The 56781-nt window shown below is 68.6% G+C and carries 53 protein-coding genes (1 of these 53 only partly in view); 31 read left to right on the top strand and 22 right to left on the bottom strand.

All coding sequences use genetic code 11. From position 1 onward, the window contains the following. Positions 1-312, bottom strand: the 5' portion of a protein-coding gene (locus tag RT456_RS00600; protein ID WP_313341074.1) for a DUF4136 domain-containing protein. The gene continues 237 nt to the left of window position 1, outside the view; the window shows 312 of its 549 coding nt (coding positions 1-312); it begins with the start codon at positions 310-312; the stop codon falls past the left edge of the window. A gap of 168 nt (positions 313-480) precedes the next feature. Between RT456_RS00600 and RT456_RS00595 the strand changes: the two genes are divergently transcribed. Genes RT456_RS00595 through RT456_RS00565 form a run of 7 tightly spaced genes read left to right on the top strand, consistent with a single transcriptional unit; the run spans position 481 to position 7511 of the window. Next, positions 481-900: a response regulator gene (locus RT456_RS00595; protein WP_313341071.1), complete on the top strand. Its 420-nt coding sequence runs from the start codon at positions 481-483 to the stop codon at positions 898-900. Continuing rightward, positions 897-1448 (top strand): DUF3302 domain-containing protein, encoded by a 552-nt coding sequence (locus RT456_RS00590; protein ID WP_313341068.1) that lies wholly within the window; start codon positions 897-899, stop codon positions 1446-1448. Before RT456_RS00595 ends, RT456_RS00590 begins: the two co-directional genes overlap by 4 nt. Positions 1449-1451: 3 nt before the next feature. Next, positions 1452-2633 (top strand): HlyD family secretion protein, encoded by a 1182-nt coding sequence (locus RT456_RS00585; RefSeq protein WP_313341065.1) that lies wholly within the window; start codon positions 1452-1454, stop codon positions 2631-2633. Next, positions 2633-4120 (top strand): efflux transporter outer membrane subunit, encoded by a 1488-nt coding sequence (locus RT456_RS00580; RefSeq protein ID WP_313341062.1) that lies wholly within the window; start codon positions 2633-2635, stop codon positions 4118-4120. Before RT456_RS00585 ends, RT456_RS00580 begins: the two co-directional genes overlap by 1 nt. Positions 4121-4132: 12 nt before the next feature. Further along, positions 4133-5191, top strand: coding sequence for a calcium/proton exchanger (cax, locus tag RT456_RS00575; RefSeq protein ID WP_313341059.1), 1059 nt, complete (start codon positions 4133-4135; stop codon positions 5189-5191). Positions 5192-5197: 6 nt separating this feature from the next. Beyond that, positions 5198-5860, top strand: a complete 663-nt coding sequence (locus RT456_RS00570; RefSeq protein WP_313341056.1) for a potassium channel family protein — start codon at positions 5198-5200, stop codon at positions 5858-5860. 13 nt (positions 5861-5873) lie between these two features. Continuing rightward, positions 5874-7511: a mechanosensitive ion channel family protein gene (locus RT456_RS00565; RefSeq protein WP_313341054.1), complete on the top strand. Its 1638-nt coding sequence runs from the start codon at positions 5874-5876 to the stop codon at positions 7509-7511. Here the strand turns inward: RT456_RS00565 and RT456_RS00560 are convergent. The 3 genes from RT456_RS00560 to RT456_RS00550 are packed head-to-tail and all read right to left on the bottom strand — an operon-like array spanning position 7498 to position 10547. Further along, the gene (locus RT456_RS00560) at positions 7498-8397 is read right to left on the bottom strand and encodes a DUF2950 domain-containing protein (RefSeq protein WP_313341052.1); all 900 of its coding nucleotides are present in this window, start codon (positions 8395-8397) and stop codon (positions 7498-7500) included. The genes RT456_RS00565 and RT456_RS00560 overlap by 14 nt on opposite strands. 13 nt (positions 8398-8410) lie before the next feature. Then, positions 8411-9706, bottom strand: coding sequence for a DUF3300 domain-containing protein (locus RT456_RS00555; RefSeq protein ID WP_313341050.1), 1296 nt, complete (start codon positions 9704-9706; stop codon positions 8411-8413). A 43-nt stretch (positions 9707-9749) separates the two neighbouring features. Further along, positions 9750-10547 (bottom strand): OmpA family protein, encoded by a 798-nt coding sequence (locus tag RT456_RS00550; protein WP_313341048.1) that lies wholly within the window; start codon positions 10545-10547, stop codon positions 9750-9752. A gap of 208 nt (positions 10548-10755) precedes the next feature. Between RT456_RS00550 and RT456_RS00545 the strand changes: the two genes are divergently transcribed. Genes RT456_RS00545 through RT456_RS00530 form a run of 4 tightly spaced genes read left to right on the top strand, consistent with a single transcriptional unit; the run spans position 10756 to position 18302 of the window. Continuing rightward, on the top strand, positions 10756-13506 hold the full coding sequence (locus RT456_RS00545; protein WP_313341045.1) for a hypothetical protein: 2751 nt from the start codon (positions 10756-10758) through the stop codon (positions 13504-13506). 30 nt (positions 13507-13536) lie between these two features. Next, positions 13537-15237, top strand: coding sequence for a hypothetical protein (locus RT456_RS00540; RefSeq protein WP_313341042.1), 1701 nt, complete (start codon positions 13537-13539; stop codon positions 15235-15237). 9 nt (positions 15238-15246) lie between these two features. Beyond that, on the top strand, positions 15247-16590 hold the full coding sequence (locus RT456_RS00535; RefSeq protein ID WP_313341039.1) for an OprD family outer membrane porin: 1344 nt from the start codon (positions 15247-15249) through the stop codon (positions 16588-16590). A gap of 23 nt (positions 16591-16613) precedes the next feature. Beyond that, complete coding sequence (locus tag RT456_RS00530) at positions 16614-18302, top strand: TrkA C-terminal domain-containing protein (RefSeq protein WP_313341036.1); 1689 nt, start codon at positions 16614-16616, stop codon at positions 18300-18302. An 11-nt stretch (positions 18303-18313) separates the two neighbouring features. Here RT456_RS00530 and RT456_RS00525 read toward each other — a convergent pair whose 3' ends face one another. From RT456_RS00525 to RT456_RS00490, 8 genes are all read right to left on the bottom strand, one after another. Then, positions 18314-18931: a response regulator gene (locus RT456_RS00525; protein WP_313341033.1), complete on the bottom strand. Its 618-nt coding sequence runs from the start codon at positions 18929-18931 to the stop codon at positions 18314-18316. A gap of 4 nt (positions 18932-18935) precedes the next feature. Next, positions 18936-20054, bottom strand: coding sequence for an ATP-binding protein (locus RT456_RS00520; RefSeq protein ID WP_313341031.1), 1119 nt, complete (start codon positions 20052-20054; stop codon positions 18936-18938). A 90-nt stretch (positions 20055-20144) separates the two neighbouring features. Beyond that, positions 20145-20708: a hypothetical protein gene (locus RT456_RS00515; protein WP_313341028.1), complete on the bottom strand. Its 564-nt coding sequence runs from the start codon at positions 20706-20708 to the stop codon at positions 20145-20147. Between the two features lies 1 nt (position 20709). Further along, positions 20710-21534, bottom strand: a complete 825-nt coding sequence (locus RT456_RS00510; protein ID WP_313341025.1) for a DUF2092 domain-containing protein — start codon at positions 21532-21534, stop codon at positions 20710-20712. Positions 21535-21573: 39 nt separating this feature from the next. Continuing rightward, complete coding sequence (locus tag RT456_RS00505; RefSeq protein ID WP_313341022.1) at positions 21574-22557, bottom strand: transporter; 984 nt, start codon at positions 22555-22557, stop codon at positions 21574-21576. A gap of 39 nt (positions 22558-22596) precedes the next feature. Further along, a complete protein-coding gene (locus RT456_RS00500; protein WP_313341020.1) occupies positions 22597-23520 on the bottom strand; it encodes a formylglycine-generating enzyme family protein in 924 nt (307 codons plus the stop codon). 25 nt (positions 23521-23545) lie between these two features. Beyond that, positions 23546-24058: a DUF202 domain-containing protein gene (locus tag RT456_RS00495; RefSeq protein ID WP_313341018.1), complete on the bottom strand. Its 513-nt coding sequence runs from the start codon at positions 24056-24058 to the stop codon at positions 23546-23548. Further along, positions 24055-24486 (bottom strand): hypothetical protein, encoded by a 432-nt coding sequence (locus RT456_RS00490; RefSeq protein WP_313341015.1) that lies wholly within the window; start codon positions 24484-24486, stop codon positions 24055-24057. The genes RT456_RS00495 and RT456_RS00490 overlap by 4 nt, the downstream gene beginning before the upstream one ends. A 182-nt stretch (positions 24487-24668) precedes the next feature. Here RT456_RS00490 and RT456_RS00485 point away from each other — a divergent pair, with 182 nt between their 5' ends. After that, positions 24669-25835 (top strand): hypothetical protein, encoded by a 1167-nt coding sequence (locus RT456_RS00485; protein WP_313341012.1) that lies wholly within the window; start codon positions 24669-24671, stop codon positions 25833-25835. Positions 25836-25852: 17 nt separating this feature from the next. Here the strand turns inward: RT456_RS00485 and RT456_RS00480 are convergent, their stop codons facing one another. The 3 genes from RT456_RS00480 to RT456_RS00470 form a co-directional block, all read right to left on the bottom strand. Beyond that, positions 25853-26242 carry a response regulator transcription factor gene (locus RT456_RS00480; RefSeq protein ID WP_313341009.1) on the bottom strand — a complete coding sequence of 130 codons (390 nt, stop codon included), beginning with the start codon at positions 26240-26242 and terminating at the stop codon, positions 25853-25855. A 120-nt stretch (positions 26243-26362) separates the two neighbouring features. Beyond that, on the bottom strand, positions 26363-27010 hold the full coding sequence (locus RT456_RS00475; protein ID WP_313341007.1) for a response regulator transcription factor: 648 nt from the start codon (positions 27008-27010) through the stop codon (positions 26363-26365). Positions 27011-27157: 147 nt separating this feature from the next. Continuing rightward, positions 27158-28129, bottom strand: a complete 972-nt coding sequence (locus tag RT456_RS00470) for a helix-turn-helix domain-containing protein (protein WP_313341005.1) — start codon at positions 28127-28129, stop codon at positions 27158-27160. 331 nt (positions 28130-28460) lie between these two features. Here RT456_RS00470 and RT456_RS00465 point away from each other — a divergent pair, with 331 nt between their 5' ends. The 3 genes from RT456_RS00465 (at position 28461) to RT456_RS00455 (ending at position 31485) form a co-directional block, all read left to right on the top strand. After that, complete coding sequence (locus tag RT456_RS00465) at positions 28461-30017, top strand: sensor histidine kinase (RefSeq protein WP_313341001.1); 1557 nt, start codon at positions 28461-28463, stop codon at positions 30015-30017. 89 nt (positions 30018-30106) lie between these two features. Then, positions 30107-30970 (top strand): phosphatase PAP2 family protein, encoded by an 864-nt coding sequence (locus RT456_RS00460; protein WP_313340999.1) that lies wholly within the window; start codon positions 30107-30109, stop codon positions 30968-30970. Positions 30971-31077: 107 nt separating this feature from the next. Beyond that, the gene (locus RT456_RS00455) at positions 31078-31485 is read left to right on the top strand and encodes an OsmC family protein (RefSeq protein WP_313340997.1); all 408 of its coding nucleotides are present in this window, start codon (positions 31078-31080) and stop codon (positions 31483-31485) included. A gap of 349 nt (positions 31486-31834) precedes the next feature. Here RT456_RS00455 and RT456_RS00450 read toward each other — a convergent pair whose 3' ends face one another. From RT456_RS00450 to RT456_RS00440, 3 genes are all read right to left on the bottom strand, one after another. Then, positions 31835-32671, bottom strand: coding sequence for an OmpA family protein (locus RT456_RS00450; RefSeq protein ID WP_313340994.1), 837 nt, complete (start codon positions 32669-32671; stop codon positions 31835-31837). A gap of 67 nt (positions 32672-32738) precedes the next feature. Beyond that, positions 32739-36752 (bottom strand): YadA-like family protein, encoded by a 4014-nt coding sequence (locus RT456_RS00445; protein WP_313340991.1) that lies wholly within the window; start codon positions 36750-36752, stop codon positions 32739-32741. A 214-nt stretch (positions 36753-36966) separates the two neighbouring features. Next, on the bottom strand, positions 36967-37956 hold the full coding sequence (locus RT456_RS00440) for a helix-turn-helix domain-containing protein (protein WP_313340988.1): 990 nt from the start codon (positions 37954-37956) through the stop codon (positions 36967-36969). A 774-nt stretch (positions 37957-38730) separates the two neighbouring features. On the opposite strand from RT456_RS00440, the gene RT456_RS00435 reads away from it, so the two are divergent. The 14 genes from RT456_RS00435 to RT456_RS00370 all read left to right on the top strand — a co-directional run bounded on the left by RT456_RS00435 (position 38731) and on the right by RT456_RS00370 (position 52000). Beyond that, positions 38731-38931 carry a Flp family type IVb pilin gene (locus tag RT456_RS00435; RefSeq protein WP_313340985.1) on the top strand — a complete coding sequence of 67 codons (201 nt, stop codon included), beginning with the start codon at positions 38731-38733 and terminating at the stop codon, positions 38929-38931. A 125-nt stretch (positions 38932-39056) separates the two neighbouring features. Continuing rightward, positions 39057-39602 (top strand): A24 family peptidase, encoded by a 546-nt coding sequence (locus RT456_RS00430; protein ID WP_313340983.1) that lies wholly within the window; start codon positions 39057-39059, stop codon positions 39600-39602. Continuing rightward, complete coding sequence (locus RT456_RS00425; protein ID WP_313340980.1) at positions 39599-40066, top strand: pilus assembly protein; 468 nt, start codon at positions 39599-39601, stop codon at positions 40064-40066. The genes RT456_RS00430 and RT456_RS00425 overlap by 4 nt, the downstream gene beginning before the upstream one ends. A gap of 31 nt (positions 40067-40097) precedes the next feature. Continuing rightward, positions 40098-41129 (top strand): Flp pilus assembly protein CpaB, encoded by a 1032-nt coding sequence (gene cpaB, locus RT456_RS00420; RefSeq protein WP_313340978.1) that lies wholly within the window; start codon positions 40098-40100, stop codon positions 41127-41129. A 19-nt stretch (positions 41130-41148) separates the two neighbouring features. Beyond that, on the top strand, positions 41149-42501 hold the full coding sequence (locus RT456_RS00415) for a type II and III secretion system protein family protein (RefSeq protein WP_313340976.1): 1353 nt from the start codon (positions 41149-41151) through the stop codon (positions 42499-42501). Positions 42502-42526: 25 nt separating this feature from the next. Continuing rightward, complete coding sequence (locus tag RT456_RS00410) at positions 42527-43813, top strand: fimbrial protein (protein WP_313340973.1); 1287 nt, start codon at positions 42527-42529, stop codon at positions 43811-43813. Continuing rightward, positions 43798-45144 carry a CpaF family protein gene (locus tag RT456_RS00405; RefSeq protein WP_313340970.1) on the top strand — a complete coding sequence of 449 codons (1347 nt, stop codon included), beginning with the start codon at positions 43798-43800 and terminating at the stop codon, positions 45142-45144. The genes RT456_RS00410 and RT456_RS00405 overlap by 16 nt, the downstream gene beginning before the upstream one ends. 2 nt (positions 45145-45146) lie before the next feature. Further along, positions 45147-46085, top strand: a complete 939-nt coding sequence (locus RT456_RS00400) for a type II secretion system F family protein (RefSeq protein WP_313340968.1) — start codon at positions 45147-45149, stop codon at positions 46083-46085. Next, complete coding sequence (locus tag RT456_RS00395) at positions 46082-47041, top strand: type II secretion system F family protein (RefSeq protein WP_313340967.1); 960 nt, start codon at positions 46082-46084, stop codon at positions 47039-47041. The genes RT456_RS00400 and RT456_RS00395 overlap by 4 nt, the downstream gene beginning before the upstream one ends. Before the next feature lie 2 nt (positions 47042-47043). Next, entirely contained in the window at positions 47044-47892 is an 849-nt protein-coding gene (locus RT456_RS00390; protein WP_313340965.1) for a Flp pilus assembly protein TadD, read from the top strand. After that, positions 47889-48305: a DUF3613 domain-containing protein gene (locus RT456_RS00385; protein ID WP_313340964.1), complete on the top strand. Its 417-nt coding sequence runs from the start codon at positions 47889-47891 to the stop codon at positions 48303-48305. Before RT456_RS00390 ends, RT456_RS00385 begins: the two co-directional genes overlap by 4 nt. Before the next feature lie 28 nt (positions 48306-48333). Continuing rightward, on the top strand, positions 48334-50493 hold the full coding sequence (locus tag RT456_RS00380) for a TadG family pilus assembly protein (protein WP_313340962.1): 2160 nt from the start codon (positions 48334-48336) through the stop codon (positions 50491-50493). Positions 50494-50665: 172 nt separating this feature from the next. Further along, positions 50666-51328, top strand: a complete 663-nt coding sequence (locus RT456_RS00375; RefSeq protein ID WP_313341885.1) for a DUF2968 domain-containing protein — start codon at positions 50666-50668, stop codon at positions 51326-51328. A gap of 351 nt (positions 51329-51679) precedes the next feature. Next, positions 51680-52000, top strand: a complete 321-nt coding sequence (locus tag RT456_RS00370; protein WP_313340961.1) for a putative quinol monooxygenase — start codon at positions 51680-51682, stop codon at positions 51998-52000. Positions 52001-52257: 257 nt separating this feature from the next. On the opposite strand, the gene RT456_RS00365 is transcribed toward RT456_RS00370, so the two are convergent. The 3 genes from RT456_RS00365 to RT456_RS00355 form a co-directional block, all read right to left on the bottom strand. Further along, entirely contained in the window at positions 52258-53025 is a 768-nt protein-coding gene (locus tag RT456_RS00365; RefSeq protein ID WP_313340959.1) for a SapC family protein, read from the bottom strand. Between the two features lie 113 nt (positions 53026-53138). Beyond that, positions 53139-54035 (bottom strand): hypothetical protein, encoded by an 897-nt coding sequence (locus RT456_RS00360; RefSeq protein WP_313340956.1) that lies wholly within the window; start codon positions 54033-54035, stop codon positions 53139-53141. A 189-nt stretch (positions 54036-54224) separates the two neighbouring features. Next, the gene (locus tag RT456_RS00355) at positions 54225-54851 is read right to left on the bottom strand and encodes a decarboxylase (protein WP_313340954.1); all 627 of its coding nucleotides are present in this window, start codon (positions 54849-54851) and stop codon (positions 54225-54227) included. 179 nt (positions 54852-55030) lie between these two features. On the opposite strand from RT456_RS00355, the gene RT456_RS00350 reads away from it, so the two are divergent. Continuing rightward, a complete protein-coding gene (locus tag RT456_RS00350; protein WP_313340951.1) occupies positions 55031-55741 on the top strand; it encodes a hypothetical protein in 711 nt (236 codons plus the stop codon). A gap of 9 nt (positions 55742-55750) precedes the next feature. Here the strand turns inward: RT456_RS00350 and RT456_RS00345 are convergent, their stop codons facing one another. Continuing rightward, positions 55751-56245: a DUF1543 domain-containing protein gene (locus RT456_RS00345; protein ID WP_313340948.1), complete on the bottom strand. Its 495-nt coding sequence runs from the start codon at positions 56243-56245 to the stop codon at positions 55751-55753. Positions 56246-56348: 103 nt separating this feature from the next. Here RT456_RS00345 and RT456_RS00340 point away from each other — a divergent pair, with 103 nt between their 5' ends. Then, a complete protein-coding gene (locus tag RT456_RS00340; protein ID WP_313340946.1) occupies positions 56349-56654 on the top strand; it encodes a hypothetical protein in 306 nt (101 codons plus the stop codon). Positions 56655-56781: the final 127 nt, after the last annotated feature.

Below are 56781 nucleotides of genomic sequence, written 5' to 3'. Positions count from 1 at the left end.
CCACCCCCAGCCGCCCATGTTGCTGCCGCTGTAGAAGGTGTCCAGGCTCTGCCGTTGGCTGGTCACGATATGTGCGGCAAGCGCCACGTCACCGTTGGCCGCCTGGGTCCAGCCACGGGCCGCCAGGCGCGCGTCGATGCCATCCACGATGCGCTGCGTCACAAGTGGCGAGCCGCCCTGCGGCTTCATTGCCCAGCTGTAGGTCTTGAACGACGCGAAGTTCGCGCCCGGGTCAAAATCGGTGTGGACCGTGGGCGAAGATGCACAGGCCACCAGCAAGGTGGCCATCACCGCAGCTGCAAAGGCTTTCATCACACAGGACTCCCGCGCCGTGAACTGGCCACCAGCCTAGCCCTGGGCCCCCGGCGTGGTCATCCGCATAACTACGCAGCACGACCAGCAAAACTACCGGTTGCTGCAGCGGGCATGGGGCCAAGGGCCAATTGCCGCCGGCGCCCGCCGGGGCGATGGTGCTTCACCATGACAGAACGGGCGCCAGTGGTTGCGGTGGTCGACGATGAGGACGACGTGCGGCTCGCGCTGCGTCGGTTGCTTCGGTCGGCCGGGTTCGACGTACTGGCCTACGAATCGGGGTCGGAGTTCCTGCGCCACGCCGCGCGCAGCCTGCCCGACTGCGTGATCCTCAACCTGCGCATGTCCGGTCTCAGCGGCTTTGACGTACTGGCGACCATGAAGGAACGGGCGCTGCGGATTCCGGTCGTGGTGGTCACCGGCAACGACGGCCAGGAAAGCAGAACCGAGGCGCTGGCACTGGGTGCCGATGCCTACCTGTGCAAACCGGTGGATGCCGACGCGTTGATCGGCGCCACGCAGGCCGCAATCGAACGGCACCGCCGGCGCCGCCCCCCACCTCACCCCGGCTCCCCGGAGGCGTCATGAACCGTCCGCCGTTTCTGCCTCCGCGCACCGCGCGCCGTCTGGTCCTGGCGGTCGTCGCGACGCTCTGCTTCGCCTCCGATGCACAGGCCTCCTTCCTCAGTGGCGACGCCCTGGACACCGCCGCCAATGTCATTGCCTGGGTGGCGTTGGTGGTGGTACCGGTGGCGCTGATCACGGTGTTCTGGATGGTGCACATCCTTCCGGAAAAAATTGCCGAAAAGCGCAACCACCCGCAGCTCGAGGCGATCAAGACACTGTGCCTGCTGTCGCTGCTGTTCGGCGGCCTGCTGTGGCCATTGGCCTGGCTGTGGGCCTACACGCGGCCGGTGCTGCACAAGCTTGCCTACGGCACCGACCAGGGCAGCCACGAGCACGACAATGAAGCGCTGCGGCCCTTCCACGACGCCCGCGTCGAAGCGGAACCCGCGCCGATCGACACGGTGCCGGCCAACGACGCCCTCTGGCAGCAGCGGGTGGACACGCTCGAACGCCGCCTGGCCGCGATGGAAGCGTCGCGCCATGAACCGCCCACCGGCGCAAAGGGGTAAGCCATGGAAGTCATCCTCCTGCTCATCTACTCGTTCTTCGTCTGGCTGATCTTCTTCAAGTTCAAGTGGCTGCCGTGGAACTTCGTCTCACAGGTCGTGGTGATCTCGCTGCCGATCTTCGCCATGACCGCGCTCATCCTGGTCCTCAACGTGGTCGCCCCCTCCTCGTCGGACGTGCGTGCGATCAACTATGTCGTGCAGGTGGTGCCACGGGTAACCGGGCGCGTGATCGAGGTTCCGATAGAGCCCAACCGACCGTTGCGCAAGGGCGACGTGCTGTTCCGCATCGACCCGGTGCCGTACCAGCAGCAGCTGGCCGCCTTGGAAGCCAAGCTGCCGGAGCTGTCGGCCAAGCTGGACAGTGCCGACGCCTACCAGCGCGAACTGGGCGAGCAGCTGCGCGGCGCGCGGGCCACGCGCGCCGCGCTGGCCACGCGCCTGCAGCTGGCCGAACGTCGTGAGCGCCAGACCGGTGAACTGGCCACGGCCGGCGCCGGTACGCGCTTCGACCATGAGCAGGCACAGACCGAAGCGGCCAGCCTGCGCTCGGACCTGGTGAACACCACCGCGCAGATGGCCCAGGTACAACAGAAACTCTCGGCACAGACGACCGACGGCGAGCTCTCCGAAGTCGCCCAGGCCCGTGCCGGCATGGTGCAGCTGCAGGCGCAGATCGTCGAAGCGCGCTGGCAGCTGGAACAGACCGTGGTGCGTGCACCGGCCGATGGCAGCGTCATCAACCTGCAGCTGCGTGAGGGTTCCTATGCCGCCAGCCTGCCGCTTACCCCGGTGATGTCCTTCGTCGAGCGCGAGCAGTGGATCATTGCCATGTTCGCGCAGAACGAGCTGGGCAACGTGGCGCCCGGCAACGAGGCCGAGATCGCGCTGAAGGTGTATCCGAACCGCATCATCAAGTGCAAGGTCGACTCGGTGGTGTGGGCCTCGGGCACCGGCCAGTTGCCGATCAGCGGCATGGTGCCGCAGACCGGCCTCACCCCGCTGCCGCCCGGGCGCATCGCGGTGCGGCTGCGTCCGGACGGACGTGACCGCGATGTGTTCATCGCCATGGGCGCGCAGGGCCAGGGCGCCATCTACACCGAGCACGGCGCGCTGATCCACATCGTGCGCAGGGTGATCCTGCGCGTGGGCAGCAAGCTCGATTGGCTCGTGCTGAAGCTGCACTGATGGCCATGGACCGCCACCCGCCGCGCCGCTCCCGCCCCGTGGCACGCATGGCCGGCCTCGCACTGGGCGTGGCGCTGGCCGGCTGCGCCACCGCGCCGGAGCCCAGCACCGACCAGATCCGCGCCGAGGCGTTTGCCACCGTGGCCATTCCACCGAACTGGTCGGCGCAGGCCAGCCAGGCGCAGGTGGACCAGGGCTGGCTGGCCGCTTTCGCCGACCCGCAGCTGACCGCGCTGGTGCAGGAAGCCCTGCTCCGCAGCCCGGACCTGCTGATTGCGGCAGCGCGGGTTGAACAGGCCAACGCCCAGGTCGACATCGCCCAGGCGCAGCTGCGCCCGGCGATCGGCCTGATCGGGCGCGGCGGCTCCAAGCCCATCGCCGACCTGGTCCCGCTGCTGAGCGGCCTGATGCTGCGCCTGAGCTGGGAAATCGACCTGTGGGGGCGCCTGCGCTACGCGCGCAACGCGGCCATGGCCGCCAGCGACGCGCAGAGCGCGGACTACCGGTATGCGCAGCAGTCGTTGGCCGCCAGCGTCGCCCGCGCGTGGTTCACCGCCACCGAGGCACGCCTGCAACTGGCCCTGGCCACCGATCTGGCCGAGCGCGGCCAGCAGCTCACCGCGTTGGCCGAACAGCGCGAGCGGATCGGTGCCGGCAGCTCGAATGACACCCTCGCCACGCGCGCCGCCGCGGCAAACTACCTCGATGCGCGCGAGCAGGCCGAAATGGCCAGCCGCAGCGCCGCCCGCGCACTGGAAATCCTGCTCGGCCGCTACCCCGGTGCCACGCTGCAGGCGGCCGTGGCGCTGACCCCGCTGCCGGGCGCGGTGCCGGCCGGCATGCCCATCGATGCGCTCAACCGGCGCCCGGACCTGTATGCCGCCGAACGTCGCGTGGCCGCCGCATTCGACAGGGTCGGCGAGGCGCGTGCCGCGATGCTGCCGGCGCTCTCGATCTCGGCGGGCTACGGCAGGCTCAGCAACGCGGCGGTACGTACCCGCGATGACCTGGAGCAGACCACCTCCAGCGTTGCCGCCACCGGCACCATGCCGCTGTACACCGGCGGTGCGCTCACCGGACAGGTGCAGCTGCGCTCGGCCGAGCAGAAGCAGGCGGTGGCCGAGTACACGCGCAAGGCACTGGTGGCGCTGGCGGAAGTGGAAGACGCATTGACCGCCGAGCGCATGCTGGCGCAGCGCGAGCGGCTGCTGTCCGATGCGTTGGCGGCGAACGAACAGGTCGCGCGGCAGGTGGACGCGGCCGAACGCATCGGCCGTTCCGACCAGCGGGCCGTGCAGGCGCAGGCGCTGGAAACGCTCGCCGCGCGCTCGGCCCTGCTCAGCCTGCAGCGCGAACGGCTGAGCCGCCGGGTGGATCTGTATCTCGCGCTGGGGGGCGACTACGCCGTGGCAACGCCGCCTCCGGCGCAGGATTCCGGCGCCCCAGGCCCATCGCCCACGCCAGCGGATGGCACCTCACCCAGATAGACGGGGTTCCCCATGTACTGGATGCTGCTTCTGGTTCCGCTGGCCATCGTCCTGCATCACCTCATGCCGGGCAATGCGCTGCTGGTGTTCGGCGCCACCGCGCTGGCCATCGTGCCCCTGGCCGCATTGATGTCGCGCGCCACCGGCGCCTTGGCGGCGCGCCTGGGCCCCAGTATCGGCGGCCTGCTCAACGCCACGTTCGGCAACGCCGCCGAGTTCATCATCGCGCTGGCCGCGCTGCGCGGCGGGCTGCACGGCATGGTCAAGGCGTCCATCGCCGGCACCATCATCGGCAACATCCTGTTCGTGCTGGGCCTGTCGATGGTGCTCGGGGGCCTGCGCCACGGCCACCAGCGCTACGACGCGGCCAGCGCCCGCATGCAGGCCACCATGCTGACCCTCGCCGTGATCACGCTGATCCTGCCGGCGTCCTACCGCGCCGTGGTCCCCGGTGCGGAAACCGCGCTGCAGGACATCAGCCTGGTGCTCTCGGTACTGCTGTTGCTGGTCTACCTGGCCACCGTGGTGTTCACCCTGCGCTCCGCGCGCAGCGGCGAGGGCGGCGAACAGGCCGCGCATGACGCACACGGTGCGCCGATGTCCAATGGCCGCGCCGCGCTGCTGTTGGGCGCTACCAGCGTGGGCATCATCTGGCTCAGCGAGATCCTGGTCAGCGTCGTGGAACCGGCCAGCGAGCAGCTCGGGCTTTCCGATGCGTTCACCGGCGTGTTCGTGCTGGCGGTAATCGGTGGCGCCGCGGAACAGGCCACCGCGCTGGTGGCCGCACGAAAGAACCAGATGACGTTGAGCATGTCCATCGCGCTGGGTTCGGGCGTGCAGCTGGCGCTGTTGGTGGCCCCGTTGCTGGTGCTGCTCAGCTACGTCGTCGGCCCCGCACCGATGAGCCTGGAGTTCGGCGCCGGACTGATCCTCAGCGTGCTGGTGGCGGTGATCATCACCGGGCAGGTCGCCACCGACGGCCACTCGGACTGGCTGCGCGGCGTGCAGCTGCTGGGGCTGTACGTGATCCTGGCCACGCTGTTCTGGTTCGTGCCGGACGTGGCCGCGTGACCGCGCATGCGCACTGCCCTGCCCCTGCTGCTGCGTAGCCACCGGTACACGCTCCTGTTCGTCGCGCTGCTGGCCACGGTCACCGTGGGTCCGCTGCTGGAGGCCCTGTCCTTCGGCCACCGGGCGATGGAGCTGCTGCTGTGTGTCAGCCTGGTCACCGCGCTGACGCCGATCGGCCGTCCTGCGCTGCGCTACCCCATGCTGCTGCTGGTGGTGGTGGCACAAGCGCTGCGCTGGTTTGCCCGCGATGCGAGCGGCGCGCTGGTCCTGACCGGCGCGGTGCTGTGGGGCGTGCTGGCCACCGTGGCCGCCTGGCATGCGGTGCGCTACTCGCTGTCCAGCCCCCGGGTCCGCACGGAACACCTCGCGGCCGCATTGAGCGCCTACCTGCTGCTGGGCATCTGCGGCGGCGTGGTGTTCGCCGCGCTGTCGGCCATCGCGCCCGGCTCGATGTCGGTCGGCGGACAGCCCGCGCATGAGGGGTTGGGCATGGGTGCCTCGATGTACTTCAGCTTCGTGACCCTGGCCACGCTCGGCTATGGCGACATCACCCCGGCCAGCCAGGTGGCACGCGGACTGGCCACGCTCGAGGCCATCACCGGCCAGTTGTACCTGGCGTTGCTGGTGGCCCGCCTGGTCGGTCTGGGCAGCGCAACGGTGGCCCGATGAACGTCGACCGTCCATGAGCACGCTGCTTCTCCGCCGGTTGTCGCTGTCTGCCAGCCTGCTGGTCCTGGCGGCATGGGCGTGGCCGGGCGTGGCCGCTGCCACACCCGCAGCGCCACCCGCGCCCGCGCCCACCGCTGCGGCTCCGTCGGCCACGGCCCGCTGGTTCAACCGCGACCTGGTGACCTTCCGCGCGTCGCTGTATGGCAACACGCCGGCGATGCGTGCGCGCGCCGCCGAAGGCAACCTGGCCCGCATCGTCGACCAGCCGGGGCACGCCACCGTGTCGACCCAGAACGTGCCACAGGGCAGTGTGATCCTGGCCGACGGCCAGCTGGTCACCGTCCTGACGCCGGCCGACCGCGACGTGCTGCGCAATGAAACGCCGGCCCAGCAGCGCGACCGTGCCGTGCAGCGCATGCAGGCCGCGCTCGCCGCCGCCGAACAGGCGCGCCTGCCGCAGCGGTTGCTGGCCGGCGCGGCATGGACGCTGCTGGCCACCTGCGTTGCGATCGCGGTGCTGTGGGCGCTGCGCGGGTGCGCGCGGCGCATGCGCCGCCGCGTCGATGCGTGGGTGCAGCGACGCGTGCACAAACTGCGCAGTCCCTCCGCGCGGCAGCTGCTGTTCGGTCTGGTCACCAGCGCGCGCAGCCTGGGGCGCCTGATCGGCTGGCTGGTGGTGCTGGTGTTGATGGAGGAATGGCTGCGATTCGTGCTCGGCCGCTTTCCGTATACCCAGCCGTGGGCGAACGCCATGGCGGGCTGGATCGGGGAACGCCTTGCCGGGTTCGGGCGCGCCACTCTGCAGGCCCTGCCCGACCTGGTCAGCGCGGCCCTGATCTTCCTGGCGGCACGCGTGGTGGTGCAGGCGGTACGCATCGTGTTCGAAGGCGTGGCCAGCGGCCGGTTCCAGTTCGTCGGCATCGACCAGCCCCTGGCCGAGCCCACCCGCAAGATCATCACCGTGGTGATCTGGCTGTTTGCACTGGCCATGGCCTATCCCTACCTGCCCGGCGCGGAGACCGACGCGTTCAAGGGCCTGAGCGTCTTCGTCGGCCTGATGGTGTCACTGGGCGCATCGAGCATCATCGGCCAGGCGGCCAGCGGCTTCACCCTGCTCTACTCGCGCACCATGACCGTGGGCGATGTGGTGCGGATCGGCGACACCGAGGGCGTGGTGCAGCAGATCGGGCTGTTCACCACGCGTCTGCGCACCCCGCTGGGCGTGGAGATCAGCTTCCCCAACAACGTGGTGCTGTCCGGCGAACTGCGCAACTACTCGCGCGACCCCGATGGTCCAGGACTGTGGGTGGAAACCTCGCTCACCATCGGCTACGACGCGCCGTGGCGGCAGGTACACCGGCTGTTGAAGCAGGCCGCCGCCGATACCGACAGCGTGGTGGCCGAACCACCGCCGCACGTGGTGCAGTCCGAACTGGGCGACTTCGCGGTCACCTACACGCTGCGCGCCCGGGTCGTCGACGTCGCGCATCGATGGCAGGTGCGCAGCGCGCTGCTCGCGCATATCCAGGATGCGTTCAATGCCGCCGGCGTGCAGATCATGTCGCCCAACTACGAAGCGGATCCAGCGTCGGCCAAGATCGTGCCGAAAGAGCACTGGGATGGGCGGCCACCCACGATCAACGCGCCGTAGCGGGTTCGGCGGGATCGTCCAGCGGGGTCCAGCTGCTGTCCGGGTCGAACAGCGTCATGTCACGCGCCACCTGTTCCGTGTCCGGACCGAGGTCCTTCTCATACACGGTGCCGGCGTGGCTGATCGTGTAGCTCATCACGCCACTGTCGCCGTAGTGTGCCGGCCAGGCGACCAGGGCGAATCCACGGGTCAGGCTGCCGGCCACCGTGTACCGGTAGGCACCGCGCGGCGCCGACGGGCCCTGCCCGAGCAGGATCTTGTAGTGATAGCCATGCCACTCCCCCTCCGGTGTCTCGCCCCCGAACAGCGGTCCCAGCGGGCTCTCGCCGCCGGCATCGGCCGGCCAGTACAACCCGTCCTGCTTGCCGTCGCTGCTGCGCAGCCGCTGCGCATATTCGGGCAGCGTATCGCTGTTGCGATCACGCCGCGCGTACTCACGCTGCGCATCGGCATAGGCCAACACCGCCTGCACCGCCTCGCGTTCGTTACGCCCGATCCGGCGTGCACGCAGTTCGGGTTCGCCCGCCTTCAGGTCGAAGGCCCAGCCGCCGCCCTGCCGGGTCAGCGGCACCGGCAGCGTCCATCCTTCACTGCCCACCGCCAGCAGCGATTGACCCGCGTCGCTGGCCTTGATGGCGTGTTGCCTGTGGTACTGGGTGATGAAGGCATCCACGTCCTTGCGCTCGATACTGCCGCGCGGCACGTAGTCCTCCCAGTCGGCCCCCAGCACGGTGGCCAGCTGCTCCGGATGCTGGTCGCGCACTTCCAGCGCAGTCACCAGGGCGTCGGCCGCGGCGCTCGCGGTGGGATAGGCCTGCTGGGCGCCGACCGGCGTGGCCAGCAACAGTGTGCAGGCCAGGGTCAACACGGAAACACGAACGCTCATGGGGATTCTCCGATCAACGGCGCCGGCCGCCGCCACCGCCACGGGGCGCAGCGGCGGGCCGATTCATCGGCCGCCCCTGCGGACGGGACGCAGCGGGACGTTGCGAACTCTGCATGCTGCGATGCCCGCGGTTGGCGTCGGCACGGGATTCGGCCGGATTGCGCGCACCGCTGAAGGCGTTGTTGTGCTGGCTGCCCGGTGGGCGCCCCTGCTGACCCGGTGAGCGCTCCAGGCTGCCCGGCGGGCGGCCCTGGCCGGCCTGACGCTGGCCCATCTCGCGCCGCGAGGCGCCGGCGCGATCGCGCGCTTCACGGTTGCTGGTGGCCGGCGCGTCGAAGCCGCGGCTCTCCAGCGACTGCCGCGCATGGTCGCGCTCTGCAGCACGGGCGTCATCACGGCCACGATACGCTTCGCGCTGCGCCACGCCACCGCGCTGGCCGTCAAAGCGCTCGCGGGTGGCGTTGTCACGATAGGGCACGCCGTCGCGGTTGGCCGCATTGTGCTTCCACTTGCCATCGCCGCGGTTGATCTGGCGGTTGCTGTTGAACTCGTTGTAGCGGTTCACGTCGATGTCGATATCGCCGTGGCCCCAATCGAGGTCGCCCCACAGCGCGCCACCCACCGCAACGCCGATACCGAAACTGAGCAGCGCGCCGCCCGGGTAGTAATACGCCGGCGGCGGATAGTAGTACGGCGGATAGCTGGGATAGGGCCAGCTGCCATAGACCACGCCTGGATCGTAGCTCGGCACGTAGACCACCTGCGGATTGGCAGACTCGATCACGATGGTCTGCGGTGCGGCAGGCTCGTGGGCCACCGTCTGCTGCTCGTTGGACGCCAGATGGCCTGCGGCCTCCGCCTGCTTGCGCAGCCGCTGCACCGAGTCCATCACCGCATCGGGCTGGGCCAGGAACGCATCGCCCATCTTCTGCACCCAAGCCGGGTCCTGCCCGAGTACCGCCAGCAACTGCGGAAAGGCCGCCAACGATTGCACGCTCGGGTCCCACGCCTGGTTGGCCACCTGGCGTACCGCTTCTTCGCCCTTGGCGTCGGGATGCGCCTTCGACCACGCGACCGCGTCGGCCACGTCGCCGGGGTAGCTGGACGCCATCAACACCTGCGCCAGCAGCGCGTCCGGATACAGCGCCACCGGCGCCAGCATCTGGTCGAGCTGTTCGCGCGAGAACGTGCCGTTCGCCGCAGTCGTGGCCGTTGCGCCGGCGCCGCCGGGGGGAGGCGCGGCGGCGCCGGCGGTGGCCAGCGCCAGCAGCAACGCGGCCGTCAGCGCCTGGATCATGTGCGTATGCATGCAACCTCCGCTGCAACGGGCGGGCACTGCCCGCCGTTCAGAATCAGGGTTTGGCGCCGGCCTGCACGCCCTTGTCGACCACCAGCTTGGCCACCACCTTGCGCGCGCCGCTGTTGCTGCCGCTGCCCGCATCCGGCGCCACGCCCATGCCATCCCCGGCGCGCACGCGACCCGGGGCCAGCCCGGCGTGCTGCTGCAGGTAGTTGGCCACGGCATTGGCGCGCTGCGTGCTGAGCCGCTGGTTCGCGGCGGCATTGCCGGTGGCATCGGTGAAGCCCTGCAGCACCACCGCATAGTTGTGGGTCTGCTTGGCCTTGGCCGCGAAGGCGTCCAGGTCGGACCTTGCCTTGCCGGACAGCGTGGCACTGCCGGAGTCAAAGGTGACCTCCGCCGCATCCAGCTGCTCATAGGTACCAAACTCGTCCATGCGCTTGTTCATCGCGCCCACTTCGGCATTGGTCGTCGCCATGCCGGCCTGGATCTGCCGGGTGGTCCGCAGGTCTTCGGAGCGGAAACTGATCTCGCGGGCGTCCACATGGTCGCCCGAGGCGGCCCCTTCCACCGTGACCGGCAAGCCAGCCGCCAGCACGCTGCGGTCGGTCTTCTCGTGGATCACATTGGTCAGGCCCTTGGTTTTCTTGTAGACGGTATCGGAAGACACATCCACGGTATGCGCCGTGCGCGACTGGTCGACCACGGTGATGGTGTCGCCCTGGACGGCGGTGATGACGCCCTTGAACCGGGTCTTCGTCTCGTCCGCTGCCACCGCAGTCAGCGCGATGAATGCGCCAATGAACAACAGGGTGCGGGCAGGTGCCCGGCTCGGGTTGCGCGTGGCCATTGCAGATGCTCCGGTGGGTTGATCGTTGTTCCACGCTAGCCGTGCCCCACACCGCCCGCAATTGCCCCTTGGGGCTACGTAACTACATGGGCCCAAGGCCCAATTCCAGCGCCACGCCGACGGGACTAGTCTGCGCCGCGTAACTGTCATCGCGCCCGCCTGTCGGGCCCGCCCGTCGCCTGCTGCATCCAGATCGCGGAGCCTTGCCATGAGTGTCGAAACTGCCGCCCCGGCGGAACTGTCCAGCGTGTTTCTTGCCGCGTCGCTGCGCGCCGACCAGTGGCGACAGCTCAACGCGGACGCCCGCGCCTGGGCCGCAGGTGGCCGCGATGCGGCGGGACTGCGCAGCACCTGCGAAAACGGGCTGGCACGCATCCGCCGGCTGGAACCGTGCTGGGCCTACCCCGGCGAGCGCCTGCTCGCCGCGCTGAGCGCAGCGTTGGCCAGCAACGACGCTGCCCAGTTCGCGCGGCTGGCGCGCAAGCTCTCAGCGGCGATTCTCTCCGGGGATTACCGCCGCGACGAACAGGCATGGGATGCCAACGACGATGGCGACCGCACCCTGCTCGATGCGCTGCCGCCCGAGCTCATCGGCGCGCATGACAAGCCCTACTTCGAGGTGCTGATCGTCACCCCGAACGACCCGGCGCAGTGGCAGCGCGCACGCGACGAGATGCGGCGCATGCGCCGCGAGGACGACCTGTTCCACTATTCCGTCACCCATGCGGGCAGCTTTGAGGACGCCGCGCTGGCGGTGATGGTCAACCCCGATCTTCAGGCGGTGGTGATCGTCGACGGCTTCGGCTACAACGCGCTGCTGGACGTGCCCGACCTGAAAGACTTCATGTCCACCCACCTGCACCTGGACGCCATGCCGACCGCAGCGGGTGCGCTGTCCACGGCACTGGCGCGCACGATCAAGCGCTATCGCCCCGAACTGGACCTGTACCTGCTGACCGATCGTTCGCCGGAGCGCCTCGCCGGCAGCATCGAAGCCGCGCCACTGCGGCGGGTGTTCCACCACGTCGAAGAGCCGATGGAAGTGCACCTGGCGATCCTGGACGGCATCAATGACCGTTACGAAACCCCGTACTTCGATAATCTGAAGAAGTACGCGTTGCGGCCGATCGGCACCTTCCACGCCCTGCCGATCGCGCGCGGCAAGTCCATTTTCGGCTCCAACTGGATCCGCGACATGGGCCACTTCTACGGCACCAACATCCTGTTCGCCGAGTCGTCGGCCACCACAGGCGGCCTGGACAGCCTGCTGGAGCCCACCGGCACCATCAAGCGCGCGCAGACCGCGGCCGCCCGCGCGTTCGGGGCCAAGCGCGCCTACTTCGGCACCAATGGCACCTCCACCTCGAACAAGATCGTGGTGCAGGCGGTGTGCAAGCCGGGCGACATCGTCATCGTCGACCGCAACTGCCACAAGTCGCACCACTACGGCTTCGTGCTCAGTGGCGCGCAGCCGTACTACGTGGAAGCATTCCCGCTGACCCAGTACTCGATGTATGGCGCGGTACCGCTGCGCACCATCAAGCAGGCGCTGCTGGACTGCCAGGCCGGTGGCACGCTCGACCGGGTCAAGGTCATCGACATGACCAACTGTACCTTCGACGGCCACATGTACAACCCGCGCCGGGTCATGGAGGAATGCCTGGCGATCAAGCCGGACCTGATCTTCCTCTGGGACGAGGCGTGGTTCGGCTTCGCGCGCTTCAATCCGCTGCACCGCCGCCGCACCGCGATGGGCGCCGCAGCGGCCCTGACCGAGCGCTACCGCAGCCCCGCCTACCGCGAGGAGTACGCGGCATGGAAGGTCGCACGCGGCGACGTCGACCCCGGCGACCCGGCACAACTGGACGAGCGGCTGCTGCCGGACCCGGACAAGGTGCGCATCCGCGTTTACCAGACCAACTCCACCCACAAGTCGATGTCGGCGTTCCGCCAGGGTTCGATGATGCTGGTCTGGGACGAGGACTTCCACCAGGTCGAAGGTCCCTTCGAGGAAGCCTTCTTCGCCCATACCTCCACCTCGCCCAACCTGCAGCTGATTGCCTCGCTTGACCTGGCACGCCGGCAGATGGAGCTGGAGGGCTACGGCTTGACCCTGAAGATGACCGACCTGGCGCTGCGCCTGCGCCACAGCATCAACACCCATCCGCTGATCTCGCGGTATTTCCACGTCGCCACGCCGGAAGACATGATTCCCGCGGAATTCCGCGGGTCCGGCCTGCGCGACTACGGGCTGCCCAACGCCACCTGGGCCGAGACCAGCCGAGCGTGGGACGACGATGAGTTCGCGCTCGACCCGACCCGCCTCACCGTGGTCTGCGGTGCGGGCGGGTTCGACGGCACCCAGTTCAAGGGCATCCTGGCCGAGCGCTTCGACATCCAGGTCAACAAGACCTCGCGCAACAGCATCCTGGTCCAGACCAACATCAACAACACCCACAGCGATGCGGCCCTGCTGATCAAGGCGCTGGCCGATCTTGCGCGGGAGATCGACACCCGGCTCTCGCAGGAGGGCCCAGGCGGGCAACAGGCGTTCGCCGACCGCGTGCGTTCGCTCATGACCGACGTGCCGGACCTGCCCAACTTCAGCCGCTTCCACGACGCGTTCCGCGAAGCGCCTGACGGCGCCAGCAACGAGGGCCACATGCGCCCGGCGTTCTTCATGGCCTACGAGGAGGCCAACTGCGCGTTCGTCAGGCTGGACAGCGACGAAGTGGACCAACGCCTGAAGGACGGCCCCGAGATGGTCTCGGCCAACTTCGTCATCCCCTACCCGCCCGGCTTCCCGATCATGGTGCCCGGCCAGGTCATCACCGCCGACACCATCGCGTTCATGCGCAAGCTCGACGTCAAAGAGATCCACGGGTACCACGCCGCGCAGGGCATCAAACTGATCACACCGGATGCACTGGACGGCGTCCGCGCCCGTTCGCTGCAGTGAACCGCCGTTCCAGGACAGGAGATATCCGTCATGCAGGCCTTCTTCCAGTTTCTCGCTGACAACCCGTACGTCCTGCTCTTCTTCACCGTCGGCATGGCGGTGCTGGTGGGCAAGTTCTCGGTCAAAGGCTACGGCCTGGGCATGGTCGCCGCGGCGGTGGTGGTGGGTGCCGCATTGGCCACATGGGCGTCCACTTACGGCGTCAAGCTGCAGTTGGACAACTTTGCCAAGTCGCTCTTCTATTACCTGTTCATGTACGGCGTGGGGCTGCGCGTGGGCCCGGCGTTCTTCAACAGCCTGAAGAAGGACGGCATCACCTTCACCATTCTCGCCGTCATCTGCTCCGTGCTCGGCCTGGGCCTGGTGGTGCTGATGTCCGACCTGCTCGGCCTGCCCGCCGGTGCTGCCGGTGGCGTGCTGGCCGGCTCGCAGACGATGTCCGCGGCGATCGGCACGGCCGAGATGGCCGTTGAACAGGGTGCGTACAAACTCCCGCCCGGCACCACCGCCGAACAGGTCTCGGGCATGATCGCGCTGGGCTACGGCGTGACCTATATCTGGGGCACCGTAGGCATCATCCTCATCTGCAAATACCTGCCACGCTGGTGGGGCGTGGATGCCCGCAAGGCCGCCCGCGAGTACGAGCAGGCCCACGGCGTGCGCAATGTCGACGATGCCACGCTGTCCGGCTACCGGGGTGGCGGCCTGCGCGCCTACCGGCTGGACAACACCAGCACCGCCGGCCAGAGCATCGCCGACTTCCGGCGCACGTATCCGCAGTACCGCATCGCCAACGTGCGCCGCGGTGACGCGATCCTCGGCGCAGCGCCCGAGCTGGTGCTGCAGACCGGGGACGTCATCGCCCTGGGTGGCCGGCTGGAAGACCTGACCGCCAATATCGGTCTGATCGGCACTGAAGTGGATGATCCCAAGGCACTGAACGTGCCGCTGGACCAGGCCGAGATCCTGGTTACCGAGAAGGACTTCACCGGCAAGCCGCTGAAGACCCTGGCCAGCGAGGACTTCGCCGGGCAGCTGCAGGTCAGCCGCATGGAGCGCTCGGGTGAACCGCTGCCGTTCGGCGCCGACACCGAACTGAAGCGCCTGGACGTGCTGTACGTGACCGGCCTGAAGAGTGCCGTGGACAAAGCGGCTGGACTGCTGGGCAAGATCGCCCGGCCGAGCAGCTCCACCGACCTGTTGACGCTTTCGCTGGGCATGGTGCTGGGCCTGCTGATCGGCAAGATCAACGTGCCGATCGGCGACTTCTCGGTCGGCCTGGGCAATGCCGGAGGCCTGCTGCTGTCGGGGATCCTGGTGTCCTCGCTGGTGTCACGGCTGCGCTTCTTCGGCAGCACGCCCAATGCAGCGCGCAACATCCTGGAGGACCTGGGCCTGGTGACCTTCATCGCCATCGTCGGCATCAACGCCGGGGCCACGCTGCTGGACCAGCTGAGCGGCGCGATCGCAGTGAAGATCCTCGTCGCCGGCTTCGTGGCCAGTACCATTCCGCCGTTCGTCACCTGGGCGGTCGGCTACCACTTCTTCAAGATCAATCCTGCGGTGTTGATGGGCGGCGTGGCCGGGTCACGTTCGCATTCCGGACCGGCGCGCGAGGCCGCCAAGGAGATCGACAGCACCGTGCCGTGGGTCGGCTTCCCGGTCGGCTACGCCGTGTCCGGCGTGTTGTACACGGTGTTCGGGTACTTCGCGATGGTGTTCTCGCAGTAGGAGGCGGACATGAAGCCGATCCAGTATCTGTTGACCGCTGCGGCGATGCTGCTGCCTGGCCTGGCCATGGCGCAGGCGAACGCATCGCCGGCGGCGGAGACGACCGACGACCCGCCCGAAAGCTCCGTCGAGCAGGGCCAGACCCCGCTCGACGAAGCGTTCGGCCCGCGCGATCGCGCCGCATGGATCCGCGAGACCCGACGCAAGGCCTGGGAAGACACCACCTTCGACGTGCAGGCACGCACGTTCTATCTGGACCGCGACAAGTACGACAACAGCGAGAGCACGGCCTGGGCGCTGGGCGGTTCGGCCGGCTTCAAGACCGGCTACTTCAGGGAACGCGTCGCCCTGGGCGCCACGGGCTACACCTCGCAGCGCCTGTACGGGCCGGACGACAAGGACGGCACCCTGCTGCTCAAACCCGGGCAGGAGGGCTATACGGTGCTGGGTGAAGTCTACGGCGATGTCCTTCTCAACGACGACACCCACCTCAAGCTTGGGCGGTTCGGCATCGATACGCCTTACGTCAACCGCAACGACGCCCGAATGACCCCCAATACCTTCCAGGCGCTGACCGTGCAGGGCCTGTACGGTGGCGAAAACGGTGCACCGGAGTGGCGCGTCGGCGGCGGCTACTTCGACAAGATCAAGGAACGCAATGCCGACGACTTCGTGTCGATGGCCAAGGACGCCGGTGCACCCGACTGGGTCAAGCGCGGCGTGTATACGCTGGGCGCCAACTACAAGCAGGGCAACGCGAGCGCCGGTGCCATCTACTACCACAGCAACGACATCATCAGCATTTTCTACACCGAGGGAAAATACGCCTTCCCGCTCGGCGACAGCAGCAAACTGACCTTCGCCCTGCAGTACTCCGACCAGGACAGCGCCGGCGACAACCTGCTGCGTGGCGAGGAATTCTCCGCCCGCCAGTGGGGCGGCAAGGCGGAACTGGGCTACAAGGGCGCGTTGTTCACCACCGGTTACACCCGCGCGAGCGGCGGCACCAACATGCAGAATCCATGGAGCGGCTACCCCGGCTACACCAGCGTGCAGGTCGAGGATTTCAACCGCAACGGGGAAGGCGCCTGGTTGCTGCGCGCCGCGTACGCGTTCGAATCGGTGAAAGGACTGAGCCTGTACGCACTGTATGTGGACGGTTCTGATCCCGACGCGCTTACCGAGTACGCCAAGGACGAGTACAACCTCAATGCCCAGTGGGCCGTCGCCGAGGGTGCGCTCAAAGGCCTGACCCTGCGCGTGCGCTATGCGCATGTGACACAGAAGGACCCGCAGTCCACCGACCTGGACGACCTCCGGCTGTTGATCTACTACGACCCGCCCAGCCTCTGAACCGGGTCGGCAAGGAGCTTCGCATGGCCTGGCTTGCTTCGACCCTGACCCACTACCCTGAGCTGGCGGTGTACCTGGCGCTGGCGTTGGGCTACTGGGTGGGCGGCATCACGCTGCGCGGCTTCCAGTTGGGCGGGGTGACCGGTTCGCTGCTCGCCGGCATGCTGCTGGGCTGGGCGTTCGAGGTACCGGTCGCGGCCACCGCCAAGTCGCTGGTGTTCCTGCTGTTCCTGTTCGGCATCGGCTACGAAGTGGGCCCGCGCTTTGCCCCGGCGATGAAGGGCGATGGCTGGCGCTATGCGGTCCTGGGCGTGTTCATGCCGGTGGTCGGCCTGCTGGTGGCACTGGTCGTGGCGCGCGCCCTGAAGCTCGACCCGGGGCTGGCCGCCGGCATGATGTCCGGCGCGCTGACCGAGTCCCCGGCCATAGGCACCGCCACCGAAGCCATCCAGCGGCTGCCCATCGACGATACGCTCAAGGCCCGCTACATGGCCCATGTCGGCGTGGCCGATGCGCTGTGCTACGTCGGTGGCGCGCTGGGCGTGATCTTCACCTGCAACGTCATCGGACCGCGTCTGCTGCGCAGCCAGCTGGTGGAGGAATCGCTGGCGCTGGAGCGGCAGCATGGCATCGAGCGGACCCGCATGGGGATCAGTTCGGCCTGGCAGCCGTTCGAGACGCGTGCCTACCGGATCGTCGCCAGCATGCCGATTGCCGGCCGCAGCGTGGCCGACGCCGAGCGCCACCTGTCGGATGCGCGCCTGTTCGTCTACCGCATCCGCCGCGACGGCCTGCTGCTCGAACCCACGCCGGACACGCGCCTGCGTGCCGGCGACCTGGTGGCCGTTGGCGGTCACCGGCATGCATTGGTGGAGCTGCTGGGCGACCGCGCCGACGAAGTCGATGACCCGGCGCTGCTGGATGTGCCGCTGGCGTCGCACCAGGTGCTGGTCAACAAGGCCACGTGGGCCGGGCGCACCCTGCAGGACATCGCCACGGGCGACGCGGTGCGCGCGGTATTCCTGCGCTGGATCCTGCGCAACGGCCAGAAGATGCCGATCGGCACCCAGACCACCGTGGAACGCGGGGACGTGCTGCTGTTGGTGGGTCCGGAGCCGGCCGTGGAGCGCGCGGCCGCCGAACTGGGGCAGATCGTCCACAGTACCGATGCCACCGATTTCGTCGCTGTCGGCCTGGCGATCTTCCTCGGCGCGGTGTTCGGCATCGTGGCGGTGGTCCCCATCGGCAATGTCTCGGTCAGCATCGGTTCCAGCGTCGGTGCACTGCTCGGCGGAATCGTGACCGGACACCTGCGCGCGCGCCGGCCCCTGTTCGCCCGGGTGCCGGACAGCGCGGTCAAGCTGATGCAGTCCTACGGCCTGGCTGCCTTCGTGGCCATGGTGGGACTGGGCGCCGGCCCGCACTTCGTGGAGGCCGTGCAGCAGCATGGGCTGGGCCTGTTCCTGGGCGGCCTGGTCGTCACCATGGCGCCGCTGCTGAGCGGGTTGTGGTTTGGCCGCAAGGTACTGAAGATCCCGCCGGTACTGCTGCTCGGTGCGATCTCCGGTGCGCAGACCTTCACCGCCGCGCTGGCGGCGCTGCAGGAGAAGACCGGCAGTTCGATTCCGGTCATCGGCTATTCCGGATCGGTGGCCATCGCCCATCTGCTGCTGACGACGTGGGGAACGGTCATGGTCATGGCGATGGCGTGAGGCGTCCGTGCCTAGAAGGCGGCACACGCCACATGCGCGCGCTCTGCCTGCCGCACCAGCGCGGCCACCGAGCGCACCCCGAACTTCTGCATGATCCGGCTGCGGTGCACCTTGGCGGTCTTCAGCGAAATGCCCAGGTCGGCGGCGATCTGCTTGTTCAACCGACCGCCGATGATGTGTGGCAGCACCTGCCGCTCGCGCGGGGTCAGCGCGCTGTAGCACTGCGCGGCGAGGTGCTCGCCACTGCGACGCACGCGCGCATCCGCATCCACGTCGATGCCGTGCCGCACCGCGGCCAGCAGAACGGCGGCATCGACCGGCTTGGTCAGAAAGTCGAGCGCACCGGCGCGCATCGCGCTGGCGCAGCTGGGCACATCCGCGGTGGCGCTCACGAAGATCAGTGACGGCGGCTCACCGAAGGCAGCCAGCAGGCGCTGCACGGCCAACCCATCCATGCCCGGCATGTTCAGGTCGAGCACCACGCACCCCGCCAGCGTGGGGTCGTAGCGGGTGAGGAACTGCTCGGGGGAGGCACTCAGCGAGACGTCCAGCCCATCGGCCTTCAAGCAGCGTCCCAAGGCAGTCAGCACATCGGGATCATCGTCGACGACATGTACCAGTGCGTTCATGGCCTTACTCCAGAATGGGAAGTTCTACGCAGAACACCGCTCCACCGCCTGCCAGGTTGGCGGCGTGGATGCGCCCTCCATGCGCACGCAACAGGGTGCGGCAGATCGCCAGCCCCATGCCCATGCCATCGAGCTTGGTGGACTGGAACGGCAGGAAGATGGACTCCAGCCGCTCCGCGTGGATGCCGGGACCGGTATCGCACACCTCCACCCGGATCCAACCGGCGTCCGCGGCCTCGGTGCGCAGCGTGAGCACCCGCCTGGGCTGCCCCTCCATGGCATCGCAGGCGTTGAGGACCAGATTGAGCAGCACCTGCTGCAGCTGCACGGGGTCGCCCTGCACCCGGCTGATCGGCACCCCGAGGTCCAGGCGGTACTCCACGCCGCGATTGATCAGGTCATTGCGGATGATGCGGATGGAATCGTGCACCAGCTCATCGACGACCAGCGGTCCAAAGCTGCGGAACTCCCGGCGCAACAGGCTGCGCAGGCGGCTGATCACTTCCCCTGCGCGGCGATCATTCTCGACGATGTCCTCGAGTATCTCGCGGATGTCCGTGATCTCGCCCGGGTCGCGGCGCAGCAGCCGCAGCGCCGCCTGCGCATTGCTGAGGATGGCGGCCAGTGGCTGGTTGAGCTCATGGGCCAGCGAGCCGGAGATTTCGCCCACCAGGGTGACCCGAGACATATGCGCCATGCTTTCGCGCTCCGCGGCGACCTCGCGTTCCGCGTTGCGCATCTCCGCCAGGTCGTTCACCGCCAGCACGAAGTGGGGCCTGCCCTCCAGCGCCAAGGCGTGCACCAGCAGTTCGGCCGGAAACTCGTCGCCGCTGCGGCGTCGGGCCATGAGGTCGTTTCCCGCTGAACGCCGCGGCGACGACACCGGCACCGACGCGCGGCCCGTGCGGACCTCGCTGCTCGCGTCCGGCAACAGCTGCGTACACGCCAGCCCCGCCATGTCGTGCCGCTCGTAATCGAACAGCGACGCGGCGCGGTGGTTGGCATGGCGGATCGTCCCCTCCGGATCGACCAGCAGCAGCGCCATCGGCACGGCTTCGAAGACCGCGCACAGAAGTTGTACTGCGCGGCTGTCAGCGCCGTCGTCCTGATTCATTGCAGCCATGCAACTCCTCTCCCAGTCGCACCCCCCTCGAAACCAGTCGAGCCTGATGGCCCCGCCAGGGCCGCCGCCAACGCGCCCTCCGTTGTGCCGTCAACGCGGCGGATTGATCACCACATACTGCACCGTCGTACCGCTGTAGCGCGGCTCGTACCAGGTACTGCCACATTGCTGGTAGGCCATGCCATTGACCACGGTGGTGACGCAGCTGGGCGGCACCGAGTAGACGATCGACCCGATCACCGCCGAGGTGATCGCCACCCCGGCGGTGACCGCCGCAGCAGTGGCGAAGGGATGGTCGTCGTAGCGGTTCCAATGATCGTCGTGGTAGTCCACGTCGACATTGACATCGCGGTTCACGTTGCGGTTCACGTTGCGATCGACGGTGCGATTTCCATCGTGGTTGACGTTGCGGTTGATGTTGCCGCCGCCCTGCGGATGCTGCGCCGGGCGATGCTGCATCTCTCCGCCGCCATGGGGCCGTTGCGCCGGCCGGTTGACGCTGCTGTGCGCGCTGGCGCGGGCCGCCCCGGCGCCCCCGCCACCGCCGCGATGGCCGCGTTGGGCTCCTGCCGTCTCGATGCCAATGGACACCACCAGCAACAGGCAACCGGCACAGGCCAGCACTACGTTTCGAGCAATCGGCACGCTGCGCATGTCACTTCTCCTGGCCAGCATCGGGAACCACCACTGCCACCTCGGCCGGCACCAGTTTGATCCGCGCCGCATCGGCGGGCGGATCGAACTGGAAGGCCGTGGCCACTACCGGCGTGCGCGTGTCCCAGCGCAGGCGGGCGCGGTACTGGGGCTGGGCGGGATCGTCCAGCGAGTTGATGACCAGCTTGCGTGGCAACCCGCTGGCCGTGGAGATCCAGATCTGCCAGTCCACGTCATCCTGCTGGAAGGCGTACTGCTCGACGGCGTCGCCATCGATCTTGCCCCCGCCGATATGCAGTGCGCTGCGAATGGCATCCTGGGGCGCCTTGTCGGTACCCCACAGGAACATGTCCGCCAGCGGCATCTCGATGCCATAGCGGGTGGCGGCCGTTTCGACCAGTTCGCCCAGTGTCGAACTGAGGCCATCCACCTGCGCGTAATATTTCGTCCGTGGCGAGTAGACGGTGAGCGTCTTGCCGTCATAGATCAATTGCCGCAGCTGGCGGTCGCTGCTCAGCTCCAGGAACAGCTGGTTGGGCGTCTTGACCTTGTAGGTCACCACCCCGTCCAGTTCGACCTTCTGGCCATCCTCGAGCACCAGCTCGGTGCTGGCCTCGGAGGTGAGCTGGAACTGCTTGAGCGCGCGCAACGCCACCCCCATCCGATCAAGCGCGGCCAGTGCCTGTGGATCGCGGACAGCGGCGGCCGGACTGGCCGCCGACGGCGCGGCGGGCCTCGGCGTGGCCGCCGATGCCACGGAGCCGACGCCAAGCGCTGCGATCAGCAGCGAGGCGGCGCATCCAAGCGACGTTGCAGGGGTTGCCATGAGCATTTCTCCAGGCGGAAACGGCGGGAATACGGCAGGTCAGAAACCGGCGCTGATCGACAGGCTCCAGGGATCACCCTCGAAGCGGTTACGCACGCTGAACTCGCTGAGGTAGCGGAACGACACGTCCACGTGTTCGCCGCCGGACCACTTTTTGCCGTAGGTCAGCACCGGACCCAGGCCGAAGGAGCGTCCCTTGAAGCCATTGAGCCGGTCGGCGATGTCGCCGTCATCGTCCTGCACCTGCTGCAGCCAGCCGCCGGCGGCACCGAAGCCCCAGCCGCTGGCCGTGCGCTTCACGAGCAGGGCGTCGGTGCGCAGGACCAGGCCGTTCTTGTAGTCGGTATCGTCGTTGCGGCTGTACCAGTCCATGCCGCCCAGCACGCTGAACTCCAGCGTGCCCTTCTGGAACAGGTGGGTGTAACCGACCGCCGGCGACACGGTCCAGACGTTCAATCCCGGATTGGCCAGCTTGCCCGGGGTGTATTTGGCCGTGGGCGCGTACACGTACAGCCCGAACGAGACGTGCTGGACCGGATCGATGTGGTAGCCGGCGATCACGGGTGCGAAGTACACGTCGAACAGGTTGGACGCACTGTCCTGCACCCGCACCTGGTTGCCCAGCGGCCCCTGCAGGTTGGCGGTGACATCGGCGGTGATGTACGGCACCGTCAGCATCGAGCCGAAGTTCCACTTGCCGGCCTTGGTCGGCCAGACGTAGACCCCGGTCGCCGCGGTCAGGCTGACATCCGCCTCCAGGCCCAGCGATACCTGCCCGGCAATCGGCGCCGGTCGGCTGCCGCCGATCCTGCCGTCGTAGTGCACGTAGCTGAGCGACCACTGCATGCCCGGCTCGGGGGGAATGACGCCGACATACGAGGTGATCTGCATCCCGGTGATCGAGCGTCCCAACCCACCCTCCACCGCGTGCGCCGGCAGCGCCGCAACCAGCGCCAGTGCGCCCAGCAGCACCGAACACGCCAGCGTGGGACGGCGGTAGTGGCAGACAGTCGTTCGATGCATGGCAATCACCTCGCGCTGGGTTGTCATATCAGGTCCGTATCACCGCTCCACGCACCGGAAGCCGAGGTGGCAGGTGGAGGTGTCGATGGGCTGGGCCATGCGTGCCGCCGGGCGGTAGCGCCGGCAGTAGTTCGGCGCGCACAGGTGCGAACCGCCCTTCATCACCCGCCGCGGAACGGCGCTGCGGTCGCGTGGATCATGGCTGCGCTGGCGTTCGCCGCCGCGCGGGTTGTCCATCGCGCAGCATGGCTTGCCCTGTATCTGGTCGTGCTGCTGATACCAGTCGCTGGTCCATTCCCAGACATTGCCGATCATGTCGTACAGGCCATAGCCGTTGGGCGCGAAGCTGCCTACCGGCGACGTCCAGCGGTGGCCGTCCTCGTCCAGGTTGAGCCAGGGGAACTCGCCCTGCCAGGTATTGGCCTGGTGCCGGCCGCGCACCGTCAACGTTTCGCCCCAGGCGAACTCGCCGCTGTCATTGCCGCCGCGCGCGGCGAACTCCCATTCCGCCTCGGTCGGCAGGTCCTTGCCGATCCACGCGGCGTAGGCCTGCGCATCGGCGTAGTTGAGGTGCACCACCGGGTGATCATCCAGACCGTCCAGCCCGGTATGCGGGCCGCGCGGATGGCGCCAGTCGGCGCCGGCGATGTAGTGCCACCAGTTGTGCGTGTTGGACATGTCCACCGGATGCGACGGCTGCACGAACACCACCGACGACGGCACCAGCAACGACGGGTCCGCGCCCGGATAATCGCGCGGGTCGGCCGGCCGCTCGGCGGCGGTCAGGTAGCCGGTGGCACGGATGAAGCGCGAGAATTCGCGGTTGGTCACCGGGTACCGATCGATCCGGAACGGCCCTACCCGCACCTTGTGCGCCGGGCGCTCTTCCGGATAGTGGTCGTTGGAGCCCATCATGAAAAGGCCTCCCTGGATCTCGATCATCGTGTCGGCAACGGCACTCATGCAGTCCTCTCCGTGGAGGGCGCGCTCATCCGAACGGCGCCAGGTTGAAGGTCATCCCGGCAATCGCCAGCACCCCCAGCAGCCACAGCAGGCCCGCGGTGATCAGGGTGAGCGACACCGGATAGTGGCTTTCGCCGTGCACCAGCCCCTCATGGATCATCAGCTGGCGCTCGGCGCGCAGGCCCTGCATGTAGCGCAGGTGGTAAACGATGCCCAGCGTGAGCAGCACCAGTCCCAGCGCCACCAGGGCCACGCCGAAGTTGCGCGGCGCGTGCGGGCGCAGCGTGGAGCCAGGCACCTGCAGCATGTGGCCGAAGAACTGGAAGATGGTGAAGCCGAAGCCGATCAGCGACAGCGCCGTGCGGATGATCGACATCAGCGTGCGGTCTGCGCTCATGCGGGTGCGCTGGAACGACATGCCGGTGCGCCGCGACGACAGCTCCAGCGATGCCGCATCGGCGCCACCCAGTGTCTGCTGCGCCTCCTTCAGGGTGATGGCGCGTTCTGTCAGTGCCCGGGCCGGGTCTTTCTCGGTCATGGCTGGGTATCCTTGCCGGAGGAAGGGTGGCGGCGCAGCCATCGACCGGCCAGCCGGTTGAACGGCCCGCGCAGGATTACGTACGGTACGAAGCCCAGCACCACCGCGATCACGAAGGCCTCAAGCGGGTACTTGAAACCGCCGTACATGCGAACCTGGTAGATCACGTCCATCGCCACCCCGAGCAGCAGGATGCGCATGGTCGCCGTCACGCCCTCGCGCCAGGCACCCAGCCGCTGCTGCGCGTCGCTGTGCGCCATCAGCCAGGCATACGGCTGCTTGCCCGCGCGCGCGTCACGCACCCCGTCGATCAGCGCGGTGATCAGCGCCATCGTCGGTTGCAGGAAGAACCGGAACGTCATCGGCCCGTCGGCGCGATCGACCATGTCCGTCCAGAAGCGCGTCAGGAAATCGATGACCAGGAGCATTGCCGGATTCCATGCGACAGGATTCCAGCTTGGCGGCAGTGGCCCATGCGCACATCGGGATTGGTACTGCACCGGCATCAGTATTTTTACTGCGCCGGCGGCGCGGGCACGCGGCGGTATGCTCGGGGCGCGCGACTCACGCCACTGCGTGGTCGCACCCCCTCCCTGCGCGGCGCCACGGCATGACCCAGGACAACTACTCACTGATGCAGGGTGGACTGGTACACCGGCTGCTGCATGCCAGCGGCGCCCTGCACCGTACCCGGCGGCTGTCCTGGTGGCTGGCCGCCGTGCTGGTGGTCGTCAGTCTGCTGCCGATGCTGGTGCTGGCCCATGCCGGCGGCATGCTATGGCCCAGGCCGCCGGCGATGGCCCTGCTGGGCGACTACGCCACCCTGGCCCGCCTGCTGCTGGCATTGCCGTTGTTGATCCTCGCCGCTCCCCGCGCCGACGCTCTGCTGCGCAGCGCCCTGCGTCAGCTCGCGCAGGCCAGCCTGGTCCATCCGCGTCGCCAGCCACGCCTGCAGGCCCTGCTGCACCGCGTCCGCCGCTGCCGCGACAGCCGCTGGCCCGAACTGGTCTGCATCGCGCTCGCGTTCGCCCCCCTGTGCGTGGAGGGCGGCGCGGTCAGCCTGCTGCCGGGCGTGACCGACTGGCGCCTGCAGGGGGGCACGCTGACCCCGGCCGGCCAGTGGTATGCCTGGGTGGGCATGCCATTGTTCCGGCTGGTCGGCCTGCTGTGGTTGTGGCGCTTCGCGCTGTGGACGATGCTGCTGTTGCGCCTGCCCTCCGTTGGCCTGGCACTGCACGCCGAGCATCCCGACCGCAGCGGTGGGCTGGCATTCCTGGGCCTGGCCCAGGAGCGCTTCAGCATCCTTGCGGCCGCCGGCGGTCTGATCCTGGCGGGCGCCAGCCTCAACCACACCACCTACCTCGGACTGTCCCTGTACGACCAACGCCATCTGCTGGCCGGCTATGTGGTGGGCGTGACCCTGCTTTTGGTGGCCCCGCTGCTTCTGCTCACGCCGGCGCTGATCCGCACGCGTCGGCACGCGCTGTACCGCTTCGATGCGCTGGGCAACCGTGCCGCCAGCGTGTTCGATGCGCGATGGCGCGCCGCCAGCGACCTCACCGCCGGCGCCGAGTCACTGCTCGACCACAACGACGCCTCGGCCTATGCGGACTTCAGCGGCGTCTACCAGGGCGTCGTGGCAATGTCGGTGGTTCCGCTGACGCGCTGGAACCTGCTGTGGATCGCCCTCCCCGCCGCGTTGCCCCTGCTCCCGCTGGTGCTGCTGGCGATGTCGGTCGACGAGCTGGTGGCCAAGCTGGCCGGCATCCTGGTCTGAGCGCGGAAGGCGCGGCCTTACAGAGAGCGTGACACGAACGGCTCGCCGCGCAGCGCGGCCAGCACGGCCAGCGTCAGGTCATCGCCGGCATCGGACTTGAGCACGTAGCTGCACGGTCCCAGTGCCATGGCCTGCTCCACCATCTGCGGCTCGGCATGCACGGTGATGAACACCACGCCCAGCACGGGCCGGTGCAGCCGCAGGCGGCGCGCTGCCTCCAGCCCGTTGAGTTCGGGCATGGCGATATCGGTCACCACCACATCGGGCAACATGCTCTGCGCGGCCTTGACCAGCGACGCGCCATCCTGGACAAGTCCGATCACCTCGAACTGTTCCGAAAGCAGCCCACGAAGCTGACGCCCCATGGCAGAGCCGTCTTCGGCCAGCAGCACACGGACAGCATTCATGGTTCCCGCCAGGTCGACGCGTACCCTGATGGTGTGCCGCTCCGGCGCCGGTAACAAGGGAAAAACAACCGGACGCGGGCAAGTAAATCTACTTGCCCGGCGTCGAACGGCCCGTCCCTGTCAGTGGCGGATCAGCCCTTCCTGCTCGGCCTTGCGCACCAGTTCCAGCGTCCCATGCACACCCAGTTCCTGCATGATCGCGTACTTGTGCGATTCGATCGTGCGCACTGAAACACCGAGTTCGAACGCGATCTGCTTCGAACGCAGCCCGCGCGCCACGTATTCCAGGATGCGCAGCTGCTTGTCGGTCAGCATGTACTGACGCCTGCCCGCACTGGTAATGGCGTCTGCCGCCAACGAGGGCGTGACGTAGGTGTGGCCGCACATCACCCCGTTGAGCGCACGTACCAGCTCGTCGCCCGCGGCACTTTTGAGTACATAGCCGCGGGCACCGGCACGGATCGCCTCGGCGGCCATGCTCGACTCGTCGTGCATCGTCAGGAATACCACCGGCATCACGTAACCCTCCTCGCGCATCCGGCGCAGCGCCTGGATGCCACTCAGACCGGGCATGCTGATGTCGGCGACCACCACGTCGGGCGGGTCGCGCCGGACCGCCTCCACCAGTTCCTCGCCGGACGACACCAGTTCGATCGAATCGAACTGATCTTCCAGCAGATGCTCGATGCCCTGCGCCACCACCCGGTGGTCGTCGGCCAGCACTACCCTGCGATGTCGGCTCTCCGCCGTCGAATACGAAACCTGCATTTCGTCGTCTCCCGTGGCATCAATCGTCCCCTGATTGAGGTGCTCTGCAAGCCGGCCGCGCCGACTCTGCACAACGCATTCAACATGCGGGCAGATTGGTGATGGCGCCGTGATGTCGTACTACCTGTGACGGTTGCCCGCAACGGTTCAGGCACGCAGCGTATCGCGGGGACTTTCACCGAATACGTCCCGGTACATCACCGAGAACCGGCCCAGGTGGGCGAAGCCGAAGCGGGTGGCGATCTCGGTCACCCCCACCGCGCCCCGCGCGTGCAGCAACGCGCTGCGCGCCAGGTTGAGCCGCGCCATCTGGTGCCAATGGCAGGGGCCGTGTCCGTAGGCATCACGGAACAGCCGCTCCAGCTGCCGCTCACCGATTCCCAGCGTCGCCGACAGCGCCCGGCTGTCATACACGCTGTCCATCTGCGTCCGCAGGTACTCCTCGGCCTGCCGCACGATCGTGTCGCGGCGACGCTCGCTGCAACTGCTCTGCCCGCGCCGCTCGGGGCCGCCATCCGCCGCCGCCACCGCGTCGATGAACACCCCCAGCAGCAGGCGGGCCTGCGCGGCCAGCTGCCCGGGCGACACCAGCCCTTCCCAGTCCGCCGCCTCCTGCAGCACCTTGAACACCCCTTCGCGCAGGTTGCAGGCATCGCGTGGCGCGGCCGGTCGGCTGTACCAGCCCACCCGCGGCAGGCGCAGTTCACGGCCCAACCGGCCGGCCGCTTCCCGCTGCAGGACCTCGCGTGGAATCAACATCACCGCCCACTGCCATCCCCCCGGGCTGGGGCGCACGTTCAACTCGCTGTCCTCGGCGAACACCATCACCTGGCCGGCCTCGATCGAGCGCCCGTTGGCCCACATCGGCTGCGCGCTGGTGACCGCCAGTGCCAGCGCGATCATTCCCGGGCTGAAGCTGCCGCTGGCGAAGATCGGCAGCGTGTATGCACCGCTGTCCAGGCTGAACTCCGGGAACACCAGGCGTTGCACGCACGCGCGGAAGTGGCCGGCTGACAACAGCCGCTGCTCGAAACGGGTATCCCGTACCACCCCCAGCAATGCATCGGCATCGAAGCCATCGACCACGAAGCGGCTGTAGGGGGACATCGGTTCGTCCATCACCAACTCCTTCAGTGCGTCGGAATGTGGATAGCGCGTACCAGCTCAACCTGTTTACATCGGCGCGATTGTGCGGCCGGCGCGACGCGGGTACAAGCCGCCGCCGCAACGCTGGCCGCAGGACGTCTCACAATACGTTGCTCACCCGATAAGCCGTCCCACCCAAGCGGCGCGTTCGCCGTCGCTGACGATCCAGGCACCACCGGAGAGGTGATCAGTGCAGGCCAGCAGCCAGGTCAACCGCGGCGGTGTGATCGCCGCAGACAGTCCCAGCTCCCCCCGTCCTGCGCCACGCCCACGACGCTTCACATCGCCTCCACTCGACGTGCGCATGCTGTTAACGAATGTGCTGCCGTTGCTGTTTGGCTGCCTGCTTGGCCAGTGGCTGCCCACGGTTCCGCAACTGCCCCAGCTGCACCATCATCTGCTGTGGATTCCCGGCCCCTTGCTGCTGGGGTGGTTGCTGTTCACGCCGCGCGCGCAATGGCGTGGCTGCATTCTCGCGGCGTGCGCCGGCACGGTGTTGTCGTTGCTGCTGGTGCCCATGTCGGCGTTGCCGCGGCTGCTGGCCAGTGTGGGTGAGTTCGCCATGGTGGCCATGGTCGCCTGGCTGCTGGAGCGCTGGCGCGGCGAGCGCGCCGCGCTGGAAGACTATCGGGACCTGACCTTGTTCATGCTGCTGGCCTGTGTGCTGCTGCCGCTGTGCGGGGCGTGGTGGTACGCGCTGGCCTCCGGGGGACGCGCCGCCGCAGTGTCGCCGGTGGCCATGCGCGAAGTCGCCTTGAGCAGCAGCGTCAGTTACCTCCTGCTGGTGCCGATGCTGGTCAACGTGGCGCGCATTGTCGACGCACCGGAGCGACGGCATGGATGGCACTGGCGGACCGTGGGCATGGCTCTGCTGCTGTTCGGCCTTCTGGTCGTGCTGTGGACGGTCAACTGGGAGGATGGCGTGGTCACCCCGCTGCTCACCCTGGCCCCGATTCCGCTGCTGGTGTGGACCCTGATCGTGTTCGGCCCCGCCGGCGCGTCGATCGGCATGCTGGTGGTGGCATTGCTGGGCATTCAACTGGGCGTGCAGGGCATCGGCCCCTTCAGCTTCTGGGACGCACCGCGCAACCTGCTCACCGGCCAGGCGTGGACGCTGTGCACCGGCTTTGCCCTGTTGTTCCTCGGTGCCCTCTCCGACCAGAAGCTCTCCAACCGGCTCAAGCTGCAGCGCGCCTACCAGCGCCTGGGCGAAGTGACCGGTCGCATGCTGGTGGTACAGGAGGAGGAGCGCACGCGCATCGCGCGCGACCTGCACGACGACGTGAACCAGTCGCTGGCGGCGATCTCGATCCGCCTGAGTACCCTGCGCAACCAGATCCCAGCCGCCGAGCGTCCCAGCGTGGTGGAACTGCAGGACCAGCTGCTGGCGGTGTCGAACGACATCCGCTCGATCTCGCACGAACTGCACCCCAGCATCCTGCGCTTCACCGGCCTGGCCAGTGCGCTGGATGCGTTCTGCATCAAGCGCAATGCACGTGGACGCCTGCGCCTTCGGTGCAGCATCGAAGATCCGCCGCGCCTCGCTGACGACCAGGAACTGAGTCTGTTCCGCATCGTCCAGGAAGCACTGAACAACGTGGACAAGCATGCGCGCGCCAGCGTGGCCGACGTGCTGGTCTGCGTGCGCGGGCAGCACCTGCTGCTGCGCGTGGACGACGATGGGGTCGGCATGCCGGTGGGGCGCGGAACGCGCGCGCCCGGGCTGGGACTGATCAGCATGGAAGAGCGCGCGCGCCTGCTCGGCGGTACGCTGCAGGTGGGGACCAGCCCCTTGGGCGGCACCCGGATCGAGGTGCGTTTCCCGCTGCAGGATGCCGCGCGCCACGCCGCGTCCCAGTAGAACTACTGGCGGTGTCCACGTAGAAAGGCGGTTGTGCATGCCGCCTGCGGACGACAGATTGCAGGTGCGCATCCGCAACGGAGATCACCATGGCTGCTGTGTCGAACACGTCGTTGCTGGTCGTGGCGGCCCTGTTGGCCGGCTGTGCGTCCGGGCCGCTCAGCAGCCCGTCGCCGGCAGTGATCCCCACCGCCTTGCCGCCGTCGCCTGCACCCGTGCCGGAGCTGCGCCCGGGCGTGCCGGCCGGCTACCTGGGCCGTGCCCTGCCCGACAGCCTGGCGCTGTTGCCGCCGCCGCCCGCCAAGGGATCGCCCGGGTTCGCGCGTGACCAGGCGGTGAGCCGCGCATCGCAGAAGCTCAGGAACACCCCACGCTACGCGCTCGCCAGCCGCGATGCCGACCTGCGCTTCCCCCAGGTGGCCAGCACGTTCTCCTGTGCGCTCGGCGTGCCCATCAGCCAGCAGGACACGCCGCGGCTGTACCTGCTGCTGCAACGCAGCCTGGTCGATGCAGGGTTGGCCACGTATGCGGCCAAGGATCACTACAAGCGCACGCGGCCCTTCGTGTTCTACAAGGAAGCCACCTGCCTGCCGGCCGACGAGGCCGCGCTGCGCACCGATGGTTCGTATCCCTCCGGGCATACCGCCATCAGCTGGGCCTGGGCGCTGCTGCTCACCGAACTCAGCCCTGCCCAGGCCGACGCGTTGCTCGCGCGCGGCCGCGCCTTCGGCGAGAACCGGCTGATCTGCAACGCGCACTGGCAGAGCGATGTCCTGCAGGGCCGCGCCGTGGCCGCCGGCGCCGTGGCCACGCTGCACGCCAATGCCGACTTCACCGCCGACATGGCCGCCGCCCGTGCCGAGATCAACGCCCTGCGCGGCAGCGGGGTGGTGCCGCAGGACTGCGAGGCCGAGGCGACCGCGCTGAAAGTGACCCTTCCCGGCGTGGAATAGCCATCACGCACACCCGGGCAACGCTTCATCCCGTGTCCATTGGCTGTGCCGTGGTGGCGCGCGTGGCATGCTCGGCGTCCCATTCCGCTGGCGCAAGGGCGTTATCCATGGCACAGGTCCAGATTGTTTCCGAAGGCCCCAACTACCTGCACAGCATCCAGGCCGGCGCGCACCACGTGCAGGCCGATGAGCCGGCCACGCTGGGCGGCCAGGGCGCCGGCATGGCGCCGTTCGAGCTGTACCTGGCCGCGCTCTCGGCCTGCACCGCGATCACCCTGCGCATGTATGCCGAGAAGAAGGGCTGGGCACTGGGCGAGTTCCGAGCCGAACTGTCGTCCTCGCGCAGCGCGGCCGGCCGGTTGCAGGTACACCGCGTGCTGCATGCCACCGGACCGCTCAGCGATGCGCAGTGGCAGCGGTTGCTGGAGGTGGTCGAGAAGACCCCGGTCACCCTGGTGATGCGCGAAGGCGCGGAGATCACCAGCGAACGCGGCACGTCGATGCAGGCAGATTGACCGGGCTCGCCGCCGCGCACTGACGACGGGGGAGAGATCGCGTACCAGGCGACGAGCCAGGCCAAGGCCCTGCGCTGTCCGGCACGGGAGAGGGTCGTGTCGGCCAGGTGCCACGGGTGGAACCAGATGACCCGGCCCGCTGCCACCTCAGCGATGACGGGGGAGACATCCGCGGTCGGCAGCGGGCCGGGGCAAGACGTGGAACTGGATGACCCGGCCTGCCGCCACCTTAGCGATGACGGGGGAGACATCCCGCGGTCGGCAGCGGGCCGGGTCAAGCTGTGCCGATGCCACGGCACATTGGCGGGCATCGGACGGATCGGGTGCTGCGGTTGCTCGGCAGTACGGTTCAGCGAGGTCGTGCCACGCCGGACACTTCGACGCGTCGGTTCGGGGCCAGGCAGGCGATCACCACCTGCCGCGCGCCCTGCTCGCACTGCACCAGGGGCCGCGCCTTGCCGCGCCCTTCGGCGACGATCGCCGCTGCGGGCACGCCGCCCTGCACCAGCGCTTCGCGCACCGCGTCGGCGCGCCGCTGCGACAGGTCCAGGTTGTAGGCATCGTTGCCGATACGGTCGGTGTAACCGGCCACCTGGATGGTCTGCACCTGGCTGGCGTCGCGCACCTGCTGCAGCAATGCGTCCACGCTGCGCCGACCGGCGGGCGTCAACGAGGCACTGTCGAAACCGAACAACGCATCGGCCGACAAACGCACCGGCTCGGTCGGCATCGGCGCCGGGGCCGGTGCCGGCGGCGGCACCGGCGGCTGCAGCAGCGCAGCGCACGCCTGCGGCTTCCAGTACCCGGCCTGGGCGATGCCCTTGCTGTCGAAGTGCACCTGGAACTGGCAGGTGAAGTAGTCGCCATTGGGCGTGCTGCGGAAGTTGAACAGGTAGTTCCATTCGCGTACGCCCCACATGCCCTCACCGAAGTGCGGGGTGCCCAGCAGGGTGTACAGCTGGCGCTTGCTCATGCCGCGTGCGAACAGCCGCAGGTTGTCCAGGTCGACGAACATCCCTTCCTTCAACGAGGCGCGGGCGGGGGCGGGAAAGTCCGGTGTCTCGGCGGCGGCGGGCGCGGCGCGCTCTCCCCCTCCGCTGGCGCAGGCGCTGAACAGCAGTACGACCAGGCCCAGCGCCAGTGAGCGCAGCAAGGGGGCGGGATCGTGCGGACGTGGTGCGTTCATCGTGTTCCCCTGTGTACGGAACTGCACTGGAGTGAGCAGTGCCGGCGACCGCCGGCACCGCCTGCGCTCACCACTGGAAGCCGGCACCGACCGAAACGCCGCCTTCCCCGCGGCTGTTGGTGGAGCCACTCAGCTTGTAGATCATGCGACCGCCGTCGGAGACCCCGGAGATGCCGATCGCCACGCCCGATTCGCCGTTGTAGCTGCCGGCCGCAATCGCGGCCATGCTGCGTCCGGCCTCGTAGGGCTGTGGCAGGCCCGCTACCGCCATGGCCGCGGCAACGCCGGCCGATGCACGGTTGTCGGTGCGGCGCAGGTCGCGGTCGAACCCGCCCATGCGCTCGTCGGTGTACGCCTTGGACGCGTCCAGCGACTGGTTCATGCCGGCGCGCAGCTGGTCCACGTTGACCGCGTCGGTACCCGCCGTGCCGGCGGCCACGTTGTGCACCGTGGTGGGACCGGAGCCGGTGCCGCCCAGGGTGACGCTGTTGAAATTGGTCGCGCCGTTGACGGTGCTGTCGTAACGGAGGGTGCCCTGCTGCGAGGCCTGCAGCTGGCGCAGGTTGACCGCATCGGTGGCGGCGGTGCCGTCGCCGACGTCCGTGATCTGGCGCTCGGCACCGGCACTGCCCACCGACACCGTGTTGTCGCGGCTGGCTACCGAACCTGCCCCCAGTGCCACCGCATTGCGCGCGGTGGCGCTGGCACCATTGCCCAGTGCGGTACTGTTGGCGCCCGCCGCACTGGCACCGGCACCGCCGGCCACCGTGTTGGCTCCGCTCGCCGCAGGTGCCGCCAGGCCGTTGCTGTTGTTCACCTGGAACATGCCCGACGTGCCGTTGTTGATGGTGTTGATCTGCGTGTCGGTGTAGGCCTTGGACTGGTCGATGGCGTACGTCACGCCGTTCTGCAGCTGGCCGACGTTGACCGCGTCGTACTGCGCCGAGCCGTCGGCAACGTGGGTGACCTTGCGTTCGGCACCGGTGCTGCCCACCGACACCTCACCGGCCGAGTTGCTGGCACCGGCGGCGCCGTAGGCGCCGGTATAGCCGCTCTGCGCGCCCACGCTGGCCACCGCGCCACTGCCCAGCGCCACGCTGTTGTCCGCGCTGGCATCCGCGCCGTCACCGATGGCCGTGCTGCCTGCACCGCTGGCGCTGGCGACCGGGCCGATGGCGATGCTGTCCGCACCGGTGGCACTGGCGGCCCCCTTCGTCGAGTTGATCTGCACGAACGGACTGGGCGAACCCGGCTGCGCCTGGGTGATGCGGGTGTTGAGGCTGTTGAGGGAACTGTTGACCGCATCGAACGCACCGGTGACGTCGCCGTAGGCGGTCGTGGTGGCCGCACCGGTCGGCGTGAAGGCGGAGATGTTGAACGTCGGCGCCGTCCACAGGCCCGTGGCGGCGTCATAGGCCGTGGTGCCGCCCAGGTAGGTCACCAGCGCTTCGTTGGTATCCAGCAGCTGCGCCATGTTCACCGCATCGGTGGCTTCGGTGCCGGCCGCCACATTCACCACCTGGCGTTCGCTGCCCAGCGCACCGACCGACACGGTGCGGCTGCGCATGGCCATCGCCCCGGCGCCCACGGCGATCGCGTCGTCCGCCACCGCCGTGGCACCTTCGCCGACCGCGATGCTGTCCACGCCGTTCGCCGCGGCGTCGCCGCCGGTCGAATTGACTTTCAGATACCGGGTGCTGACACCCGTGCTCATGTTGTTGATCTGGGTATTGAGATTGACCAGCGAACCATCCACCGCAGCGAAGGCATCGCTGGCGTTGTCATACACGCCCTGGGCGACCGCGCCACCCGTGGAGATCGTGCTGATCTGGAAGCTCGGCGCGGTCCAGGTGCCGGTGGCCGGATCGAAGGCGGTCAGGCCACCGAAGTAGTTGGCCACCGCCGTGTTGGTGGCGGACAGCTGGCTGCCGTTGACGGCGTCGGTACTGCCCGCCGCAACCGCACCGTTGGCCAGGTTGCTGACCGTGGTTGGGCCGCCGCCGTTGCCCAGCGTCACCCGCGCGTAGTCCGGCTGGCCGGTGCCGTCATCGTCGTAGGACACGGCGAAGATGTCGGCCGCGTTGACCTGCGAGATCGCCCCCTGCAGCTGCGCCACGTTCACTGCGTCGGTGGCTGCGCTGCCGGCGGCCACATGGCTGATCTGACGCTCGCTGCCGGCCACGCCCACCGACACCTCACCGGCCGAGACCTGCGCGGCCGTCATGCCGTAGGCGGCATAGCTGGCCTGCGCGCCGCGGGTGGCGGCGCTGCGGTAGCCCAGCGCCACGCTGTTGGCCTGGTTGGACGTGGCTTCAGCGCCCAGCAGCACCTGCCCGTTGGCGGTGCCGGTGGCGCTGTCGCCCACCACCACCGAATGCCCCATGCGTGCCGCGTAATCGGCGGTGGGGACGCCGGTGGGGTCGGTCGGATCATTCTCACCCGCGCCGGGGAACGCCACGTTGGCATCAACCAGCGGCAGTTGATGGCGCGCGTTCGCGCCGATCACTACCTCGCGCGATCCATTGGCGTAGGCGCCGTCGCCCATCAGCACCTGGTAGTCCTGCGCAGCGTTGACCGCCCAGCAGTCGATGCTCACCACCCCCAGAACGTCGAGGCAGGAGTTGGACCACGCCGGCGAGCCATCCGGCAGCACCAGGCCCAGCAGGCCATTCGGGTTGCCGTTGTTGATGTTGTAGATGTAGCTGTCGGAGGTGACCCCGCCGATCAGCGTCAGGTGCGAGCTGCCGCCGGTGGTGGCGCCGCCCAGCCCGTCCAGCAGCGTGCCGACCGGGGTCAGGTTGACCAGCGGCACACCCAGCACGTTGGTCACCGAATAGGTCTGCATCACGTTGGCGCTGCTGACCGCCAGGTTGCCGTTGCGCACATAGCCGTCACCGCCCAGCAGCCCCTGCGCGGTCGGACCGACCAGGGTGCTCAGCGACCCGGTGAGCCCACCGGTGCCGATGATCAGTCCGGCGCCGGGGTCCGCCACGGCCGGTGCTTTCGGGCTGCCCGGCGGCAGCGCGGTCGACACGGGGCCGCCCGGGGTGCCACCCAGCGCAGTGCCAACGTTGTCCACCACAGTGCCCAGGTTGCCTACCGTGGCACCCAGCCCGCTGCCCAGGTCGCCGAGCAGGCCCACGGTGCTGCCCACGGTGCCCAACGTGCTGCCGACGCTGCCCAGCAGGTCGCCGACACCGCCGAGTACGCCGCCCAACGGTCCCTGCCGCGAGGTATCCAGGGCGTTGGCCTGGACGCTGACATCGGCCTCCACCATTTTCTGGTTGCGGTCGGCCGCCTCCACCTGCACGGCCACCCCTTCAAGCCCGGCATTGCCCGCCGCGCCGACGCTCACGGAGGCCCGGAGCGCGTCATCGACACCGTCGCCGGTGTTCTCTTCCTTGCCGACCGCAATCGCAGCATCCAGCACCGCATGCGCGTTCGCATCGGTGCCGGTCGTCGCAACGTGGACGTCAACAGAAGCTGCCGGCACCACGGCGGCGGCCGTCGGCAACGCGGTCTCCAGCGTTGCCTGCAGTCGCGGCACCATGCTCGGCAGCGCGGTCTGCACAGCGACCTGCGCGCTGGCAACAGGCGTACCCTGCGCGGCGACCTGCACCTCCAGACCCGTGCCGGCCAGCGTACCGGTCAAGCGCGACGGCAGCGCCACCTGCGTCGGCAGTGCGGACTGCGGGGTGGTCGCAATGTTCACGTGGACCGCAGGCACGTTCGCCGCCGCCGTTCCCGGCCGGATCTGCGCGCCGGCATCGGACGCCAGCTGCGGTCCGCCCTGCGCCGTGTTCAGTACCGTGGCCAGTGCCACGTTGGCGTCCACCTGCACCGGCAACGGCGCGTATTTGTTGGTCAAGGCTTCCAGGTCCGTCAGGGTCTGGTTCTGCGCCGCAAGCGCGGACCCGCTGCCCAGCGCGAACGCCAGGCCGATGGACAACACCGACAACGGCACCTTCAGGTGCACCACGACCGGACCCGCCGCGAGGCTGCCACGGGCCGTGGCGACTTCCGAGACGACCACCAGGGCATTCAGCCGGTGGCTCCAGACCAGTCGAAAGATGCGGTTCATCAGATGTTCCCCCGTGAACGTACGTTGTGGACTGCGAGTCCCATGCCCGTGGGCTGGTGGTCTCATTACAGTCGCGGCGACGCCACGCGGGCACTTCATTCCGGCAGCACGAACGTGCGTTCCGGCAAGACGACGGGGAAAACCGGCAGCGGCATGGACAATTCCGGCAGATTGCCGGAAAGGTGCATGCATCAGAGGGCGCCGCAGCGGGGACTCAGGCCGGACTGCTGATCGAGGCAGGCGCACGCATCAGCGTGTCGCGTGGCAGTTCGCCGAACACGCGGCGATAGTTGTCGGCAAAGCGCGACAGGTCCCACAGGCCGCAGCTGAGGGCGACCGCCTTGACCGATTTACGGTTGGCATCGGCCATGGACAGCCCGCGACACGCCGCACACAGGCGCAGCATGGACAGGTAGCGATTGGGCGACGTACCGAACAGATCCTCGAACGCGTAGCGCAGGGCACGCTCACTCACCCCGGCAGCATCACAGATCTCATGCATGTAGATGTAGCGGCGCAGGTTCTGTCGCATGAAGTTTTCGGCACGCTGCGCGATCAGGTAGTGCGCCCGGCGCGCACGCGTGCTCCCCGGGCGCTCCTGGCCGTCGGCCGCCAGCAGCGCCTGCACATGGTCATGCAGCAGCGACTCGACGGCATCGGCCGGCACCCCGTCACCGGCGGCATCCAGCCACGTCGGCAGCTGCGCATAGCGTTGCGCGAGACGCGAGGTTCCAGCGCCCGCATCGGCCTGGAACAACGACAGCGCCTGGCCCGAAGGCAGGCTGCTGCGCAGGCTCAGTTCGGCCAGCTTGCGCTGCACCCGGCGCATCGGCGTCAGCATCAGACTGAGCCGGGTGCCGGCGCTGAAGGCAAATTCGCTGATGCCTTCCGGCAGCACCGTCAACGCCATGCCGGCACTCAGGGTCACCCCGTGGCACCAGCTGTGCGTCTCGTCGGTGGCATGCACGAAGCCCAGCAGGCACCAGTCCTGCGGCAGCATGAAACGCCCGCGGAACTGGAAGCCGCAGGTCGCCGTGCAGAACAGTGATTCATCATGAACCTGCGACTGGAGCAACGCGCGCGGACCATTACCGTCCAGCAGCACCAGTTCCAGTTCGCAGACGCGCAGCACACCACCCAGCGTTGCAAGGTCGAATGACCTCAGCGCCGTTTCTCCTCCGCCATCCACCACACCATCTACCATGACAGTGATGCTCCCGGTTGGCCTGCATCCCCCTTGCGCGTTAATCACTGCGCGGGGCCACGTTCTTGTAATGCGCGTGCGCTTTCAATACCCCGGCGTATCGCCATAACTGCGGAAAAGTAAATACCCTCTCCTGCTCCGGCGACCTATCCACAATCCGACATCCGGGATTTCGCGCAGTATGCATCAACTCCAATGGTGCCAGGCAAGCCATTTGCGACAAATCGCTAACCGACTGAACTGTTTCTATTTTTGGCTAACAACGCATAGGTTTGCGTCAAGAAAGCGTCGTCACATCGCCCTCACCAAATAAATACGCCACCTTCATCGAATTATCTTTACATCGGAGCCACGCCACCTGATATTGGCGCCGGGGGAATCGGCCAGGTAATTAAAGTTGAATACCAACCTGCCGATTTTGTGCATTACCCGCCGACGTGCGGGATGAGGATTATCAAACGCGGTCCTGGCAGCTCCATGGCGGACACCAGGCGGGATAACAGGGGGAATGCAATGGACATGCTGGATACATCACAACGGCTTCTCTGCCGCATTCTGCGAAAGCGGTCACATATTGCCCGCCGCAGGATGCCGCCTGCGCCCTGTTGACCGGATTGTGTCCGGCGGGCCGATGCCTGCCCGGACCTGCGGCCGTCGCTGGCCGCACCCCTGTGCAGGGAGCGCACAGGTGAACCCGTGGCCCCCGGTGGAACCGGACCGCGCCATCCCATGCAGGCACCACGTTGTATTGACTGGAACAGGGAGAAGACCGTCATGAACACCTCCATCCGCAGCTTCATCGCAGAAGAAGATGGCGTCACCGCACTCGAGTACGGGCTGCTGGCCGCCGTGATCGCCGGCGTGCTGGTACTGGCCGGCAAGGAAGGCCTCACGGACATGTTCACCACACTGTTCACCAAGCTCAAGGAGCTGGTCAGCACGTCCATCGGCGGGGCGGGTACGTCCACCACCTGATCCCCTGGCGCCTGGCGCCAGGCCATCTGGATGCAGCTGCCCGCAGGCAATCGCCTGCGGCAACGGCGTCGTTTGGCCTGGCGGCCCGGAATGGATTCGTCGTTCGGTTCTGGAGGGCGTACCGGATGTCCCTGTTGCCGCTGTTGGCCATGTTGTTGAGCCTGCGGATCGCGATCAGCGATCTGTATGCGCGGCGCGTGCCCAACGCCTGGCTGGCGGTGGCCGCGTCGGCCGCGCTGGCGTGGCTGCTGGGCAGTCGCATTGCAGGTGCCGACGACGCGCTGTTGCCGCATGTCGGCGGCGCGGTGCTGGGCCTGGCGGCCCTGCTTCCGTTCTATGTGGTGGGCTGGATGGGCGCAGGCGACGTCAAGTATTTCGCCGTGCTCGGCTTGCTGCTGGGCTGGCAGGCGCTGCTGCCCCTGTGGCTGCTGAGCAGCCTGCTTGCCGGTGCCCATGTGCTGGGCCTGGTACTGACGCGGCAACTGGCCGCTGCGCTGCCGCTGCGGCTGCAGCTGCTGCGCGAGCGCGCCGTGCAGCACTGGCAGCGCCGCCCGGTCGCGCGTGATATCCGCGGTGCGCGCCAGGGCCGGGTCGGCATTCCCTATGCGGCCTACCTGGCGTTCGCCACGGTGGCCCTGGTGCTGTGGCACCTGCACGGAGAGGCATCATGAAACGCCCCACCCACGCGCGCGGCGCGGCCACCATCGAGTTTGCGTTCATGCTCATCTTCGGCCTGGTGCCGTTGCTGATGCTGACCTATACCGGCGTGATGATCATGGCGGTGCAGCAGACCTTGTCGCTGGCGTCCGCCGAAGGCGCGCGCGCGTCGCTGCGCTACGCCACGCCGCCCGAGCGCCGGGTGGCCGCCTGCCAGGCGGCGAAACGCTCCATGCAATGGCTGCTCACCTACGCCGGCCAGAACCCGGATTGCAGCGCGGCGGGCGCGCCACCCATCGTCGTCTCCGCGCCCAGCCCCTGCAGTGGCCTCGCCACGGCGCAATGCATGCAGATCTCGGTCAGCTATGACTATCGCGCCAAACCTTTCCTGCCCGGTACCGGCCGCGTCTATGGCTGGGTGATCACCGAGCCGATCCGCAGCACCGCCGTGGCCCAGCTCGACCTCGGCACACCGTGATGTTCCGCGCTCTTTTCCTGGAGACCGTCGCATGCTCAAACTGACCCGCATCGCCGCCGTTGCGTTGATCGCACTGGCCCTGGTGCTGGCCCTGGTCGCCGTGGCGGTCAGCCGGCGCGCGCCGCAGACGGCGGCGGCGCCCCTGCCCCAGGTGGCCGGTCAGCCGCGCCAGTGGCCGGTGGTGGAAGCGGCCGCGCTGCTGCCCGCCGGCCGTCCCATCGCCGTCACCGACCTGCGCATCGGCGCGGCAGCGCAGGCCCCGGTGGGCGGCTACACCACGCTCGCCGAGGCGACCGGCGCGGTGCCGGTGCGCGATATCGCGGCGGGCACCGCGCTGGAGAGTGGGCTGATGGCGCAGGGCTATTCGCTGCGGCTCAATCCCGGCGAGCGCGCGCTCGCGGTGCCGGTCGATGAGCTCGTGGCCGCCGGCAACCGCATCCTGCCCGGCGACTATGTCGATGTGTTCCTCAACCTGCGTGCACCCAGTGGCATGAACACCGACGGCCAGGCGCAGGCCCGCCTGCTGCTGTCGCGCCTGCGGGTGCTGAGCTACGGCGCGGCCGACACCGCGCCCGGCCAGGCGGCAGCGCGGCAACCGGCCGACGGCGACCGCGACAGCCGCGCCGAAGACATCCAGGGCGGCACGTCCTCCTCAAGCACCGGCAACACCCCCCAGGCGCCGGTGCGCAGCGCCGTGCTCGCGGTGCCGGTGGCCGACGCCAACCGCCTGCTGCTCGGCGCGCAGCAGGGCAAGCTGTTCCTGGCGCTGCGCAACCCGGCCGACGTCGGTCTGCCCGACCAGGCGCTGTTCGCGGCCGCACCCGCCGTGCTGAGCCCGCGCCGCGAGCTCACTCCCGAGCAGCGCCTGACCCTGGCATCGCCGGAGAACGATGCGTTCGCCGGCATCGACGCCGACGCGCTGGCCGGGCGCAGGGGCAGCCGCGTCCCCGCGCCGGCCGCCACGCCCGCCTTCGCGCCCACAGTACGACGTACGGCACCGCGGCTGGATCGCGGCGTCGAGATCATCCGCGGCGATGTTTCCTCCCACAGCGGCTCGCGCTGAGCCTTCGCAGAGAGCTTCCATGACGTCACGGCCTGCACCCCTGCACTGCCCTTCCCGCTGGCGCCCGCGCCTGGCCCTGCTGCTGGCGTGGGCGCTCTGCCCGACGCTGGCGGTCGCCGCGCCCGACCTGGTGCTGCAGACGCGCGAGCAGCGACCGTGGACACTGCCGGCCGACCTGGAGCGGGTCGCCATCGCCGACCCGGGCGTGGCCGACCTGGTGATGCTGCGCGAACCGCGCCAGGCGCTGCTGGTGGGCAAGCGTGCCGGCACCACCACGCTGCTGCTGTGGCGCCGCCAGCAGAGCGAGCCGCAACGGCTGCAGGTCGACGTGCGCAGCGCGGTCCAGGGCGCGCTGCCATCGCCGGACGACCTGCAGCTCACCGTGCAGGACCAGCAGGGCCTGCTGCAGGGCAGCGCCCCCAGCCTGCTGGCGCACGAGGACAGCCGCAAGGCCGCACAGTCCACGCTGGGGCGCGAGGGCCAGCTCGCCGACGTCTCCACCGTGGCCAGCGGCGGCGTGGTGCAGGTGGAAGTGAAGGTGGTCGAGTTCAACAAGACCGTGCTGCGCCAGATCGGCATGAGTTTCGCCAACCGCAACAACGGATTCTTCTACGGCATCACCCGACCCGGCGGCACCCTGCCCGGCGTGGATACGTCCGGCGATGGCGGTGGCGACCCGGGCGTGGTCACCAACCCGCTGTCCTCCGCGTTCGGCCTGGTGTTCAAATCGCTCACCCACGGCTGGGATGCCAACATCGACCTGCTGCAGAGCAACGGCATGGCCCGCGTGCTGGCCGAGCCGACGCTGGTGGCGCTGTCCGGGCAGAGTGCCAGCTTCCTGGCCGGCGGCGAGCTGCCCATCCTCGAACCGCAGGGGCTGGGCACCACCACCGTGACCTTCAAGCCGTTCGGCATCGGCCTCACCGTGACCCCGACCGTGCTCGGCACGGGCCGTATCGCACTTAAGGTCGCGCCGGAAGCCAGCGACCTGAACTATGCCTCCGGCATCGCCTACAACGGTGTGCAGATTCCCTCGATCACCACGCGCCGCGCCGACACCACGGTGGAACTGGGCGACGGGGAGACGTTCGTGATCGGCGGGCTGGTCAGCAACACGGTCAGCTCCAACGTGGACAAGATTCCATTGCTGGGAGACCTGCCGATCATCGGCTCGTTCTTCCGCAACCTGAACTACAAGAAGGAGGAAAAGGAACTGGTGATCATCGTGACCCCGCGCCTGGTGCAGCCACTGGCCAAGGGCACCACCGTGCCATTGCCCGGTGACCGCGAGGCGCGCCCGAACCTGCCGGTATGGGGCGCCTGGCTGCTCAGCCCGGCGTCTTCCGACCAGCTCCCCGGCTTCTCGCGCTGATCCGCATGCAAGGACGCACCTGCTCATGTCTGCCTCCCTTCAACTGCTCCACCCGACGCCCCCACCCATGACCCTGGTGCTCTACGCTCCCGCCCGCGACCTGGCCACGCTGCTCGAGGCACGCCTGCCGGTGGGCATGCGCGTGCACTGGCAGGACAGCGCCGGTTCCGCCGCCGCACTGGACCCGCACCGTCGCGCCGGCCCCTGCGTGGTGCTGCTCGACTATCGCCGCGAACCGGCCGCCGCCTCCAGCGAGCTGGCGCGGCAGTTGCAGCGCACGCATCCGGAACTGGCGCTGGTGGCGGTCGGCTCCACCGCACCGGCCGAGGTCGATGGCATCGTGGCGGCAGTGCGCGCCGGGCTCCGCGACATCCTCGACCTGGAATCGCCCACCGCCGATATCGACGCCGTACTGCGCCGCGCCGCCGCGGTGCCGACCAGTGTGCGCAGCGTGCCTGCCGACGCCGTGCACAAGGCGCGCCTGGTGCTGCTGCTGGGCGTGCGTGCGGGCGTTGGCAGCAGCACGCTGGCCGCGCACCTGGGCGTGCTTGCCCAGCAGCTGGGCCATCCTGGTGCCGCGGATGGCAGCGTGGCCGAACCGCAGCCGCCCTCCAACGCCACCCTGCTGCTCGACCTGGGCCAGCCCGCAGGCGACACCGCGCTGTACCTCAATCTGGACAGCCAGTTCCATTACGACGATGCACTGCGCAACGCCAACCGCATCGATGCCACGCTGGTGCGCACCGCCATGACCCGGCATCCCGGTGGCCTGACCCTGCTGGGGCAGCCGGCCGGCAGCGACGGCGGGCCGATCGCCGACCCGGCGGTGCTGGTGCAGCGCCTGCGCGGGGTGTTCGAAACGGTGCTGTGCGATCTGGGCGGCGTGCCGGTGCGCCAGGTGCCGCGCTCGCTGTTCAACAGCGCCGACGAAATCTGGCTGGTCGCCGACCAGGCCATCGGCACGCTGGTCTCGCTCGACCTGGTACTCAAGCAGCTGGAGGCCATGGGCGTTCGCGATGCGCGCCTGCAGCTGGTGATCAACCGTCACGAAGAGGACGGAGGGCTCAGCCCGGCGCAGATCGCCGAGCGGTTCTCGCTGCCGCTGCTGGCCACCCTGCCCGACTGCCACCGGCTGCGCAGCAGCGCCAACCACGGCCACCTGCTGCTGCAGGATGCCCCGCGCAATCCGTACCTGCGCGCCCTGACGCCGCTGTTGCTGCACCTTGACCAGGCCGCCGCACGCGCCTTGCCGCGCAGCTGGCGGGAAAAGATCGCTCTTGCCCTCGGTGGTCTCCAATGGAAGACAAAGTAATGCCCTTCACCGTGCCCCCCGCCGATGCCGACGGACCCGCCCCGGATCCGCATGCGCCGTTCGCCCAGTCCGACGAGTACCAGAAGGTGCTGGTGGCGGCGCACGAACACCTGCTCAACAGCATCGAGGATGAGCGCATCGACATCGATGCGTGGGCACCGGACACGGTGGCGCGCTACGTGCACACGCAGACCGCGATCTTCGTGCAGGAATGGCGCATCCCGGTCAACGAGTCGGAGATGGAGATCGTCGCCGCCGCACTGGTCAAGGAGCTGACCGGGTTCGGCCCGCTCGACGACCTGCTGCATGACCCCAGCATCGAAGACATCCTCATCAACGGCTACAAGGACATCCACGTTTCCCAGGGCGGGCGGCTGGTGCGTGCCCCCCAGCGCTTCAGCGACGACAGCCACCTGCTGCGCATCCTGCGCCGCATCCTGGCACCGCTCGGCCGGCGCCTGGACGAATCCAACCCGATGGTGGACGCGCGCCTGCCCAATGGCGGCCGCCTCAACGCCATCATCTCGCCGCTGGCCGTGGACGGGCCGATGGTGTCCATCCGCAAGTTCCGCAAGGATCCGTTCACGCCCGACGAACTGCTGCGCATGGGCACCTTCGACCCGCCCATGCAGGCGCTGCTGCACGCCATGGTGCTGGGCCGCTGCAACATATTGGTGTCCGGTGGCACCAGCTCGGGCAAGACCTCGCTGCTCAACGCGCTGGCCAGCTACATCCCCGCCGACGAGCGCGTGATCACCGTTGAGGATACGGCCGAACTGTCGCTCAACCACCCGCACGTGGTGCGCCTGGAAAGCCGCATCGGCGGCTCCGACGGCCAGGGTGCGGTGAGCATCCGCGACCTGGTGCGCAACAGCCTGCGCATGCGCCCCGATCGCATCGTGGTCGGCGAAGTGCGCGGCGCGGAAGTGCTGGAGATGCTGCAGGCGATGAACACCGGCCATGACGGCTCGATGGCCACCATCCATGCCAATTCGCCGCGCGACTGCCTGTACCGCATCGAGATGCTGGCCGGCTTTGCCGGCTTCCAGGGCAGCGAGGACAGCCTGCGCCGGCAGATCGCCAGCGCGATCGACTTCATCGTGCAGATCTCGCGCCTGGGCAGCGGCCGCCGCGTGCTGGTGTCGATCACGGAAATCACCGGCGTCAGCGACAACATGATCAGCACCCAGGAGATGTTCCGTCACGAAGTGCAGATCGACGCCGAGGGCAAGGAACGCGACCGCTGGATCGGGCTGGGCTTCCACCCGCATTCGCACAAGCTCGAACCGTTCCGCCGGCAGCTGCGCGACGCGTTGGACGGAGGCTACTGAGCATGGCCACGGTGCTGTTGCTGTGCAGCGCGATGCTGGTGCTGGTGGCGGTGGCCATCGAGCTGTGGTGGGGCGCGGGCCGCCGCGAGCGCCAGCGGGTCTCGCTGCAGCATGCCGAGCAGCGCCTGGCCGCCCCCCACGTGCCCACCCTGGCGGGCGTTGCGCCGCGCTCGCCCACGGCGCCGATCCCCCCTGCGGTGGCCAACGGACTGCCGTGGGACGACGTGCTGCAGCGCGCCGCGCTGCGCCCGGGCTGGCGCCTGCCGCTGCTGTGGCTGGCCATCGGCGCGCTGCTGGCGTGGATGGCGGCGGCGCGCATCGGCACCGGCTGGATGTGGCCGATCACGCTCGGCCTGTATGCCCTGGTGCTGGGCGTGTGGATCTCGCGGCGCATCGTGGGCATCAAACGTCGGCTGCTGCGCCAGCTGCCGGACTTCCTCGACAACCTGGTGCGCCTGAGCGGGCTCGGCAACAGCCTGCAGATGGCGTTCCAGGTCGCCAGCCAACAGGTGCCGATGCCGCTGCGCGGGCTGCTCGACGACACCTTGTCCGGCACCCGCAGCGGGCTCGACCTGGACCGCGCGCTGAGCCAGGCGGCGCGCCCGTACCGGCTCGACGCGCTGGAAGTACTGGCGGTGGTGCTGGGCGTCAGCATCCGCATCGGCGGTCGCTCCGACCAGATACTGCAACGCATGAGCGACTTCATGCGCGACCTTGAACAGGCCCAGCAGGAACTGATGGCCACCACTTCCGAGACGCGCATGTCGGCGTGGGTATTGGGCCTGCTGCCACCGCTGTGCGGCCTGCTGATGGCGATCGCCAGCCCGGACTTCTTCCAGCCGGTGCTGCACGCGCCGCTCGGCCACAAGATCCTCGGCGGCGCGCTGGCGCTGGAACTGATCGGCGCGTTCCTGCTGTACCGCCTGGCGCGTTCGCTATGAACGCCAGCACGCTGTGGACCGCCGCCCTGCTGGTGCTTGCCGCCGGGCTGGCCCTGTTCGGCATTGCCGGGCTGCTGCTCAGCGGGCGCCAGCAACGCACCGCCGCCACCCTGCAGAGCGCGCTGCGCAGCCGCGACGGCAGCGCCCCCACGCCCGCACCGCCCCCCCCCGCTGCCGCGACCGAATCCGGCCCGCGCGGGCTGGGCTGGCTGGCCGCGCTGGGCGAGCGCTTCAACGGCGGCCGGATCGAAGCGGCGCTGCTCGCGCCCGAAGACCGCCTGCTGCTCGATCAAGCGGGCTGGAACACCCGCATCGGCACCGCCATCTTCCTCGGCCTGCGCCTGCTGCTGGCGGCGCTGTGCCTGGTGCTGGCGCTGCTGCTGTTCGACACCAGCGGCATCCAGCGCCTGTTTGTCATGCTTGCCGCACTGGCGTTCGGCGTGCTGCTGCCGAAGTTCGCGCTGCGCAGCTGGGCGGCCCGGCTGCGACAGCGCGTCAATGCGGAGCTGCCGCTGCTGATCGACCTGCTGCGGCTGCTGCAGGGCGTGGGCTTCAGCATGGACCAGAGCCTGCAGACGCTGGGCGAGAAACTGCGGGGTGCGATCCCGGTGCTGGGCCGCGAGATACAGCAGGCCAATATCGCCTACATGCACGGGCGCACGCGCCAGCAGTCGTTGCGCCGGCTCGGCGAATCGTTCGGCGACGAGGACCTGGCCAGCCTGGTGCAACTGATGTTGCAGGTACATGAACACGGCGGCGCGGTGCAGGAACCGCTGCGCCAGTTCAGCCTGCGCCTGCGCGAACAGCGCCGCGCCACCCTCAAGGAAAAGGTCGGCAAGCTCTCGGTGAAGATGACCGTGGTGATGATGCTGACCCTGCTGCCGGCGCTGATGCTGGTGTTGTCCGGCCCGGCGATCATCGCCCTGGCCGATGCCATGACCAAACTGGGCACCTGACCATGCCGAACCGCACCGCTTCCCTCACCCTGCTGCTGGCTGCCCTTGCCGTGTGCAGCGCCTGCCAGTCCACGAAGACCGCCTACCGCCCGGACCCGGTCAGCCTGGCCGGACCGGACACCCCGCCACAGGACGACAAGCGCCTGTACCTGGAGCTGATCGGACAGATGCAGCGGCAAGGCGCGTACTACGCGTCGCTGGCGCACGTGGATGCCTACCGCCAGCGGTACGGCGACAGCCCGGCGCTGCGCCTGCTGCAGGCCGACGCACTGCGCGAGACCGGACAGCTGCCCGCGGCACGCTCGCTGTATGTCAGCCTGGCCAACGGTCCGCAGGCGGCCGCCGCGTGGCACGGACTGGGCCTGATCGCGATACGCGATGGCGACGATACCCAGGCCGAACAGGCGCTGGCGCGCGCGGTGCAGCTGCAGCCGTTGAATACCGACTACCTCGGTGACCTCGGCTTCGCGCGCCTGCGTGCGGGCCAGCTGGAACAGGCCCGCGAACCGCTGGCCAAGGCCGCCGAACTGGCCCCCGGCAACACCAAGGCCAACGCCAACCTCGCCGTGTGGGCGCTGCTGCGCAACGACACCGCCATGGCCGAGCGCATCCTGCAGAGCGCAGCGCTGCCCGACGCCACCCACCAGGAAGTGCGGCGTCTGGCCCAGCAGTTGCGGCAACCCCCGGTAACGCGCGCGCCGGCCGCGGCGCCCCGCAGCGCGGCCAACACCACCGCCAGCACCGCGGTGGCGCGCGGCACCGCAGTCCCTGACCGCAGCGACGCCCGGATCGCGCCCCCGATGCTCGAACGCTTCGGTGGCGCCGATTCCACAACCGAGAGCACACCATGACGTCCTTCGCCTGCCGCTTCGTCGTCCCCCATGCACTGCTCTGGCTGTCTCTCGCTGTGGCGTCTGCCGCCGGCGCGCAGCAGCGCCCACTGACCGGTCAGATGCTGGGCGAGCCCAGTGCCCCGCCGACCACGCCTGCGGCGGCGCCCGCTGCGCGCCCTGCACCTGTGCCCGTCGCCGCGCCTGCCCCGCTGGTACTCGCCTTGCCTGCACCCGCGCAGATCGGCGATACCACCCGCGCCCTGCTGCAGCTGCAGGCCAGTGGCGAACGCGCCGGCGGGCACCTGCCGATCCTCGGCGACCAGGCATCACTCAGCTACGCGCGCTATCTGCAGAGCTTCTCGCATCCGATCCCCGAATACCTCGAGAAGAGCGTGCGCAAGGACGTATCCGGTTCCGGCAGCGGGGAGTAAGCAAATGAGCGCGCCAGCGTCGACGAGGATGGATCCGCCTGCCCCGGCACCGCAGCGGCAGCGCGGCGGCATGTCGGTGACGATGATGATGGTCATGGTCGGGCTGGTGAGCATGCTGGGCCTGGTCGAGATCGGCTACCTGTACTGGGCCAAGCGCGACGTGCAGAAGATCGCCGACCTGTCCGCGCTGGCCGGTGCGCAACGCCTGGACCTGTGCAGCGCCGACCGCGCCGACAACAGCGCCGCACGCCTCAACGCCCTGAACGCCAACCGCTTCCCGGGCACGCTGCAGGTGCAGTGCGGCGACTGGAACCCGACCCATGCCAGCACCGATCACTTCATCGCGCCCGCCGCGACCGCACCGGTGAACGCGGTCAAGGTCGTGGCCGAGCGCTCGGTGCTGCCGTTCTTCGGCCAGAACCAGAGCCTGCCCACGGTACGCGCGCAGGCCGTGGCGACCCGCGCGCCGCCGCTGGCGGTGTTCAGTGTCGGCTCGCAGCTGCTGCGCGTGAACGGCAACACGCCGTTGGGCAGCGTGCTCAAGCTGGTGGGGGTCGACCTGGACCAGACCACCCTGCTCGGGTACGACGGGCTGGCGCAGGCGAAGATCACCCCCAACGGCCTGCTCAAGGCATTGGGTATCCCCGTGGATGCCAACATCAGCGTGGGCGACTTCAACGCGCTGCTCGCCGCGCACAAGGTCTCGCTCGGCCAGCTGCTGGACGCCACGGCCAGCGTACTGGCGCAGAGTGGTGCGGCCAACGTGGACCTGCGTGCGCTGCGCAATGCACTGGCGGCGCAGCTGGACATCGACACGCTCAACGTGCAGCTGGGCAGCGATGCCGCCGGCAGCGGCCTGTTCGGCCGCATCGTCGCGCCGGACGGCCCCGCCACTGCCGCGCTGGAGGCGCAGGTCAGCGCGCTCGACCTGCTCACCACCAGCATCAGCATCGCCAACGGCGGGCGCGCCGTCGCGGTGAATCATCTCGACGTACTGGGCGTGCAGGCGAAGGCGGCCGTGATCGAGCCGCCGTCCATCGCCATCGGCGGGGTGGGCGCGCGTGCGTACAACGCACAGGTGCGCGTGAACCTGGACATCGACAGCAACACCCTCGCCTTCGGTCTGGGCAAGGTGCTGACCGCGCTCGGCATCCGCCTGCGCCTGCCGATCTACGCCGACGTCACCAATGCCATGGGCACCGTGACCAGCCTGCAGTGCGCGGCGCAACCGGCCACGGCCACCATCCAGGTGGATTCCTCCGTGCTGCGCGCCTGCGTCGGCAAGGTCGCCGACAGCGACAAGTTCTCCACGAAGAACGTATGCGACGCCAGCCTGCAGAACGAACAACTGCTGACCCTGTTCGGTGCGCCCCTGATCAACGACCGCATCCAGCTCAACGCACTGACCCATAGCGAACGCCTGACCCTGGCCGCTGGGGAGACGAAGTCGACCTGGATCAACGGCGCGCAGATCGGCACGGCGGTCAACGACCTGGTGCAGCAGCTGCTGCGCGTGCTTGGCGGCATGCTCAACCCGGCGACCAAGGGCATGGATACCAGCACCACCTCCGGGCAGCTGGCCGATCAGTTCCTGAAGGCCTCCAACCCCGGCAACGGCCTGTACGACGTGGACAAGACCATCGCACTGCTGCGCAACGGCTCCTCCGCACAGGGCATTCCCGCCTTCGGCGACTGGACGGTGCACAACGGCGTGCCCTATGCCTGCGGGCTGCTCGGTCTGGTCACCTGCTACAAGGATGGATCGGCCTGGGACGGCTACCGCGCCACGGTCACCGGCCAGGGGCTGGGCGTGCTGGACGGCCTGCTCGGCACCCTGCTCGGCGGCCTGGTGATCAACCGCTGCAGCGGTCTGGTCAGCACGCTGCTGGCATACAACGCGTGCGTCAAAGGCAACCTGACCTCGTACCTGCAGACCGCCCCGGCCGGCGTGCTCGATGCCTACCAGGGCAGCGGCGGCGTGACCGACCCGGGGACCAATTCCGTGGCCTGCAGCGGGCTGCTCTGCACCCTGCTGCGGCCGGTGCTGGAGGGCGTGCTGAAGCCGCTGCTCAACGGCGTCGGCACCCTGCTCACCAACACGCTGGCAAGCGTTCTGGGGCTGGAACTGGGACGTACGGACGTGCACCTGCAGGCCACGGCATGCAATCCTGCACAGTTGGTTTACTGAATTGGAAAAACAGGTTCCACAGGCGGATGCGGCCGCCCGTGGGACACGCTAGACTGCCGTGGGGACTGGGGTTTCCAGACGCTTTTTAACCGCTGATCCGTTCTTGGATGATCTGATGATGCGAGAGAAGAAAGGGGTTGTTTCCGTCAGCCGTTGCCTGTTGCTGGGCGGCATGCTGTTGTCGTTGGCCGTTGTCCCGGCGGCGTACGCCAAGCGCGCACCCAAGGGTGAGGCCGCCGACGCCGAGCGCACTGCGCCGGCCGTGCGCAACACCGTGGAGGAACTGCGCCAGCTGATGGATTCGCAGCAGCTCACCGAGCTGCGCACCACCTACAACGGCAGCTACGGTGCCAGCCTGCTGTTCAACACCGGCACGCTGCAGTATTACGTGTCGCTGTTCCACGAAAAGGAGTTCTGGCGCGTCATCAAGACCGATTCGGTCGAGAACGCCGAGAAGGTCTACCGCACGTTCGTGGGGCAGACCGAAGAACTGGCGCAGGTGTACATCGACACCACGCGCCTGGAAGCGGGCAAGCGCTACACCGAGAACCTGGTGGCCTACAACGAGCAGCGCCTGCGCAGCCTGCAGCAGGAAGCCGACCTGCAGCGCCAGCAGGCACAGCAGGTGAGCAGCTCGATCCAGCAGGCCAAGCAGCAGGCGGTATCGCTGAGCACGGACCTGCGCAGCTCGCACACCCAGCTGGACCAGCTCAACCAGCGCATCCAGGCGCTGCAGGCGCAACAGGGCAACCCGGAGCTGTCGCTGCCGGTCCCGGAAAACAGCACGCCGCAGCCCACCCCGCCAACACCCTCGGGCCACTCCGGCACCCCGTAAAGGAACACCGACGGGGTAGAAGCGACGGGTAGAGCCGACTGGGTAGAGCTGACTGTTAGTCAGCTGCTCTCCGCGCGGACGTCAACGGCAGCGGACTAACAGTCCGCTCTACCGGCAAGGGCAACAGCAGCGGTGGGTAGAGCTGACTGTTAGTCAGCTGCTCTCCGCGCGCACGCGAACGGCAGGCGGACCAGCAGTCCGCTCGTACCCTACCGCCGGCGGCAGCGCCAATACCCCCGCCACGCTGCCCACGTTCGAGGCGGTATCCCGCCACGCGGGCGACGCACATCCCTGAACGACCTGCCGCGCACTCCCCCTTACACTGTGCGCATCTCTCCATCGGAATCCGCCATGACCGACACCGACATCCCGCTGGTCTTCTACGTGACACTGCGGGTCAAACCCGAACAGATCGATGCATGGCTCGAGGCCGTGCATGCGTTGATCGACCGCATGGCGGAGGAGCCTGCCTTCGTGTCCTGCGACCTGCACCGCGACGCCAGCGATCCCACCGTGTTCACGCTGTACGAGCGCTGGAATGAAGAATCGGTGGAGGACTTCCTGGCCCACCAGTCCACCGACTACCGCGCCGCCTACGACGCGCTGCTGCCGGACCTGCTGCAGGCACCGCGCGAGCCGCAGGTGCTGGAGCTGCTCCAGAGCTGGGCGTAGAACCGGTAGATCCGACGGGTAGAACCGACTGGGTAGAGCCGACTGGGTAGAGCCGACTGTTAGTCGGCTGCATTTGATTTTTGCCGACTGGGTAGAGCCGACTGTTAGTCGGCTGCATTTGATTTTTGCCGACCGGGTAGAGCCGACTGTTAGTCGGCTGCATTCAATCTTTGCCGACTAACAGTCGGCACTACACGTGCGGCACTACACGCACGGCACTACATCCACGGCGGCCCCAGGGCCGCCGTGCAGTGCAATCAGGCTGCCGCGGCAACCTGCTCGCTCTGACGCTTCACCAGCGCGTTGAAGCGCGCCAGCGAGGTCAGGTGGTGGTGAACCGAGGCCAGCCAGCCGTTACGGTGCCAGGCCACGACGATGTCGTCGGGCAGCTTGGCGAGCTTCTCGACGTCCACCACGTGGAAACCGTTCACCGACATCTTCTCGCCGGTGTTCAGGGTCACGTCGATGCTGCGCTCCACCAGCAGGTCATGGGCCAGCAGCGCGGCGCTGAACTGGCGGGTCTGCTCGTGTTCGCGGGTGAAATCGGCGCAGAACTTCATGGCGTTGTCGACCAGCTCGGTCGCCTTGCCATCGACGAACAGCGGCTCGCCTTCGTCGCTGACGCCCTGGTTGACCTGTTCCGATTCGGCATCCAGCGCGAGCAGGAAGTTGCCTTCATCGTCAGACTGCATGAACACGAACGGGTAACGGCGCAGGTAGGCCGGCGCGTAGGTGTCGTCGGCCCACTTGCCATCGGTCACGAACAGGTTGCTGCGGGCCAGGCCCACCGCCACGATCGGCGCAGCGTCCTGGCCGGTGAACAGGATGGGGAAATGCTGGGCGGCCATGCCGAACTCGCCGATCACTGCCGGGATGGCGTTGGTTTCAGCGGCGAACGCCAGCGAACCGGGGCGCAGGCGCCAGTTGGCGTGCTTGTCCGATTGCAGCGGCAGCGGCTGGCGGTAGAACAGCGGGCCGGTAGCCTGGGCCGGAGCGGCCGGCGGAGTAGTCGTTTCAGCAGTCATGGATTAGGTCAGGTACGACGCGCCAGACAGCCCGGGCGCGAAAGCGGGCACCGCATAGATCGGCCACTATAGCGTGGCTGTTTGACGATTGCGTGCCGCCGGCCTGCAGCCGGCTACAGCTCGGTGAATTCGCTGCACTGCGGCATGGGCGCGTCGGGCTGGTAGCCCTGCCCGCTGAAGCGCAGCGTGCGCTGGAACGAGCAGCTGCGGTCGGTCTCGGTACGCAAGTCCTTGCGGGTCAGGCGCGGCATGGCCAGGGAGTCGCGCTCCCGCGACACGCCGGCCGGATAACGGGTGGCGCTGGTCGTGTAGCGAAGCACCGGCATGCCCTCCGCGCCCGGATCCAGGCGCAGTTCGGCGGTGAAGGTGTACTCGTCGTGGCAGGCGCCGGCGCGCTGGGCCATGTCCTTCTCGCTGAAGCAGGCCCGGATCATCGACGAGCCATCCGACGGCAGCTCCAGCACGGCGTCGATCTGGATGCCGTCGTCCTGGTGGTAGAGGCGGCTAAGGGACAGGCGCGAAGCCGTGGCGCCCCCGCCGGAGTACGCCGTGTTCCACTCGGCCAGGACCCCCACCAGGACATTCTCCAGTGCGGCCTGCTGCGGGTCGTGCGGTGGCCGCGGCGCCCCGATACCCGGCGCCATGCGGACCAGGTACGGCCACGGCTGGTAGTTCCGCATTTCTTCGCCCGCCACCAGGGGCACGTAGCGGACGCGCGGCTCGGCCTCACCCGCCACCTGCTGCGCCACTTCCAGCTGCGCGGCGCCCTCGTCGCCCTCACGGGTCGTGCGCACGCACCACTGCCGATCCGCCGTGCAGTACCAGGACGAGGCACCCTCGGCGCGCTCCCTGGCATCCACCGGCCCCGCCTGTTCAGTGAGCCGCTCGAGCCGGTTGCCGGCGCGGTCGCGCTGGACGGCATCGGGCGCGGCCAGCGCCGTGGGCACCTGGAGCGCGAGCAGCAGCGCCATGGCCGCATACGCGGCGGTCCGATTCAGCATCCGTGTCATGGCCATCCTTCCGTTGCAAACGTCGATGATAGCCCGTCGCCGGATCCGGCCCAGCGCACGCCGTGCAACGCGCCGGCGGCGCCGGTCAACACCGCGCAAGGGTCCTGCCGTTCCTCGCCGCTGGCCTGCAGGCCAGCCTCCACATCGGCCTGCCCGCGCGCGCGCCCTGGCCGTGCGTTGCGGAAGCGGTCAATACGTACTGAACGGCACCTCGACCACCTGCCCGCTGCCGCCGCTGGCAGGCAGCAGCGTGTAGCGGTCCAGCGCGCCATTCTCGTCGGCCAGCGGCAGGCGCCGGAACTGCACGGTCCAGCGGCCGCTGCCAACCTTCACCGTGCCGCTGGGTTCCAGCGCAGCGCCGGCAGGCAGCAGCAGGCCGCCGAGGTCGCTGTAGGCTTCGGGCAGGTCGGAGAACGGGTACTCCACCAGCTCGGCATCGCGGGTCATCGCGTACACGTACGGGTCACCCTGGCGGCGGTTGCGTTCTTCGCTGCCCAGCAGGTCGGCGATCCAGACGCCGGGCAGGCGGTAGCGGGTTTCCAGGGCAATGGCATCCAGGCGCTCGCTGTCCACCACCAGGCAGCACACCGCGCGCTTGCTCTCGCGGTCGAGAATGGCGAACCGCTCGCCCTTGTCTGCAGCCGCAGGCAGCAGCGCGAAGGCGAGATCCTGCAGCACCGGCTCGCTCCCACTGGCCGAATGCAGGTTGCGCCACCCACCGAAGACAGGGTTGCCCGCAGCCCCCGCCGATCCGGCGAGCATCATCGCGGCCAGCACACCCGCGCGCCCTGCCGTTGTCCATGATCCGTGCCGCATGCCGTCCATTCCGTTGTCAGTGATGCCGCAGGCGCAGTCGACGCGTGCTCGGCGTGGCGCCACTATGCGCCCGCCCCGGATGCCCGGCAATCCCATTGCGGCGTGCTGGTCGCGACGTGGCGTTGGCGTTGCCGCGCGCGCATGGGCGATGATCGCGCCAGCCCCGCCACGGAATGCCCATGCGCCACCGACCGATCACGCCCCTGCTGTTGTCCCGCCCGTGCCGGCTTGCGCTGCTGCTGTCCCTCGCCGTTGCGTCGGCGGGCTGCACCGAACACGGCAGTACCCCGGCGCCCGAACCTGCGTTCGCCCTGCTGCCCGACGCGGTGGCGGTGGACGGTCTGCTGCCGGGTGGCGAGACGGCGCTCAAACGCGTGCACTTCCGCGACCGTCATGGCGAAGGCCTGCTGGTGGTGGAGCGCAGCGACGAGACCGTGGACGATCCCGACGGGGAAACCCTGGACGTGGCGGTGTTGACCGCGCGCTTCCACGCACGGCCTTCGGCGCAGGCGGCGTGGGACAAGCACTGGCAGCGCCAGATCCGCCAGCCCTGCCCGGGCCTGGACCTGGATGCCGGCTGGTTCCTCGACCGGGTGGGCGTCACCGACCTGGATGGCGACGGCCAGGCCGAGATCACCCTGGCCAGCCACACGTTCTGCGGTGGCGGCATCGATCCGCAGCAGATCCACATCAGCCTGATCGACGGCAGCAACCACTACGGCACCGAAGGCGAGTCGCTGGTGACGCTGGACGGCGAGCCGCCGTTCGGCGGCGAGCGCCACGACAGCGACACCTTGGCCGGCGCGCCGGCGCCGTTCGTGCGGCACCTGGACACGGTGTGGTCGCAGCTGCGCGAGGCGCCGGGCGACGCCGCTGATGGCGCGCCGTAAGCGCAGTGCTCAGCCGATCACGATGTAGTCGCTGACCTGCTTGATCCCGCCATGCCCAGCACGTTCCAGCGCCACGTAGCGCCCGCCGACCTGGTCGATGGCGATGCAGTCATCCACGTCCAGCAGTGCATCGGTATGCGGCTTGAGCCACTGCGCGTCGCGCAGTGTCTTGGCCCTGATCCGGGCGGTGGCAAGGTCCGGCGCCACCAGCAGCAGGTAGTCGTGCACCTCGCCGAGGGCACCGGGCACGTAGCCGCCCAGATTGACGAAGAACAGCCGCGGCGCATCGGGCGCGGGCGCGGCGTTGCCGAATCGGACGCGATAGTCCTCCACGCCGTCCACCGCCAACCAGCCATCGATGTGCAGCCCCTTGGCGGCACCGAACCAGTCCTGGCGCAGCTGCGGGTAGGCGTCTTCGATGCGCTCGACATTCGCGAACGCCACGTCGTGAACCTCGATCCGCGCGCGGGCATGGCGCCCGCCCAGCATGAACACGTGCAGCACTACCGGCTCCTTCGCCTCGTCCAGGCGACAGTGTAGCGGCGCCCACACGCGGTCCGGACGACGGCGGTGGTATGGTCGGGGCTGGCAACCGCAGGAGCGACCCATGACGTCCCGTTCGCGCAACGTGATCCCGCTGGTGGCCATCGCCACCGCCCTGACCCTGTCGGCCTGCGCGACCTCGCCCGGCCCTGAAATCCCGAGCTCGGGCCAGTGCCATGACACCGGCCTGGGCTGGGCGGTCGGCAAGGTGGCCGATCAGCCGACCCTGCGCAAGCTTCTGCTGGAGAGCGGTACTGGCCTGATCAACCCGATCGGCCCGGAAACCATCGTCTCGCATGACACCCGCACGGACCGCCTGCGCGTGTACATCGACAAGAACAACATCATCACCGCCGCCCGCTGCGAGTAGTGCCAGGCCCTGCCTGGCTGCCCGGCGATGACACCGTGATCGCCGCGGCTCCGACCGGCGCTACGGCACCAGATCACCGCCGCCCGCTGCGAGTAGTGCCAGGCCCTGCCTGGCTGCCCGGCGATGA

The organism is Stenotrophomonas sp., from assembly GCF_032099025.1.
GTDB lineage: Bacteria > Pseudomonadota > Gammaproteobacteria > Xanthomonadales > Xanthomonadaceae > Stenotrophomonas.
This window is presented reverse-complemented; position numbering and strand designations above follow the sequence as displayed.

Excerpts from the sequence above, each read along its gene's own strand:
- RT456_RS00560 (WP_313341052.1), bottom strand. The coding sequence starts at position 8,397 with ATGAGCGTTCGTGTTTCCGTGTTGACCCTGGCCTGCACACTGTTGCTG.
- RT456_RS00545 (WP_313341045.1), top strand. The coding sequence starts at position 10,756 with ATGAGTGTCGAAACTGCCGCCCCGGCGGAACTGTCCAGCGTGTTTCTT.
- RT456_RS00565 (WP_313341054.1), top strand. The coding sequence starts at position 5,874 with ATGAGCACGCTGCTTCTCCGCCGGTTGTCGCTGTCTGCCAGCCTGCTG.
- RT456_RS00550 (WP_313341048.1), bottom strand. The coding sequence starts at position 10,547 with ATGGCCACGCGCAACCCGAGCCGGGCACCTGCCCGCACCCTGTTGTTC.
- RT456_RS00440 (WP_313340988.1), bottom strand. The coding sequence starts at position 37,956 with ATGGTAGATGGTGTGGTGGATGGCGGAGGAGAAACGGCGCTGAGGTCA.
- RT456_RS00570 (WP_313341056.1), top strand. The coding sequence starts at position 5,198 with ATGCGCACTGCCCTGCCCCTGCTGCTGCGTAGCCACCGGTACACGCTC.
- RT456_RS00355 (WP_313340954.1), bottom strand. The coding sequence starts at position 54,851 with ATGCGGCACGGATCATGGACAACGGCAGGGCGCGCGGGTGTGCTGGCC.
- RT456_RS00445 (WP_313340991.1), bottom strand. The coding sequence starts at position 36,752 with ATGAACCGCATCTTTCGACTGGTCTGGAGCCACCGGCTGAATGCCCTG.
- RT456_RS00590 (WP_313341068.1), top strand. The coding sequence starts at position 897 with ATGAACCGTCCGCCGTTTCTGCCTCCGCGCACCGCGCGCCGTCTGGTC.
- RT456_RS00430 (WP_313340983.1), top strand. The coding sequence starts at position 39,057 with ATGTCCCTGTTGCCGCTGTTGGCCATGTTGTTGAGCCTGCGGATCGCG.
- RT456_RS00400 (WP_313340968.1), top strand. The coding sequence starts at position 45,147 with ATGGCCACGGTGCTGTTGCTGTGCAGCGCGATGCTGGTGCTGGTGGCG.
- RT456_RS00370 (WP_313340961.1), top strand. The coding sequence starts at position 51,680 with ATGACCGACACCGACATCCCGCTGGTCTTCTACGTGACACTGCGGGTC.
- RT456_RS00410 (WP_313340973.1), top strand. The coding sequence starts at position 42,527 with ATGTCTGCCTCCCTTCAACTGCTCCACCCGACGCCCCCACCCATGACC.
- RT456_RS00480 (WP_313341009.1), bottom strand. The coding sequence starts at position 26,242 with ATGAATGCTGTCCGTGTGCTGCTGGCCGAAGACGGCTCTGCCATGGGG.
- RT456_RS00360 (WP_313340956.1), bottom strand. The coding sequence starts at position 54,035 with ATGACACGGATGCTGAATCGGACCGCCGCGTATGCGGCCATGGCGCTG.
- RT456_RS00520 (WP_313341031.1), bottom strand. The coding sequence starts at position 20,054 with ATGGCTGCAATGAATCAGGACGACGGCGCTGACAGCCGCGCAGTACAA.
- RT456_RS00405 (WP_313340970.1), top strand. The coding sequence starts at position 43,798 with ATGGAAGACAAAGTAATGCCCTTCACCGTGCCCCCCGCCGATGCCGAC.
- RT456_RS00385 (WP_313340964.1), top strand. The coding sequence starts at position 47,889 with ATGACGTCCTTCGCCTGCCGCTTCGTCGTCCCCCATGCACTGCTCTGG.
- RT456_RS00350 (WP_313340951.1), top strand. The coding sequence starts at position 55,031 with ATGCGCCACCGACCGATCACGCCCCTGCTGTTGTCCCGCCCGTGCCGG.
- cax (WP_313341059.1), top strand. The coding sequence starts at position 4,133 with ATGTACTGGATGCTGCTTCTGGTTCCGCTGGCCATCGTCCTGCATCAC.
- RT456_RS00475 (WP_313341007.1), bottom strand. The coding sequence starts at position 27,010 with ATGCAGGTTTCGTATTCGACGGCGGAGAGCCGACATCGCAGGGTAGTG.
- RT456_RS00490 (WP_313341015.1), bottom strand. The coding sequence starts at position 24,486 with ATGCTCCTGGTCATCGATTTCCTGACGCGCTTCTGGACGGACATGGTC.
- RT456_RS00425 (WP_313340980.1), top strand. The coding sequence starts at position 39,599 with ATGAAACGCCCCACCCACGCGCGCGGCGCGGCCACCATCGAGTTTGCG.
- RT456_RS00510 (WP_313341025.1), bottom strand. The coding sequence starts at position 21,534 with ATGGCAACCCCTGCAACGTCGCTTGGATGCGCCGCCTCGCTGCTGATC.
- RT456_RS00380 (WP_313340962.1), top strand. The coding sequence starts at position 48,334 with ATGGATCCGCCTGCCCCGGCACCGCAGCGGCAGCGCGGCGGCATGTCG.
- RT456_RS00495 (WP_313341018.1), bottom strand. The coding sequence starts at position 24,058 with ATGACCGAGAAAGACCCGGCCCGGGCACTGACAGAACGCGCCATCACC.
- RT456_RS00415 (WP_313340976.1), top strand. The coding sequence starts at position 41,149 with ATGACGTCACGGCCTGCACCCCTGCACTGCCCTTCCCGCTGGCGCCCG.
- RT456_RS00375 (WP_313341885.1), top strand. The coding sequence starts at position 50,666 with ATGCTGTTGTCGTTGGCCGTTGTCCCGGCGGCGTACGCCAAGCGCGCA.
- RT456_RS00530 (WP_313341036.1), top strand. The coding sequence starts at position 16,614 with ATGGCCTGGCTTGCTTCGACCCTGACCCACTACCCTGAGCTGGCGGTG.
- RT456_RS00455 (WP_313340997.1), top strand. The coding sequence starts at position 31,078 with ATGGCACAGGTCCAGATTGTTTCCGAAGGCCCCAACTACCTGCACAGC.
- RT456_RS00585 (WP_313341065.1), top strand. The coding sequence starts at position 1,452 with ATGGAAGTCATCCTCCTGCTCATCTACTCGTTCTTCGTCTGGCTGATC.
- RT456_RS00485 (WP_313341012.1), top strand. The coding sequence starts at position 24,669 with ATGACCCAGGACAACTACTCACTGATGCAGGGTGGACTGGTACACCGG.
- RT456_RS00340 (WP_313340946.1), top strand. The coding sequence starts at position 56,349 with ATGACGTCCCGTTCGCGCAACGTGATCCCGCTGGTGGCCATCGCCACC.
- RT456_RS00390 (WP_313340965.1), top strand. The coding sequence starts at position 47,044 with ATGCCGAACCGCACCGCTTCCCTCACCCTGCTGCTGGCTGCCCTTGCC.
- RT456_RS00365 (WP_313340959.1), bottom strand. The coding sequence starts at position 53,025 with ATGACTGCTGAAACGACTACTCCGCCGGCCGCTCCGGCCCAGGCTACC.
- RT456_RS00435 (WP_313340985.1), top strand. The coding sequence starts at position 38,731 with ATGAACACCTCCATCCGCAGCTTCATCGCAGAAGAAGATGGCGTCACC.
- RT456_RS00500 (WP_313341020.1), bottom strand. The coding sequence starts at position 23,520 with ATGAGTGCCGTTGCCGACACGATGATCGAGATCCAGGGAGGCCTTTTC.
- RT456_RS00540 (WP_313341042.1), top strand. The coding sequence starts at position 13,537 with ATGCAGGCCTTCTTCCAGTTTCTCGCTGACAACCCGTACGTCCTGCTC.
- RT456_RS00450 (WP_313340994.1), bottom strand. The coding sequence starts at position 32,671 with ATGAACGCACCACGTCCGCACGATCCCGCCCCCTTGCTGCGCTCACTG.
- RT456_RS00595 (WP_313341071.1), top strand. The coding sequence starts at position 481 with ATGACAGAACGGGCGCCAGTGGTTGCGGTGGTCGACGATGAGGACGAC.
- RT456_RS00580 (WP_313341062.1), top strand. The coding sequence starts at position 2,633 with ATGGCCATGGACCGCCACCCGCCGCGCCGCTCCCGCCCCGTGGCACGC.
- RT456_RS00395 (WP_313340967.1), top strand. The coding sequence starts at position 46,082 with ATGAACGCCAGCACGCTGTGGACCGCCGCCCTGCTGGTGCTTGCCGCC.
- RT456_RS00555 (WP_313341050.1), bottom strand. The coding sequence starts at position 9,706 with ATGCATACGCACATGATCCAGGCGCTGACGGCCGCGTTGCTGCTGGCG.
- RT456_RS00460 (WP_313340999.1), top strand. The coding sequence starts at position 30,107 with ATGGCTGCTGTGTCGAACACGTCGTTGCTGGTCGTGGCGGCCCTGTTG.
- RT456_RS00465 (WP_313341001.1), top strand. The coding sequence starts at position 28,461 with ATGCTGTTAACGAATGTGCTGCCGTTGCTGTTTGGCTGCCTGCTTGGC.
- RT456_RS00535 (WP_313341039.1), top strand. The coding sequence starts at position 15,247 with ATGAAGCCGATCCAGTATCTGTTGACCGCTGCGGCGATGCTGCTGCCT.
- cpaB (WP_313340978.1), top strand. The coding sequence starts at position 40,098 with ATGCTCAAACTGACCCGCATCGCCGCCGTTGCGTTGATCGCACTGGCC.
- RT456_RS00470 (WP_313341005.1), bottom strand. The coding sequence starts at position 28,129 with ATGGACGAACCGATGTCCCCCTACAGCCGCTTCGTGGTCGATGGCTTC.
- RT456_RS00525 (WP_313341033.1), bottom strand. The coding sequence starts at position 18,931 with ATGAACGCACTGGTACATGTCGTCGACGATGATCCCGATGTGCTGACT.
- RT456_RS00515 (WP_313341028.1), bottom strand. The coding sequence starts at position 20,708 with ATGCGCAGCGTGCCGATTGCTCGAAACGTAGTGCTGGCCTGTGCCGGT.
- RT456_RS00505 (WP_313341022.1), bottom strand. The coding sequence starts at position 22,557 with ATGCATCGAACGACTGTCTGCCACTACCGCCGTCCCACGCTGGCGTGT.